The sequence below is a fragment of the Streptomyces pacificus genome, assembly GCF_011766325.1.
GTDB classification, from domain to species: domain Bacteria; phylum Actinomycetota; class Actinomycetes; order Streptomycetales; family Streptomycetaceae; genus Streptomyces; species Streptomyces pacificus.
This window is the reverse complement of sequence record NZ_BLLG01000003.1, coordinates 1-57671: the sequence shown is the minus strand read 5'-3', so window position 1 is coordinate 57671 and position 57671 is coordinate 1. Positions and strand designations below refer to the sequence as shown.

The window sequence follows — 57671 nt, the reverse complement described above, 5'->3', positions numbered from 1 at the left end:
AGGCGAGGGCGGAGACGGAGACGGGGCAGGTGCCCTGGCCGGGAGCCGGGAAGCCTCGGGGCGGGCGGGCGGGCGCACGCACCGGAGGCTGGAAATGGTCCACAGATATCAACGATCTACGCCCGCGCGCTTGCTTTCTCCGGGAGTTGCTGCACCAATGACAACCGTCACTGACGGCCCATCAGTCCCCGCGAGCCGGCAGACGGTTCCGCGCGGTCAGCGGCGGTCGGTGACGCCACCCCGTTGCCCCCACACGAAGGCGGGACCCAGATGAAGCACCGCAGTCTCGGCACAGGCACGGCCCTGCTCACCGCGGCGGCCCTCGGCTCGCTCGCCCTGGCCCCGGCCGCCACTGCCGTCGAACCCACGGCGGCGACCATGTCGTTCGAATGCAGCTCGTTCGGATCCGGTACGGGCTCCCTCACGGCCACCCAGGACGGCACCGCGGCCACGATCAACCTGTCCACCACGGCCATCAAGTCGCCCTTCCCCCTCGCCGCCAACTCCATCGCCTCGACCCTCACCCTGACGAAGAACGGTTCCGACACGACGACGTTCACCGGCAAGGCCAATCCGGCGATCCCGGCCGGCGGCACGGTCTCCACCGGACCGCTGACGGGCACGGTCGCCGCGGGCGACAGCCTTGAGGCCACATCCCTCACGGTCGTGGTGTTCGGCATCAGCGTGACCTGCCACGCCACCTCTCCGCAGGACCCGGGCCCGTTCGTGTTCTGACGCACGGTCCCCCGCCGGCCCGCGGGCCGGACCGCGGCGCGGTGTCACCGTCACTCCACCCACGGTGACACCGTCCGGGCCGCAGACCCGGCGCCGGACCCTCCTCCCCGGCCCGCCCGCGCTCCCCGGCCCCCGGACCCGCCCTGCGCTCCCCAGCGGCCCCGGCGCCCCCAGCACCCCCGGCGCCCCCGGCACTCACTCAGGCATCCCCGCCCTCGACGCCTCACCTCGTGCCCGCCCCCCTCGCGCTCCCCGGCCCCGCCTCCCCAAGCGGCCTACTATGGGAAACGAGGTACGGGCGTATCTGCCGTGGGGCAAGGAGGACGACCCGTGGCTGCTGAGTCGACGGCGTACGAGGCCACCGGTGGAACGGGCGCCCCCGGAGGCGCCGGCACCCCCCGCTACCTGCCGATCTCCGAGCACGGCCTGATCGGAGACCTGCGCAGCGCCGCCCTCGTCGGGACGAACGGCACCATCGACTGGTACTGCTGCGGCCGCTTCGACGCGCCCAGCGTCTTCGCGTCGATCCTCGACGCCGAGAGGGGCGGCCGCTTCGAACTGGCGCCGGACGTCCCGGCCCGGACGAAGCAGTTCTACTTCCCCGACACCAATGTGCTCATCACCCGCTTCTTCGCGGAGGACGGGGTAGGCGAGATCCAGGACTTCATGCCGATCACCGACGACTCGCGCGAGGCCGACCGGCACCGGCTGATCCGCCGGGTGGTCTGCGTCCGCGGCTCGCTGCCCTTCCGGGCCCTGGTCGCGCCGCGCTTCGACTACGGGGCAGCGCCGCACACCGTCCGCAGGGAAGGCGGGTGCCCGGTCTTCGAGTCACCCGGGGCGAGTCTCTCGCTCACCTCCAGCGTGCCGGTGGAGACCGACGGCCGCGACGTGTGGTCGCTGTTCAAGCTGCACGAGGGGGAGACCGCCGTCTTCGCACTCGACCGGCTCGGCGGCGGCGTGGTTCCGCAGGCGTGTCCCACCGCCACGGCCGAGGAGTCGTTCGCGGCGACGGTGGACTACTGGCGGCGCTGGCTGTCCAGGTCGCGCTACCGCGGGCGCTGGCGCGAGATGGTGCACCGCTCGGCACTGACCCTCAAACTGCTCACCTACGCCCCCACCGGCGCGATCGTCGCCGCGCCCACCACCAGCCTGCCCGAGCAGATCGGCGGCGAGCGCAACTGGGACTACCGCTACGTCTGGGTGCGCGACGCGGCCTTCTGCGTCTACGCCCTGCTGCGGCTCGGCTTCACCGGCGAGGCGCAGGCGTTCATGCGGTTCCTCACCGAGTACGTCTGCGTCTCCGACGGCGACGGAGGCCCCCTGCAGATCATGTACGGCATCGACGGCCGGCGGGAGCTGGCGGAGCGCGAACTGCGCCACCTCGAGGGATACCTGGGCTCCAGCCCCGTCCGGGTCGGAAACGACGCGGTGGACCAGCTCCAGCTGGACATCTACGGCGCGCTCATCGACTCGGTCTACCTCTACGACAAGTGGGGCGAACCGATCTCCAGCGATCAGTGGGACCGCGTCTGCGGCATCGTCGAGTGGGTCTGCGCGCACTGGGACCAGCCCGACGAGGGCATCTGGGAGACGCGCGGCGGACGCAAGAACTTCCTGTACTCCCGGCTGATGTGCTGGGTGGCGATCGAACGCGCCATGCGCATCGCCCGGCGCCGCGGACTGCCCGCCGACATGGTGCACTGGGGCGGCGTGCGCGACGGCATCTACCGGCGGATCATGGAGCGCGGCTGGTCGGCCGAGCGCCACGCCTTCGTGCAGCACGAGGACGACAGCGTCCTCGACGCCGCCGTGCTGATGATGCCGCTGGCGAAGTTCATCTCCCCGACCGACCCGAAGTGGCTCGCGACGCTGGACGCCCTCGGCGAGGAACTGGTCTCGGACTCCCTGGTCTACCGCTACGACCCGCAGGCCAGCCCGGACGGCGTGCGCGGCGCCGAGGGCACGTTCTCGATCTGCTCCTTCTGGTACGTCGAGGCCCTGGTCCGCGCCGGACGCCCGGACGAGGCGCGGCTGGCGTTCGAGAAGATGCTCACCTACGCCAACCACCTCGGCCTGTACGCGGAGGAGATCGGCCGCACGGGCGAGCAGAACGGCAACTTCCCGCAGGCGTTCACCCATCTCTCGCTGATCAGCGCGGCGTTCAGCCTGGACCGGGCGCTGGGCTGAGCCCGCACTCCCCCGGGCGGGAACCGTCCGCAGCGGCCGTTCCCGCCCGGGGCGCGAGCGGCAACCGGCCCAGGGCGCGAGCGGCAACCGGGCGCGGCGCTCCGCGATCCGTGCGGCGCGGCGCTCCGTGCGCCGCACGGTCCACCGGGGAAGGCTCCGGCGCACGGTGCGCGACCAGTCCGGTGCCCGACCAGTCCGGTGCGCCCTCCCGTTCGCGCGATCAGCCGTCGTGCTGAAAGCGCACCCGCTCACCGAGCGCCGAGCGGGCGCCGTCGAAGTCGGCCAGGCGGGCCGCCACCGTGGCCACGGCGAGGTGTTCGGGGAGGGCGGCGGAGAACTTCAGGCCGCGTACCGCCCGGCGGTCCACGTCGGGCAGGACGAGGTTGCCGCCGACGTTCCCACGGGCCGCCCGCCATTCGGCCGGGGTGAGGTCCTCGCGCAGGCGCAGCCAGCCGTCGGCGGGCCGCTGCAGGGGGTCGGCGACCGGCCGGAGGGTGGCCGCCAGGGTGGCGTTGGCGCGGTAGCCGGCCCAGGTCCACCAGCGGACATCTGCGCCCACGCGCGTGATCAACGTGCCGTCCGGGTGGACGGTGCCGGGTGCGTCGAGGTCGCGCTGTCCGGCCAGGCAGGCCTGCGCACGCCGGGTGAGGGAGACCGGCGGGTCGGCGCCCAGCAGCACCTCCCGCATGGCGCGCGTCAGGGTGTACGAGAGCCCCACCACGCCGCCGCTCATCCACTTGGCGATGCCGCCGCCGTCGGCCGGTTCGACGAAGACGCGTTTGCGCAGCCAGTCGATGTAGGTGACCTGCCAGCTGCGTCCGCCGAGCAGAAGTCGCCTGGGACCGGGGCGTTCCTCCGTGAGCACGCTCGGGTCGGTGCGGCCGATCTCCGTGCGTCCGGACAGGACGGTGAACTGCGGAGGTGCGGCGAAGGAGGCGGTGAGTTCGATGAAGTGCCGTTTGCCGAAGCGGCGTTCCGCCTCGGGACCGACGAACAGCAGCCCGCCGTCGCTGTCGAGGAAGCCCTCCTCGGCGAGGAAGCGCAGGATGGGGGCGGCCGACTTGTCGAAGGGGGCGAGGCCGTTCCACTGCCGGTCCCACAACCGGTCGCCGAGCTTGTGCTGTTGGAGGGTGACGGCAAGCAGTTGCTGGGCCACCAGGTGGCGCGGTTCCGGCGGGGGGACGACCGGTTCCACCCAGCCCCGCGACCACAGCAGCAGCAGTCCCGCCGCCTGAAGCAGTGTCTCCTTGCGGGTGGCGAGGAGAAGGCAGTTCCGCACAGTGCCGGGCCGCCGTCCGGTGCGGCCGACGCGCTGCAGGAACGAGGCGACGGAGGCCGGTGAGTCGATCTGGATCACGCGGTCCAGGTCACCGACGTCGATGCCGAGCTCAAGGGTTGACGTGGAGACGATGACGCAGTCGCGGGCCTCGGCGAACGCCTGCTCGGAGCGGGTGCGTTCATCGACGGAGAGCGAGGCGTGGGACAGGAAGACGGTCACCTCGCGCGCGCGGAGCGCCGCGCCCAGCTCCTCGACCTGGCGGCGGGAGTCGCAGAAGACGAGCCGCTTCTCTCCTCGGTGCAGCGCCGCGATGAGTCTGGCCGCGTTGTCGAGGGAGCCGACGTAGTCGAGTTCCACTTCGCCCGCGGGCCTTCCGGTCGGCTCGGGACTCGTCTTGTCGCCGCTTCCGCTGCCGCCTGTGGCCGGCAGGTGCACTTCGGGTGCGACCACCTGGCCGGTGCGGCTGCCGGCGCCCGCGCCTTGCAGCCAGTGCAGCAACTGGGCCGGGTTGCCGACGGTCGCCGAGAGCCCGACGCGCTGGATGGGCCGTCCGGTGACCCGCTCCAGCCGTTCGAGCACGGCGAGCAGATGCCATCCCCGGTCGTCCCCCGCGAACGCGTGCACTTCGTCGACGACGACGGCCCGGACGCTTCCGAGCAGGCGGGCATGGTCGGTTTTGACGCCGATCAGCATCGCTTCGAGCGACTCGGGCGTGGTCAGCAGGATGTCCGGCGCCTCGGCCCGGAGGCGCTGCCGGGCCGACTCCTTGGTGTCGCCGTGCCAGAGCACGGCTCGTCGCCCCAGCCACTGGGCGTACGCGTCCACCCGGCCGACCAGATTGTTGAGGAGTGCCTTGAGCGGGCACAGGTACAGCACCGATGCGCCGGTCCACTTCTGCTCGGTCATCGCCGACAGCAGGGGGAAGCAGGCCGCCTCGGTCTTGCCCCCCGCCGTCGGAGCCAGCAGTACGGCGTCCTGGCCCGCCATGAGCGGCGTGATCGCCGCCCGCTGCAGGGGGCGCAGATCGGGCCAGCCGAGGGTGTTGACGATGTGGTGCAGGACGACGGGGTCGAGTCGGTCCAGTACGTTGGCGTCCTCGCCACCCGGACCCTTCCCAACCGGGAGTCCCGCGTCAGCCATCACAGCTCCAGGTCGATGTCATCGGCCGACGCGCAGTCTCCGGAGACCGCGGTGGCCAGGTTCCGCTCGATATCGGTGAGTTCGCTGCCGACGACGGTGAGCCGGTAGTGCTGCCGGGGGTCGAAGTCGCCGAACTGGTCAACGCGGTCCAGCACGTCCCCGACGAGCTTCTTCAGGAACAGCCGGGGGGCCACTCCGACCTTCCCGCCCAGCGACCCGCCGACGGCAACCGCGAGGTCGGCGACATACGCGTCGTCGACGACGTTGCGCACGCGCTCGGGAATCTCCGCGGCCTCGGCGTACAGGTCGCGGATGGTGAGGCCGAGTCCGACCAGGGACTCCTGGTTGAAGCCGGGAAGCCTGATCTGCACGGCGCGAGGGTTGTCGAAGCGCGGGTCCGTGGTGAAGTCGGTGGCCAGCCGCTGGGCGAGCGGCGCCAGACGCTGCGCGCCCTGCTGACCGTCGTAGAAGGCCGGGGTACCCGTGATGACCAGATAGAGGCCGGGGAAGCGACCCGAGTGCACCTCGTCGATGAGCTGCCGCAGCGCGTTGAGTGCCTTGTCGCGGGCGTCCGAGCGGACCCGCTGCAGCGTCTCCACCTCGTCGAGGACGACGAACAGCCCGGTGTGCCCGGAGTCACGCAGCACGGTGAGGAGCCCCTGCAGGAACCCGAGCGCGCCGAAGTGGTCGAGGTCGCCGCGTACCCCGGCGGACCGGCGGGCGGAGGCGGCGACGTGTGGCTGGCCGCCGAGCCACGCCAGGACTGCCGCGGCGGTGGCCTCGTCGTCGGCCGCGAGGGCGGCCCGGTAGCCGCGCAGGGCGGTGGCGAACGACGGGGCGTGCCGGGAGACCTCGGCGAGCCGTGCGACGAGCAGCTTCTCCACCTCGCCGGCAAGCTCCTCCGCGGTCGCACCGGCCGCGAGGGCGTCCTCCTCCAGTGCGTAGAACCAGGCATCGACGACGGGCCGCAGCGCGCTCGGCGGAAAACTGGAGGTGGTGAGCCGTTCGGTGAGCCGCCGGTAGACCGTCTCCAGCTTGTGCAGCGGGGTCTCGTTCTCCGAGATCTGGATCTCGGCCACGGCGAAGTTCCGGCGCTTGGCCCGCTCCCCCAGCCAACGGGTGAAGAACGTCTTGCCGGACCCGTACTCACCCCGCACGGCCTTGAACACGGAGCCGCCGGACGCCACGGCATCCAGTTCGGCGTCCAGGGCTGCTTCGAACCGGTCGAGTCCGGTGGCCAGCAGGTCGAGTCCGCTGTCGGGCACGGCACCGCGCCGCAGCGCGTCGATGACGGTACGGCGGCGGGCGGCGCTCACCTGTGCGGGGCGCTGGGATCCGGTGGTGCTCACGGGCAGCAGTCTTCCATCTGCCCGGGGACGCCCGTCCACGGGCGGGAGGACGGCGGCCGGGCCGGTCGGGCGGCCGGACGGCCGGGCGAAGGAGCGAAGGAGCAGGGCGGCGAAGGAGCGAAGTGGCGGTGCGGCGAGGGGCCCCGCCGCATGGGTCGGACCGAGGCGCGGCGCCGACTCCGCCCCGAACCGGCGAGATCCCCCGGGGACGCCCGCTCGGGGGGCACTGCCGGTGCCGTCCTCCGCCGGCATGGGACGGCGGGAGCGGAGGTGGGGCACCGGCGGCGCCCCGGCTGCCGTCAGCCCGCCCCGAGGGCGAACTGCTCGCGCAGCAGCGCCTCGTGGAGCCGTAGCGTGCGCCCGTCCGGCAGGGTCTCCAGCACCTGAACGCCGTCGTAGTTGAGGAGCTGCCTCAGGACCGCGGCGAAGCCGTCACCCCGGGCGGTGGGCATGCCGGCGCGCTGGGCGAGCGCGGTCACCGGCAGGGTGCCGCCCGCGTCGAGCAGGGCGGCGAGGGCCTTGTGGACCTGCTCCTGCTGCGGCTTGCGCGCCAGACCGTCGAGCTGCACCTGATACGTCTCCGAGTCGAGCAGCGCCTTGACGAGCACCTCGGTCCGGGAGACGACGCTCGGGGTGAGCAAGGCGTCGTCTCCCCCTGCCGTCAGCACCACGTCGAACAGCGCGTCGGGCAGCGATTCGGGGTCGGCCTGCTTCTTGCGGGGTTTTGTCGTCCCCTTCTTCGGATTCTTCGGAACCACGCCGGCCGACTGAGCCGGACGCTCGTCCGACACCGACTTCCCCACCTCCTCCGGAGCCCACCAGGGTGGCCGCTGGTCCCCCAGCTCCCGCCACCCGTTGGGCGGTTCCGCACCGAACGGCAGGAAGGCGAGCACCGGGATGGTGAACTCGGCGAGGGAGGCCCCGCCGTGGTAACCGGCTTTGAGGGCGGTGTAGCGGGAGTCCGCGTCCCAGAGCGCGACGACGGACGCGCCGGGCTCGGGCCAGACGACACGAGGGCCGGTGAGGGCGATCTCCCGTTCGGCGAGCGGGCCGCCGGGCAGGCGGTGCCGCGCGGACGCGGGCTCGGTGGCCGCCTCGGACCTCGCGCCGTGCCGGTCGACGACATGGCCGTGGTCGCTGGTCACGATGACCGCCCTGCCCTGGTCCGCCGCCACCCGGAGCAGGTCGCGCAGGCCGGGCACGTCGTCGACCCGCCAGGTGCCGTCGCCGAGCTTCTGTTCCTTGGCGAGGCGGTCGTCGATGGCGTTGAGAACGACGGCGACATGCGTCCTGCCGTCGTTGAGCGCTTCGGTGAGGGCCGGGCCGAAGGTGTCGCCCGCGGTCTCGGTGCGCAGGTCGTCCTTGTGGAAGACGGCGGCCGGTGCCCCGCCCCACAGCTTCAGCGCGGGGAAGAGCCTCTTCTCGTCGGCCTGGGTGCCCTTCATCAGGGTGCCCGCGAGGAGCGACGTCCGGGACACGGCCGTCACGGTGGGGAGGGCGGCGGCCATCGCCCGCCGACGGGGAGTGCCCTCGGACAGCGGGTCGAACTCCGCCCAGGAATGGCGCAGTTCCTCGCCGAGTTCGTTCGCGATGGCCGCGCTCATGCCGTCGAGCACCAGCAGCAGCACCCGCCGCTCCTCCCCGCGCCGCACCACGGGCCCGACCACCCGGTCGAGGAAGGTCTCGACGGTGAGCATGCCGCCGGGCTGGGTACCGTCCCGTGTCCAGCCGGCCAGCGAGTGCGCGAAGGACGCGTCGATCCGCCGCCGCCGGTCCCTGACGCGCGTGCCCAGGGTGTCGTAGGCGGCCTTGAGCACGGAGTCCGGGTCGCCGCCGGCCTCGATGTGCTCCAGGGCGAGGTCGGCCCAGCCGGTCTCGGCGATGTGCCGCTGTATGCCGTCGCCGACGCTGGGTGCGTCGATGGACGGGTCTGTGGCAAGCCAGCGGGCGAGACGCTGCCCCATGCGAGCGCGTTCGATGCGGGCGGACTCCTCCGGATCGGTGGCGAGCCGGTGGTCCGCGAGACGCCGTACGGCCTCAGCGACCGCGGCCGTGTCGCCCGCCGCGAGGGCGTCTCCGACGGCGGTGAACCGGGCTTCCAGTCCGCCGCGCAGCACGGGACTCGCCGCGACCGCCGCCTCCGCGCCGAACTGGCGGGCCAGCACGGCGGCCCGGTCGAGCACGATGCCCCTGGTGCGGCGCGCCTCCCGGGCCTGGTCGGCATCGACGCCGCCGCCCCGGTGTCCGGCCGCCAGAAGCGTGCTGACGTACTCCTCTGCGGACCGTCCGTAGACGCCCACCAGGGCGTCGAGTTGTTCGCCGACGGCCGGGGGCTGGTCGCCGAGGTAGCGCTCGGCGCGGCCTCGGGCCTGATACGTCTCGGGCGCGGGTTCGGCGTGCTGCCACAGCGCCGCGCACACAAGGCCGTAGGCGGCGGCGTCCACGCCGCGCTCGGCGTCGACGAGAGCGAGCAGAGCACGTCCGGTGAGACCGGCCTGGTCCTGCTCGCCGAGGAAGTTGGTCAGCCCGGCGCGCTCGGGGCCGCGCAGGCCCAGCAGCCCTTCGGGTGCTCCGGGCCGGGTCGACCAGTGCAGCAGGGTCTGGGCGTCGAGCCGGTCCTCACCACCGCGTCGCGGGCCGCTCTCGGTGTCGTGGCGGCCGAGGCGCAGGCGGCGCTGGGCGAGCGCGGTGAGGGCGTGCTGCCGGGACAGCCAGCCGCCGGGCACCGGGGGCCAGCCGCCGGGCGGGGTGGCGTCGAGCAGGGCTTCGGCGGCCCAGTTGACGTCCTTCAGGCGCGGGTCGATCTGCCGGGCGCCGAACGCCTCCCGCACGACGTCCCAGCTGTCGACCGTGTCGATGCGCTGCTTGTGGACGCGGGCGGTGATCGCCGGGTCGAGTTCGTTCTGCTCGCGGTCGGTGAGGACCACGAGGACGGCGGGGCCGGGGCGGCGGCCCGCCAGATGGTCGAGGACGAGTTCGTGGACGGCGAGCGGTGAGGGCGCCGGCGCCACGCCGGCCGTCCGGCCCTCGCCCCAGGCGGGTTCGGCGGGCCCGTCCCACCGGGGCTCGGACCGCAGCAGCACGACCCGGCGCCTGCCCCCGCCGTCAGCGGTCAGGGCGGGGGCGAGGGAGGACTGCGAGGACAGGTACTGGGTGACGGTGGCGGTGTTCAGCCGGACGGCGCCCGAGGCCGCCGCGGCGGTGTCCGGGGCGGCCCCGGCGGCGCCCGTCATTCGACGACCTTCCAGGTGATCTCGATGGTCGCGTCGGGGTGGCGGGCGGCCAGTTCGGACAGTTCCGCCTGGAGGTCGGCCGCGGCGCGTGCAACGGTCGTACGGCGGCCACCGGCCTTCCGCGCGGTGCCGCTGCCCGAGGGTGTCGGTGTGGCGGGCTCCTGCAGGGTGTACGGGATGCGCGGGTCGCTGGTCGGTGTGTTCAGGGACAGGTCGTCGGCCGTGGGCTGCGGCGCGACGGGCGCGGGCGGCGGACTGGGGGCGGCCTGGCTGCGCTTCACCAGGGCGATGACCTCGCGCTGGGCGCGGGCCAGTGCGTCGCGCAGGTTCGCGGTGCGCTGGTCGTCGCGGGCCACGTTGCGCAGCGAGTCGAGCAGCGCCGCGCCCTCGGGGCCGAGTCCGGCGGCGAGTTCGAGGGTGCTCCAGGGCGCGGAGGCTACGGCCTCGGCGACGCCGCGGGCCTGCTTGATGGAGGTGCCGTACCGGTCGGCGCCGGTCTCGCCCAGGTCGAAGGAGGCGAGGGCCTCCACGGTCTTCTTCGCCCCGGCCGCGCCCTTGCCCGCCTCCGCCGTGAGCGCGTCCAGCAGTTGCAGGGAGCGGCGGGCGAGGGCGAGCCGTCCGGTGTCGGCGGTCTGGTCGAGGCCGAGGAAGGAGGCGTGGGCTTCAAGCTGGTGGAGCAGGTCGGCCGCGTGGTCCCGGTGGGCGCGGGCGGCCTCGATGAGCTGCCGTGCGAACTGGTTGACCATCCGGCCGCGCCGGAGGGCGGGGGCCTTCTGCCCGAAGATCGTCTCGAAGCGCTGCCGTGCGGTGTCCCAGTCCGCCTCGGGGGGCAGCGGCTGGCTGCGCAGCGCGTCATGGTCCTTGACCGCGGACAGTTCGGGCGCGGGGTCGAGTACGGTGCCGCCGCGCACCCACACCCGGTCGTCCATCTCGGCGAAGGATGCGACCACGAGCCGGGCGAGGAAGTCGGGCAGGCCGCGCGGGTCGGGCTTGTCCGTCCAGTCGGTCAGGGTGATCAGCGACAGGTCGCCGGTGACGCCCTGGGCGCTGGCGAGCTGCCGGAAGTGGTCGGCCCAGTAGCGGGACAGCTCGAAGTACGCCTCCTTCTGCTGCCCGAGGCGCAGGGGCCCGGCGATCCGCTGCATGAGCTTGCGATCGGCGGCGGGGACCTCCACCCGCCCGTCCCGCGCCTCGGCGGCGGCCCGCACATGGGTGAACACCTTGCGGCTGTCGGCGGATTTGACGGCGATGCCGGTGCCGTCGGGGTCGAGGTCGGGGTGCGCCGGGTACTGGTGGGCGAGCAGCTTGCCCGCGATGTGCCGGATGCCGTCGTGGGGGCTCTGCCCGAAGGAGAGGGTGAGGTCGTCGACGTCGGGCAGCGGGACGAGGTGGTCGTCGAAGTCGGGCACGACGTCGGCGGCCTGCTTCCGGGCGAGCCCGTACGCCTGCTTGAAGGCGCCCTTGACCTGCTTGAGCAGCGCCTCGCGCTGGGTTTCGAGGAGGCCCTTGGCGCGGCTGCGGTTGTCGGCGTTGAGGTGGCCGGCGTACTGGGTGTCGAAGCGGTGCTCGTCGGCGAGGGCCTTGTCGATGACGACGAGGCGCCGGAAGTCGGCGAAGCGCTGCGCGGACAGGTGGGCGGGCAGCCAGGCGACGATACGGGACCGCTCGCCCTGCTGGCGCTCGCGCAGGCGCCGGATGCGGTTGACGTCCTCGACGGGGCCCCATTCGCCCTCGTCGAAGGGGAGGTCGATCGCGATGCGCCAGCGGCCGTCCTCCTGCGGCATCAGGTCGTGGTCGGGCAGCTCGTCCTCGTCGGCGACGTTGCCGAACACGATCTCGGCGGTGCGGGCGGTGCCGCGCCACACGAAGCCGAGCTGGTCGCTCAACTGCCCGTGCTCGACGCCCAGTTCCTGGGACAGCAGGCGCCGGGCGAGGGCGACCCGGTTGCCGGGGTTGTCGTTGACCTGGGCGTTGGCGATGACGGAGTCCACATCGACGCCGGACAGCTCCAGCCGCACACCGGGGTTGGCGTCGGTGCCGGTCTCCTTGATCTCGGGGAACCGGGCCGCCCACTCGGCGATCTTGTTCTTGATGATGCCGACCTCGGCGCCCGGGATGGGTGCGAGGACCGACCCGTGGTTGAGGGCGCCGAGCCGCCGGATGGTCAGCTCGGCCAGTGCGGGCACGCTGGGCGCGAGCGCCGACAGCAGCAGGGTGCACACGAGCCGGTTGTCACCGGCGAACATGCGGCAGCGGTTGGCGCGCTGTGGGTCGGTGACGGCCTCGGGCCGGTTGACGTACTGCTCGACGTCGTCCTCGGTGATGTCGTACGAGGTGAGGAGGTAGGGCCGCAGCTTGGTCTTGTAAAGCTTGTCGGCGGCCTCGAAGACGACCTTCAGGCTGTCGGTGAACGGCTTGTCGCCGCCCTCCGCGATCACCGGGTAGAGATCGCCGACCGGGACGAGCTGCCCGAGCCGGATCTCGTCCCGGTGGTCGGCGAGCAGCTGGCCCATCAGCTTGAGACCGGTGCGGGAGCGCTGCAGCGCGGACGAGATGTGGACGAGGGTGTCCATGAACGCCGGCGAGAACGGGTACGTCAGCCGGAACGAGTCCGCGTCCGCGCCGGTCGTGCCCTTCTCCGAGCCGAGGAGGGTGTCCCAGACCTGGGTGCCGACCCGCTTGGTCTGCTCGAAGGCCGCGTCGACGAGCCGTTCCGCCTCGGCGTCCCTCGGCCTGAGGAGGCGGGCCTGGGCGATCTGCGGGAGGTTGCGGTCCTCCAGGGTGATCTTGTCGAACCGGCCGGAGGCGAGGTTCAGGGTGTCCTGGATGGAGGCTTCGGCCGCGCCGGACACCTCTTCGCCGACGAGTTCCCGCAGGTCGCGCTGGCGGGCGATGAACGACACGACGGGGATGGCGCGGCGGGCGTCACCGCCCTCCACGAAGTTCGTGATCTTGCTGGCCTCGCGGGCGACGAACTTCTGCTCGTGGATGAGGGTGGCGAGCCAGAGGATCAGCTCGTCCAGGAACAGGATCAGGCCGTCGTAGCCGAGCGACTTGGCGTGCTCGGCGATGACGGAGAGACCGGCGTCCAGGGAGACGAAGCCGTGCTCGTCCTCGGCCGCGTTCCTGGCGAAGCCGGGGAAGAGATGGGTGACGGCGTCGCTGACCAGCTTGGCCCGCAGTTCGGCCGGGGTCGAGGGGTTGCGGAGGTTGAGCGGCGTGCCCCCCTCGTGGTCCTCCTCCGCGGCGAGCGCGGTGTCCAGGAGCTGCGGGGTCCAGGCGAAGCCCTCGCCCCACTCGTCCTCCTCGCCGTCGTCGGCCTCACTGCCGCCGCCCAGGCCGCGGATGAGCGCCTCGTCGCCGATGTTCGCGCGCATGGCGAAGATGTCGGCGAAGAGGGAGTCGGTCCGGTACACCTGCGGGGTCGGGGCGTCCGGGTGCAGCTTCCTGACGTGCGTGACGTATCCGCCGAGCACCCGCTGTTCGAGGGCCTTCGCGCCGAGCATGTGATACGGCACGAGCAGGAACCTCTTGCCGTCCGTGGTCAGCCACTCGTGCTTGGTCAGCACCGGGTCGAACTCGGTACGGGCGCGGGCGGCGGGGTCGCCGCTGAGCAGCGCGTACAGCACCGCCATGAAGTGCGACTTGCCGGAACCGAACGAGCCGTGCAGATAGGCCGCCTTGGAGCGGTGCCCGTCGAGTGAGGACTTGATCAGGGCCAGCGCCTCGTCGAAGTTCTCCCGCAGCCGCTCGGTGACGACGTAGTCCTTGAGCGCGTTCCGTGCCCCCTCGGGTGTCGTCGCCTCGGCGAGTGACAGCACGAAGTCCGAAGTGGAGATCTTCTTCTTGATGTCGATGACATCGCGGAGGAGGGGCGGCTGGGCCATTGCGGGTCTCGCTCTCCCTGACGGTGGTCGGTGCTGCTGCTCGTACTCGGACGCGCGGGATCGGCCGCCGGGGCCCGAGGCCGGTCCGACTCGTCCTGAACGTCACCCGTACGGCCTGCGCACAGCACCCTACATCCGTACTCCCCGCGACCACCTGCCGTATACCCTCGCGCACCGTCCGTGCGACCGGCCCCGTCCTGTCGCAAGCACTACGGCCGCGATCGCCCTGCCCGGTAGGCGTCCAGCAGGTGCCGGCTCGCGACCGTGAAGGGGTGCTCGGGACCCAGGCCGCGTTCCCGCCGCTCGACGACATCGGTCATCACGGCGATCCCCTCCTCCAGGTGCCCGAGGGCGGCCCGGGTCCGGGAGAGGAGTTGCCGGGCGGCGAGCACGACGGGGTACTCGGGCCCGAAGCGCCGCACATACGCTTCGGCGACCTGCCGGATCCCACGGTCCGCCTCCTCGAAGCGGCCCAGGAGGTACAGCGCCCACGCGTGGTTGTGCCGGGCGCCCAGGGTCACGGTGTGGTCGGCACCGAGGAACCGCTCGCACTCGGACGGCAGCGCCAGCAGCGCGCCGCCTTCCTCCGTGACCACGTCGGCGGCGGGAAGCATCTCCAGCAGCCCGGCGCGGGCCCGCAGGGTCAGCGGGTGCGCGGGGCCGAGCGCGGAGCGCGGAGCGCCGACGTACGACGGTGTCACGGAGCAGCGCGACGGATTCCTCGCGTCTCCCCAGGTTCGCCAGCACCAGTTGGAGCCCGTAGCCGCTGTCCGCGGTGTCGGGGTCGTCGGCGCCGAACAGACGCTCCTGGATGTCCCGGACCGCGCGGAGTGCCGCTTCGGCCTCGGCGTACCTGCCCAGCCGGAACAGTGCCCGCCCGGCCCTGGAGCGGGCGGCGAGGACCATGCGGTGGTCCGCGCCGAGGAGCCGCTGCCCGAGGTCCGCCGCGATGCGGGCGGTCTCCCAGGCGGAGAGGTAGTCACCGGTCCGGTGCAGGGCGACCGCCAGCCGCGTCGCGACGGCCAGTGCCTCGGCGGCGGACGACCCGCCGATGTGCCGCAGCACGGCGAGCGCGTGAGGGACCAGCAGGCGCAGCCGCGGATCGTGCGGCCCCGCGTCGGGTGCGACGGGCACGGCCGCGTCGAGCAGCCGGACGGCTGTCGTGTCGAGGGCGGGCACCAGATCCGCGGCGGTGGCCGCCGAGACGCTGTCGAGAAGGATGCCGTGGCTCTGCACGCAGCGCGTGCCTGCGGCGTCTACCAGCTCGGACAGCGACTGGTCGAGGAGAGCCCTCAGGGCCGTCTCGGTGCGGGCACGGGGCAGCACGGCCCCGATACCCGCGTGGTTGAGCACGGCCAGCGGCAACGGCTCGGCGGCGAACCGGGCCAGCAGCCGGAGCAGGGCCGCCGCTTCGGGCAGCCCCCGCTCCTCGAACGCGTCGAGGGTGAGCTGCCAGGTCAGGCCGACCAGATGGCGGGGATCGGCTTGGGACAGCGCCTCGGCTCCCCGGTCGATCAGCCGGACCCCTTCGTCTCCGTCGAGCTGGTCCCCGTAGGCGTCCATCGTCCAGGGGTCGATGACCTGGTGGGAGAGGAAACCGCCCGCCAGCGTGAGGGCGAGGGGCAGCCGCCCGAGCCGGTCCGCGACCCGTGCCGCCTGTTCCGGAGTCCCGCTGTGCGGTGCGAGATCGCGCAGGACGAGCGCGGCGTCCTCACGGGGCAGGACGCCGATGTGCTGCAACTCGGCGCCGGGCCACCACCGGGCCGCAGCGCGCCGTGTGGTCACCAGGACGGTGCCGCGCGGGCTGGTGCGCAGCCAGTTGCCGTCCCGCAGGATCTCCGGTTCGTCGGTGTTGTCGAGGACCAGCAGCCATGGTTCGGCGGAACGGTCGAGGTATCTCCAGACGAGATCGGCGGCAGGTCTGAGGCCGTTGCGCGCGGCGAGCAGTTCGCCGTCGGCCGCCCCTCGGTCTGCGGCGACGGCGAGCATGCCGGCGCGCAGGCTCGCGCGGTCGGCTGCGTTGACCCACAGGCCCACCCGGCCCTGGTCCCCGGTGACCTCCTCGAACAGTGCGCAGGCGACCGCCGTCTTGCCCGAGCCGCCCATGCCGTACAGCACATAGACCCGGCCGCCGCGCTCCGCCGCGACGCTCTGCCGCAGGCGTTCCATCACCTCGCCGCGGTCGCGCAGCGCGACGGGGCACCGGCCGACCGCCGGGCGTCGCACCGAGTCCGGTCCGCCGTGCTCCACACCCTCACTGCGGTAGTGGTGGTGCTCGGTGATGTGCTGGTCGCCCCGCGACTGGTAGACGCGCCCGTGGTCCTCGGCGTGGCCGTCCGTGCCACCCGTCATCGCTCGGTGATGTGCTGGTCACGTCCCGCCTGGTAGACCCTGCCCTGGCCGGACGCGGCGGCGTGCTGGGTGATCTGCCGGGCGGCCGAGCCGTCGGGGTCGAGTCGGTCCAGGAGCGCGCGCAGTTCCTCGACGGCGGCGGGCCGGGCGACGAGCAGCCGCCGGACCGAGCCCTGCCATTGGAGGCGCAGCTCGTCCAGGGTTTCCCGGTCGTCCGTCGCGATGGCGGCCAGGACGTCCTCGCGTCCGGCCTCCAACTCGGCGGCGACGGTGTCGGCACGTTCGGGTTGCGTCCGGCGCCAGAGCCGTGTGATCCCGTCACGCATGTGCTGCCAGGCGTCGGTCGCCATCAACGCGACCAGGGTGGTCCCCGCGCTCTGTGCGAGCAAGGCCACTTCCGCGTCCACAGCCGCCCCTCCGTTCACCCGATTCTCCGACAGCGGAACTGAAAGGTGTCACTCGTCAGACGGTGACATGATCGTCATTGCGGTCGATATCATTCCCGCCCTGAGCGCCATGGAACAAGGAGGAATCAGTCCTCGACAACACCCCTGGGGGCAGGTCATGACACCTGGCCAGGTCGTCGCGCTGCAGGCTACAGTGATGCATCCCGACCGATCGAGGGGGCGATGGGGATGTCCAGGCCATGGGAAGCGGATCCGGCCACGCGTTTCAAGCGACGGCTGGGAAAATCACCCCGGGAACTCGGAAACACCACCGGAACTCCCGACTGCCCTGACATCTGGGAACTCGCCAACGGCGACATCGCCGTCATCGGCCGGGACCTCACGCAGTCACTCGGCAAGAACCTGCCCGACGGGGTCTCGATCGGATCGGACGAACGACTGGTGGTCATCCCGAGGAACATGCTCATCGCGGCGAAGCCGGACATCCCCGGTGTTTGACTCCTTCCCCGGCGGCGCCTCCGAACGCCTGGACCGCCCCACGTACCACGCCGACCTCGGCCGGATCTACTCCGGCGCCGGGATCGGCTTCCTCAACAAGCTGGAGCGCGGCCAGCACTTCCAGGAGCGTGGCTTCCCGAGTTGGGAGGCCTTCGCCGCCGGCGACTGGGAGAGAGCGCTGACACTGGCCGACGAGAGGCGTGAGGACTACGCGCAGGAGCTGCACAAGGCGTCGCGATCGGGCGTCGGGCACCGTCGGCTCCGCGTCGTGGAATTCCCGGTCACGCCTTATGTGCAATGGGAATTGCACGTCCTGAGGGTACGTGTGGACGTGGGCGACGACATCAAGGTGCTCGATGCCCGCGATATCGCGGGCATCGAGCGGATTCGGCCCGTTCCGGAGGTCGTCGTTCTCGGTGATGCGGTGATGTACGAGGTCGTGTACGACGATGAGGGAAACGCGGACGGAGCGAATCGCTACACCGATCGGTCACTGATCCGGGAGACGAACGCCGGATTCGACGCGCTGTACGAGCGCGGCGAGGAATTCCACGCATTCTTCGATCGGGAGATCGCCCCTTTGGAACCGCCGCAGGTGACCGGGGTGTCGGGGAGGTCTCGCGGCTCGCGGTGACCAACGGGGCGGGAAGGCGGGCGAGTCCTCCCGCCGGGAGATCACCGCGCCCGGCGATGACGAGACGCCTCGCCGTCTCGGGCCGCCACTTCGGCCCTCAGCCGGCCACGCGGGATGCCTCGGCCGCCGACAGGACGTCTCAGCGCGGCGAGCGCGTGCGGGACCAGCAGGCGCAGCCGCGGATCGTGCGGCCCCGCGTCGGGTGCGACGGGCACGGCCGCGTCGAGCAGCCGGACGGCGGTCGTGTCGACGGCGGGCACCAGATCCGCGGCGGTGGCCGCCGAGACGCTGTCGAGAAGGAAGGCCGAGCGGGTCCGTCACGGAGCGACCGCGCGTACCAGGAGCGTCCCGATGTGCCCAGAGTGAGGCGCGTCGAGGACCCGCGCTTCGGCCGTGGCGAACCCGGCTCGGGTGAGCAGGCGCTCCCAGACGGCCGGGCGGTAGCTGTAGCGGTAGGTGAACATCGCCTTCCCGGCGAAGCCTCCCTTGTACATGCCCTGCGGCCCGTACGCGCCGGGGATGGCCGGAGGCTGCGAGCACGCGAAGACGCCGCCGGGCCCGAGCCGCCGGCGGACAAGGGGGAAGAGACGGCTCGGGTCGGTGAACCAGGCGGCACCGAAGACCGAGTAGACCGCGTCGTACACCTCCTTGTGCTCGCTCAGGTACTCCAGCACCTCGGAGCACACGAACTCCGCGCCGGTGCCACCCCATTTCGCGGTGGTCTTCTTGACCATGACGGGAGACAGGTCGACACCCCGGGCATCGATGCCTCGCCCGGCGAGGTAGGCGAGAGCACGGCCGGTGCCACAGCCGATCTCCAGCACCGAGCGCGGGTCGCCCAGTAGCTCCGGGCCGGGTCCGTGTCCTGCGTACTGGGTCCAGCAGAAGCCCGGCTCCGCGTCGTCCTTGAAGGCGGAAGCGGCGAAGGCGTCCCACAGCTCCGTCTCGGCTGCGATGTCGTGTTGTGCGGGCAAGGCGATTCCTCTTCGCAGGGGCCGGCCCCTGTCCTCCGGGGGCCGAGGAGTTGTGGATCGACGACGCGGCAAGCGTCGACACCTACGCGCGGACCTGGAGAACGCTCCGCGAGTCCGCCGTGTACGGCACGGACGCGCGCAACCTCATCAGCGCGGCACGACGGACGTTGCGCTGACCGCTCGGGCCGGGGAAACACGCTTCGACGGAAGCGTGCGCGGGGATTGCCCTCCGCTTCTCATCCTGGGCGGCCTACGAGGGCTGAGGGCGGTCCGCCGTGGCGGCGGTCCCGTCGGAGGCGGAGCCCTCGGCGGGTTTCGGGACGAAGGTCTCGCGGACCTCCTCGGCCTCCACGACCACGACGCGGTGCGCCGGCTTCGCCAGGACCGACTCGGAGAGGTGCTTCTTCAGCCGCCTGGCCATGGGCCGGTAGGTCGTGTAGGTGAGCGTGCCGGACACAGCGGCCCCAAGGACCGGGATGGCCTTCGAGACGCTCTTGGCGAAGGTCTGCTTCGTCATCTGCACACCGATGTAGGCCGCGACCTTCTTCACCACGGGGTAGACGACACCCTGGGTGAGCGCCCTCTGCGGCAGCTTCTTGGCGACCTGCTCCGCCATCATCCCCGCGACCTTCCCCACGGCGGCGTTCGCCGACTGGGTACCGAACATCACGCCGAAGAACAGCGTGAGCATCCCCATGGTCGCGTCGTCGACGTCATCGCCGTCGTCGGAGAACAGGTCGGGCCAGCTGTAGAGGTAGGCGAGCTTCTGCGAGATGCGCAGCATGTGGCCGAAGTACTGGGCCAGGTCGGCCGGCACGGTGGCGGGGAGGGCGAACAGGCCCGGAAGCCCGGCAGCGGCCGAGAGAGCGCTGACCTTGGCCGTCTCGTAGCGGATGGAATCGTCGGCCGCCCGGTCCAGGACGTCGGCGGCGATACCCGCCGCCGCCGGGCTCTCCTCGACCGCCCTGCGGATCTCCTCCTCGGAGCAGTAGCGCGCCAGCGCCTTGCGGAGGTACGCCTCCCGTTGGATCCGCACGCCCGGAAGCCTGGCCGAACCCACCAGCACCACGGAGAAGCGCGACTCGGGGTTCTCGCTCATCTTGCCCTGATTCATGGCAGGAACCTACAGTAACTCCGCCTTAGAATGGGCCAGTTCGACTCACCTGGTCCGGACCGCCGGGTAGGCGCGGCGGCGGGCCGGTGGGAATGGCCGACGGGGCGGGCCGGTCGCAGCGCGCGGTCAGGCGGTCGGCGTTGCCCTGCCCACCGTGACTGCGGACCGGTCACCGGGCGCACCAGGGGCACCGAAGGTGCGGCGCAAGACAGGAACGCTCACGGGCCTCGGCAGGCGCGTGCCCGCCGAGGCCCCTGCGACGGCCGCCTCTCCCGTCAGACTGCCGCGAAGTGGACGAACGCGGTCCACGCCACGGGTGCCACGGCCAGTGCGGCTCGGGCCGTGTCCTTCGAGTCGCGGACGTGGACGGCGCCTGGTCCTGAGGCGACCTCGACGCACTCCCCGCCTTCCTCGCTGCTGTAGCTGCTCGTGCGCCATACCAACTGGTCTATGTGCGTCTGACTTACGTGCACGCTCATGGCTCTCCCAGCAACTTCTCTACATACGTTGATGATTCCCGGGGTGTCAGGGCCTGCGCCCTGATGATCCCGTACTTGGCCTCCAGCGCACGGACGCGGTCCCGCTCCGTCTGCAGGCGGCTCACGTTCTGTACCTCAACGTACGCGATCCTCCGCCCTTCCCTCGTCTCGATCAAGGTGAAGGGACCAGCCATGCCGGCGTTCTCCTCACGGTCGAGCGGCATCACCTGGACCTCGATGTTCCGCCGCTCCCTCATCAGGAGGATGTGCTCAAGCTGGGCACGCAGGATGCCTCGGCCGCCGACGGGACGTCTCAGCACGGCTTCATCGATGACAAAGCTGGCAAGCGGGGCATCACTGCCGGACAAGATCTCCTGCCGAGCCAGGCGGGCTCCCACGCGTTGCTCGATCAGTTCGTCGTCCATGGGTGGCCGCATCATCATAAAGACGGCTCGCGCGTATTCCTCGGTCTGCAGGAGTCCTGGCACGGCCTGGTTTGCGTAGACGTGCAGCTCGACGGCCTCGTACTCCAGCTTCGCCGCGTCCCGGAAGAACGTCGGGTACTGGGACCGAGCCACCTCCTCCTTGCCTGCGAGCAGCACCCCGCCCGCCCCGAGCAGGTCATCCGCCTGGTCGATGAACCTCGACGGCGGGATGCGTCTCCCCTGCTCGAACGCCGCGATGGTCGAAGCCGAGTACCCGGTCAGCGAACCGAAACCCACCCGATCCAGTTCCGCCCGTTCCCGAAACAGCTTCAACTGCCGCCCGAACACCGACAGGATGCCCGCCCCGACCTCGTTCTCCGGCTGACGAACCTCGTCGTTCACGCCGCAGCTCCTCCCGTACGACCACCACAGCCACCGATCCTGAGACCAACGCGCCGTCACGGACCCCGGTCACGCCACGCCCCGCACACAAGCACACCGCCCACACACACAACCCGTACCCGCCAGCGCGTCAACCCTGGTCAACGCTACGCAGACTCCGCCACCGTCGACCCCATGGAGTCTCGCTGGGACGTGCGCAGGCCCCCGGCAGGCATGTGTCTGCCGGGGGCCCACCTGGATGCCACCCCTGTCAGCGCGCCGCGAAGTGCACGAACGCGGTCCACGCCGCGGGTGCCACGGCCAGTGCGGCTCGGGCCGCGTCCTTCGAGTCGCGGACGTGGACGGCGCCTGGTCCTGAGGCGACCTCGACGCACTCCCCGCCGTCACCAGCGCTGTAGGTGCTCTTGAGCCATACCAGTCCGTCCCAGCCAAGGCCGACCGCTACTCCGCTCATCTCTCTCCCAACAGCTTCTCGATCAACGCGCGGGACTCTGCCGGAGTGTGAGCCTGTGCGCGCAGGGACCCGTACGTACGCTCAAGCTCCCGGACCCTCTGGCGCTCCGTGTGGACACGGCTGTCGCCCTGCACCTCGGCGTAGGCGATCCTGCGCCCATCCTTCATTTCCGTCAAGGTGAACGGGCCGGCCAGTCCCGCATGTTCCTGACGGGAGAGCGGCATCACCTGCATCTCCACGTTCCGCTTCTCCTCGATCAGCAGGAGCTGCTCCAACTGCCCCCGCCATACCGCCTCACCACCGAGTGGCCGAAGCAGGACAGCCTCCTCGATGACAAAACTCAGATGGGCACCGGGCGTCGGGAGAAGACCTCCTGCCGTGCCAGGCGTGCTGCTACTCGCTGTTCCATGAGCGCTTCGTCCAGCAGTGGTTGCCACATGGCGAACACCGCTCGCGAGACCAAGGCGCTGTCACGGACCCCGGTCACGCCACGCCCCGCACACACGCACACCGCCCACACACAGCCCAGATCCGAGAGGGCATCAACCCGGGTCTTCGAACTTGATGGGGGCACCGCCGACCGTCGGCACCCCGGCGTGCGCCCACTGCCCGTCGAACGTCCTGGTCGGGTCGCGCTCCGTGAGGCGGCCGAGGCGCGTCAGCCGACAAGCACCCCCACCAACTTCGAAGACCCATCAACCCTGGCGATCGCTAAACAGAGTTCGCCACCGTCGACCCCATGAAGTCTCGCTGGGACGTGCGCAGGCCCCCGGCAGGCATGTGTCTGCCGGGGGCCTACCTGAATGCCACCCCTGTCAGCGCGCCGCGAAGTGCACGAACGCGGTCCACGCCGCGGGTGCAACAGCCAGTGCGGCTCGGGCCGTGTCCTTCGAGTCGCGGACGTGGACCGTGGCGGGGCGGACGGAGATCTCGACGCATTCGCCGCCCGCGCCACTGCTGTAGGTGCTCTTGAACCAAGCTGACTCGGGTACAGGCTGTTCGACGTTCATCTCTCTCCAAGCAACTTCTCGACGAAGGCCAGCGACTCGCGCGGAGTGAGCGCTTGAGCCCGAAGGAGTCCGTACTGCTCCTCAATCTCCCGAACTGGCTTCCGCGCCGTGTAGAGGCGGCTGTCCTGCTGAGCCTCCACGTACGCGATCCTCCGCCCTTCCTTCGTCTCGATCAAGGTGAACGGACCAGCCAGTCCGGCGTGCTCGTCCCGCTCGGTCGACAGCACCTGGATCTCCACGTTACGCCGGTGGCCGTGGAGCAGAAACTGCTCCAACTGGCCACGCATGATGCCCCACCCGCCCAGTGGCCGACGCAGGACCGACTCCTCGATGACGAAGCTGATGGTGGGCAACTGCGTGCGGCAGAAGATCTCCTGTCGGGCCAGACGTGCCGTCACCCTCTGCTCGACCACGTCCTCGTGCAGGAGAGGCCGCCAGTTGATGAACACCGACCGCGCATACTCTTCGGTCTGCAAGAGGCCAGGCACCGCCTGGTTGGCGTACACATGCAGCTCGACCGCCTCAGCCTCCAGCTTCGCCGCGTCCCGGAAGAACGTCGGGTACTGGGACCGAGCCACCTCCTCCTTGCCTGCGAGCAGCACCCCGCCCGCCCCGAGCAGGTCATCCGCCTGGTCGATGAACCTCGACGGCGGGATGCGTCTCCCCTGCTCGAACGCAGCAATGGTCGAAGCCGAGTACCCGGTCAGCGACCCGAAACCCACCCGATTCAATTCCGCCCGTTCCCGAAACAGCTTCAACTGTCGCCCGAACACCGACAGGATGCCCGCCCCGACCTCGTTCTCCGGCTGACGAACCTCGTCGTTCACGCCGCAGCTCCTCCCGTACGACCACCACAGCCACCGATCCTGAGACCAACGCGCCGTCACGGACCCCGGTCACGCCTCGCGCCGCACACAAGCACACCGCCCACGCACACAGCCCGGATCCGTGAGGGCATCGCTCCTGGTCAACGCTACGCAGAGTTCGTCACCGTTGACCCCATGAAGTCAGCAACTCCCCCGAACGGGCACATGCCGCAGCGCCCCACGCCTGAACGCGAGTTCACCATGCGCTTCACCTCGACGCCTCGCGGCGCCCGCCTCGCCCGCCGGCTCGTCTCGCACCGCCTGAACGACTGGGGCCACCCGTACACGACCACGGTCAACGAGACGCTCACTCTCATCACGGCAGAACTCACCGCCAACGCCGTGCGGCACGGCCACGTCCCCGGGCGGGACTTCCGCGTTCGACTCACCCTGGCTGAGGGCACCTTCCGCATCGAGGTGACCGACACCCGAGCCGAGAAGCAGCCCCCGTCGACTCCCCCGACCCCCGACTCCGCATCCGAGTCCGGCCGCGGCCTCCACCTCGTCGCCGCCCTTTCGGACGACTGGGGGGTCAGCCCGCGCCTGGCGGCCCCGGGCAAGACCGTGTGGGCGGAGCTGCGCGCACGGCAACAGGGCCACCCGCCCACACACCGAGTGGCCCCTGATCCGACGGACGTCGATCTCCTTCTGGCTACTGCTTCACTGCTGCGCGACGACCTCGGGTCGCGGCCAGAGGGCGCCAGGCACGGAGGTCGTCGTCGGTGAGTCCGTGCTCGCCCTGCTTCTGCTGGCGGTAACCGGCGAAGAAGTCCGCCGGGGAGCCGCTGTAGAGCATGTCGAACTCGTTGTGCCACTGGGACAGCCACGGCTGGAGTTCCAGCAGGCCGGCGAGGAACGGCGTGATCTCTTCGGTGGACAGCGCGGTGTTGGTGAAGTACGTGGCGAGGGCCTGCGCCTGCTCCCGATGGTCCCAGCCGGCCCACCCGTACAGCTCAGGGGTGGCGGCGTTGGTCTGCCCGTAGGAGATGAACCGCTCCTTGGGTACGTCGAGCTTGCCGCGCGCCTTCCAGTAAGAGGCGCGAAGGAAGTCGGCCGAGGTGTACTTCGGCGGCACGGGGATGGAGTCCCGGATCTTCCGCTTGGCGAGCTCGTCAGGAGCGGCGTCCTCCTTGCGCTGGAGGTCCCACACCTCTTCCCAGTCGGCGCGCTTCTTCATGCCCGAGGGCTTGTAGCGCAGGGCAGAGAGGAATGGCACGTGCTCGTCGGTGATCAGCTCTGCGACGACCTTCGCGAGTTCTTTGCGGGGCGCGTAGAGCTTGGCGACGGAGGCGAAGTCCTCGTCACGGGAGAGGGCGTCGGTGAGGCGCGCCAGGGTGAGGATGGTGGGCTGACCGTTCTCGTCGAACCAGTGGTCGCGGTTCTCCATACGGTCGAGCAGCCAGGACCGCAGGGCCTTCTCCTGGAGGGCATCCCATCCCTCGGTGGCCCAGCGCCGCTTGTACTCGGGACGCTCGATCATGCCAATGGCACGGTTCGACTCGATGGCGTCGATGCGCTTCTGGACGATCTCCCGGTAGGGGGCGGGCCAATGGGCGGGGATCTCCGTGATGGGGGTGGACCCGTGCCGCTTGAACCACTCATCGCTGGCCTCGCCTGCGGCTACGCGGCGTGCCAGAACGATCTCGAAGGCGCGCTCACCAAGGGCGAGTTCGGGGATGTTGGGATCGTCGGGGTCCTCGGAGACGCGAAGGTCTTCGGGGTGCAGGTTGTAGAGGGAGTAGACCTGCCAGTCCAGTTCCTCTTGGAGGGCAATCATGCGAGCGCGGGCGGAGTGCCAGGCGGCGCGGGCTTCGCGTAGCACGGTGGCGGTAGGGGTGCCCTCAGAGCATAGGGCGGCAGGGCTAGAAGCTGCGAACTCCTGGGCGAGGGCATCGAGGTGAGTGGCGATAGCAGCTGATGACCCGCCAGCGACGGGTAGGCGGGCGAGATTGGCTCCCTTGTACTGGTACCTATTCTCCCAAGCCTCGTCCTGAAACCCTCTCCCCAGACCGCTTCCACCCTTATTGTGGCATGCTGCTTTCATCCAGAAACAAATAGTGGAACTGTTAAGAAACCCTAGAATTCGAAGGTACTCCTCTTCTTCGACCCCCTCACCGAGAGTGATTACTGGCGCAGTATCCTTGAAAACCTTTTCACCGCGATTGAGAATGAAATGATTGTGAGTCGCGATTTCCGGCGTAGCGATCGCCAGTCGGGCCCCATACCGCTGACGGAAGAACATCGAATACTCGAACCAACTCAACCCCCGCTCAAGCTGCGTTTTCCCGAAAGCCACCCGCTTCTGAAGCACGACCCGGTATGGCCAGAGCGCATACTCCACTGACTCTGGCGCGTCTGGCTTCAAGTCCGGACTGAAGTACGGCCAGATAGCGGCTGTTGGATTCCAGATCAAGTAATCGCGGATTTCCATGCCCTCGACGAGGGGACGCCATCGATCACTCGGAATTTCGCTGCGTCGCAGGTGGCCCGAGCCGACCATGTAGGCGTCATCCTCGCGCGTGACGGCCCCTGCACCAATGTCCGCGGCGATACTTCCCAGAGATGCTTGAGATCCACCACTGATCTGCTCGACGAGTTCCAGAGCGTTGGAGGCGAGAATCCATGGATGCTTGCTGAAGTATCGTTCGCGCTCAAGATCGCCTACCGAGAGCCACTTACTGGCAGATCCTAGCTCGTCGATCTGTTCTCGGATCGCTTTCCAGACCAGCCCATCTTCGGGCTTCTTGGGAGCGGTTGGCTCACCTTGAGCGCTTCGAATGGTCCGAATTGTCGGCGATCGCCTGCTTCCGCTGCGCCTCTTACCGACAAGGATAACGGTCGGCGTTCCGTGTCCGGGAATGTATGCGCCGGAGGTATCAATGACTTCGGTCAACTCCACCTCATGCCCGAAGTAGGTCTCGACCAACCGCGCTCCGAACTCCCGCTTCATGAAGGAATTGGCAGTGATCTGACCGACCAGACCATATCCTAGCCCGCTTTCGACTTCCCCAATCTTGGCTAGCTCGAAGAACCGTTGAGCGAATGGCACCGACAGCGCGTAAGCTCCTGTGCAAGCGTTGTAAAGTCCCCGGTACAGCTCGTTGAGCTTCTTATCCTTCACCGTGATGTAAGGAGGATTCCCCACCACGACGTGATACCGACCCGGTCGCAAAATGTTCGGGTGCTCGTGAACGTCCTCGGTCTCGTACTTGAAGTCTGCGAGCTCGTCCGCTCCTTCTTCCTCCAAATCGTCGAATAGGTTGCCCTGCTTGTGGCGATGCTTGATCAGCGAGTCACCCACGGCCAGATTCACCGGCCAGTCGTACTTCGCCGCCTCTGCCAGTGTCCGCACACCACCCGCCGCCATCGCGGCAACCAGCAGCCGGAACCGGGCAATAGCCACAGCGAACGGGTTGACGTCGACCCCGTGCACCGACCTGAGCGCAGCCGCTACCCGCTCGTGCACGTCCTTCCCCGGCTGCCCCTCCCCCCACAGCCGCACCAACCGCCGAAACGCCCCCAGCACGAAGTGCCCCGACCCACACGTAGGGTCGATCATCTTCAGTTCCTCGTACCCGAACTCCCGCACCGCCGGGTTCATCGTCCGGTCGAGGATGAACTCCTCCACGAACTCCGGCGTCTGGAGTAGTGCGTACGTCTTCCGGGCGGCCTCGCTCAGGTCCTGGTACAGGTCCCCCAGGAACCGCGTGTCCCAGCCCTCCGTGCCGTCCTCGTTCAGCGGGTCGGTGAAGTCGTGGACGAGGACGCCCCCCTCGTCCCTCCCCCGCCAGAACTCGACCAGATCCCGGGCACCGTCATGCGACAGCGGCACCTGGTACAGCGGGTTGTGCCGCTTGTCGAAGAGCAGCCGGCCCGCCTGCCCCTGCCCCAGTTCCTCGAACGCCTGCTCCAGCCAGCCCCGGTACGTCGGGTCCTCGTCCGACTCCACATACGCGTCGTAGCGGGACTCCGCCAGCTCCCGCCGGTCACCGTCCGGCCCCGTCAGGTACGGCTCCGGGATCAGCCGGTTGTCCTCGCAGAATCGCACGAAGACGCTTCCCAGCACCCACGCCACCGCGACCTGCGTGACCCGCTCGTCCAGCCACGCGTTCCACGTCGCCGCCGTACGCCCCAGCTTGCGTGCCTGGTCGTACTCGGCGCGCAGCCGCGCGCCGACATCCCCCAGCGCCTTCACCTGGCGCCCAAGATCCGCCTCGACCGCCTTGACCTGCTGCTTCAGGTCGTTCAACAGAGCCTTGCGGTCGATCACTTGACGTCTCCCTCGCCACCACTACCACGGGCACCAGCACTTGCCACACCATCGCCGGACCCGCGGTGGGCGTTGCCCACCCAGGTGTCCGGAAGCTGAATCCACTCCCCCAGGCCGGCCTGGTACGGCACGGCCACCTGCCCGAGCCGGGGCTCGCGCGCGGGGTCGGGCTGGGGGACCAGGAGCCACAGGCCCCGCCCGCCGCGCCGGGCCGCCGACGCCAGGCGGTGCAGGACGCCCATCGCGTCGTAGCGCGCGAACACCCCGGCCTCCGTCAGCAGCACAGGTCCCCCGAGACCGGTCCCGAAACCGGCCCCGCCTCCGCCGCCGTTGCCCAGCAGCTCCGCGATCCGGGGCTCCACCGTGCCCCACGCCGTGCGCGCGTACTCCGCGAACCGCACCGCGCCCTTCGAGCCCGGCTCGGCGGCGTCCGCCTTGAGCAGGGTCTCCCAGGTGGGCTTGGTGCCCGGCGTGATCTGCGCGTGCAGGGCCTGAAGGAACAGTGCGGTGACCGAGACCGCTTCCGCGCCGAGCCGTTCGCCGGCCAGCCCGGCCACCGCCTCCCGCACCGACCGCTGGCCGACCGTCAGCACCCGGTAGCCGTCCCGCCGGGCCGACGCGAGGAGCCGTTCCTCCGCGCGGACCGCGCCCGCGAGTTGCGGGTCGTCGGCGTACCGCGTCACCGCGCCCGTACGGGTCGACTGCCGCCACGCACCCGTCGTGAGGTAGCTCGACGCGTCGTCGACCCGCGTCGGCAGGTAGCGCAGCACGCCCTCGCGTTCGTGCATGCTGAGCGACAGTTCGAAGCCGGCGTCGCGTAACGCCTTGGTGAGCGGGCCGCCCGTCGGCAGTTCGTGGGTCGTGCCGCCGCGCCCGTCCGGGACGACCATCTCCGGGAAACGAGCCCGGACCCGCTCGTGCACGGCCTCGCCGGTCAGCCCCGGCTGCTGGCCCTCGGGCATGCCCGGGATCCAGCGGACGAGCCCGGCCTGGGTGAGGCGCAGCGCCCTCACCAGCGGCAGGTCGCGCGGGTAGATCTCCAGGCGCGGCGTGGCGGCGGCGTTCACGGAGGCCGCGGCCGCCAGCTCCACCATGCGCCGCTCGTCCCAGTCGACCGTGCCCGGCGGCACCGTCAGCGCGCCCAGTTCGGCGAGCACGGTCGCCGCAGTCGGCAGGGTGTCCAGCTTGGCCAGCCGGTCGGCGGTCTTGCCGAGACGGGTCGCGTACTCCAGGAGGCCCGGCGCGGTCGGGGTGTCCGGGCCGTCGTTCTCGCGGACGTCGAGGGCGAGCAGGCCGGCGCCCAGGGACTCGTCGGTCGCCTTGCGGTTGGGCTGGTGCTGGAACTCGGCTTCCTGCGGCAGCAGTTGCTCGACCTCCACCACGGCCCGTACGGCCGCCAGCGCCATCGCCCGCCGCTGCTCGCGCCCCGCGAGGTGCGTCCCTCGCCGGACCGCGAGGGCGTCCGCGATCTCCACCGCCGAGGCGACCCGGCCCATGCTCACGAGCAGGTCGATGATCTCCTCGCGCAGTGCCCGGACGGCGGGCTCGGCCTTCCAGCGCTTGCGCTCGTCCTTGAGCAGCTGCGGGATGCGGCCCTGGCTCAGCCCGAGGCCCTCCGCGACGTCCTTCTGCTTCGGCCAGACACCGATGTCGGGCAGCACGCCGTGCTCGTCGGGCAGGCGCAGCAACAGCCGGACCATCTCGGCCTTGTTGCGGTTGGAGCCGTTGTTGTTGACGGCGGGTACGAAGACGGTGGCGAGGGTGTCGAGGCTGACGGAGCGGAGCATACGGGGCGACAGCGCGCCCGCCGAGGTGCCCTTGGCGAGTCCGCCGACGAGGGCCGACTCTGCCGCGGTGAGCTGCTCCAGCTCCTCCCTGGCCTCCGCCCGGCCCTTCGGTGTCAGCGGTGAGACGGGGATCCCGCGCAGCCGCTCGCCCCACTCGCGCTGCCGCTGCTGGACCTCGTTGCGGGTCTTGGCGCCCAGTCCGGGGGCGTTGACGAGCTTGCGGCGGCTGTAGTCGAGCAGTTCGCCGACCGTGGTGATGCCGAGGCCGTAGAGGAAGGACTGGGCGGCGGGCGTGAGGCCGGAGACGGTCAGCGGGGTGTCGCGGGTGACTTCGGCGGCGAGGCGGTCGCGCTGCTGCTCGGCGGTCTCCGGCTCGGCGTCGGCGATCGCCGCCGCGGCGGCGCCCTCGGCCGGTGTCCCCTCCTCCGTTGTCGTGGCGGCCGGGTGACGGGAACGGTGGCTGGACGGGACGGTCCGCGAGGCGTCGAGGAAGACCTTGCGCCAGGCGTCCCGCATCGGCTTCAGCTCGGGGAACCGCTTGCCGGCGTCGCGGTGCAGGGCCTTCTGGAAGAAGGCGACCAGCCCGTCCCGTACGGCCGGGTCGAAGGCCTCGGCCGCGATGGTCGGGTAGGGCCACTCCTTCGCGTCGGTCATGCGCGGCAGGACACTGCCGTCGCCCCACCTGGGCAGTTCACCGGAGGCCATCTGGTGCAGGGTGACGGCGACGGCGTACCGCTCGGCGTGCGAGTCGTACGAGCCTCGGGTGATGACGTCGACGAAGGGGTCGAGGTAGCCGTCGGTGCCCGCGTTGGTGCTCCTCGCCGGGTAGCCGGCGAGGGAGAAGTCGATGAGGACGAGTTCACGGGTGCGGTTGGGGCGGATGCGGATGGCGATGTTGTCGGGCTTGATGTCGCGGTGCCAGACGCCCTCGCCCTCCAGGAAGTCGACGGCTCCGAAGAGGTAGTCGCCGTACGCCTCCAGCTGGTCCACCTGGAGGCGGCCGTTCTCGCGGAGCTGGCGGGCGACGGTCTCCTCGCGGCGGCGTGGACGTCCGCCGCCCTCGGTGCCCTGTCCGTTGTCGTCGCGCTCGTCGCCGACGTACTCCAGTGCCAGGACGGTACGGCCGCCGATGTGCAGCGGCTCGGGTTCGACGAGGCGGATGATGCCGGAGTGGGGGCGCAGGCGCCCCATGGCCTCGGCCTCGCGGGCGAGGATCTCGCTGCGGCTGTCGGAGAGGGCGACCTTCAGCACGGCCAGCGGGCGGGTCCTGCGGGTCTCGGCCTGGAGGTCGCGGACGAGGAAGGCGCGGCTGGTGGAGCCGGTGCCGAGGCGGCGGCGGATCTCCCACCGGTCAGCGAGCACATCACCGGCGACGGCCTCCAGCGGGTCCTTGTCGGCGGTGGTGTCGTCGTCCTCGCCGCCCGGCCCTTCCGTACCGGTGGCAGCCGCGGCCGGGGCGGTGAGGGAGTCCTCGACGACTTCCAGCAGCTCCAGGAACTCGTCGACACTGGACAGCCGCTGGCCCGGCCGGTAGGCGGTGGCGGCCTGCACCAGGAAGTCGACGTCCTCCGAGAGGCCGTCCACCAGGGAGCTGGGGCGCAGCCCCTCCCCCGCTTCCAGGCGGGCCAGCAGCTCGGCCTGGCCGGCGGCCGGGGCCTTGCCGGTGACCAGCAGATAGGTGAGGACGCCGAGCCCGTACACGTCGAGGTGGACCGGGTCGGGGTTGAGGGCGGTGAGTTCGGGGGCGAGGTAGGCGTCGGCGTCGTCGGCCAGGTGCTGGGCGGACAGCGCGGTCGGCGCGAAGCGGGTCATGCCCTGGCCCTGGGAGGAGTCGCCGCTGCGCTGGGTGGCGATCTGCCAGTCGGAGATCTGGAGCTGCGGGGTGAGCCAGGCGGCCTCCTCCCCCACCGCCCTGCCCTTCCGGCCGCGCGGCCGGGGGACGACGAGCACGGAGCGGGCGGCGAGCGCCCGGTGGTGGATGCGGCTGGAGTGGGCGGAGCGCATGGTCTCGGCGAGCTGGCGGACCAGCGCCATCCGTCCGAGGATGTCCAGCTTCCCGCCGTACTGGACCAGGTACTCGTCCAGCTTCAGGGTGTCCGGGTGGTAGTCGAAGATCAGCGCGGGGCCGGCGGCGTGCCCGGAGGGGAAGTACTGCTTGAGCTCGACCACGCCCGGGTGCCTGAACCGGCCCAGCACCGCGGCTTCGCGCCGGGCGGCGTTCTCGACGGACTGGCGCAGGGAGGCGTCGGAGCCGCGCTCGCTGAGGTAGATGCGGACGCGGGCGGCCTCGGGAAGATCGCTGTGGCGGGCGAGGTAGTCCGCCCAGGTGGGCCCGGAGTCGAAGGACTTCCGCTCCAGCTCGTACGGGCCGACCTTGTACTGCGCGTCGCTCTTGCGGATGCCGATGTTCTTGAGGGCCGCCTCGATCTCGCGCGAGCCGATCGCGGTGATGCGGCGCCGCTCGTCACGCGGAGGCTGCCCCAGCATCTCGACCAGCTGGTGGACGGTGTGGACGCCGTTCCGGTCGTGGGCGGGCAGGCGTACACGGAGGCCGCTGTCCGTGAAGCAGACGGCCTCGGCGACCCAGACCCGCTTGCCGCCGGGCAGCGCGAGCAGGCCGGCCAGTTCCTTGGCCTTGCGGTTGACCAGGTGCAGCGGGTTGCCGTGCGTACGGCGGCGGCCACCGGGAGTCGTCTGCACCCAGGTGCCGTTCTCGGACGTGACCGAGCCGTGCCAGTCCTTCAGTTCGATCATGCAGACGCCGCCGGGAGCGACGACCAGCAGGTCCACTTCACGGACGTGACCGGTGTTGGCGGTGAAGGTGAAGTTCGACCAGGCCCGCCAGGGGTCGGAGTCCGGCAGCCTCTCCCGGATCGCGTCCAGGCCACGGCGTTCGTGATCGAACTCGGACTCGGTGACCGTGACCCACCGGCCTTCCCGCATGCCTGTCCCCGCTCCTCGTGCCCCGCAAGGGCCGCCGTTTCCCATGGCCGGACCCAGAGTTCAGATCCTAGTCCGTGTCCGCGGGCGGAGAAGGGGTTATCAAGGGGGACGGATCGGCTCCGGACGGCGCACGACCGCGTGCATCCGCCCCGTCAGACCGGGACGGCCTCCCGTGCCGGTCCGCCTGCCGGCTCTCGCAGCCTCTCCCGCGTTTCCGGGCCCGTCGGGTAGACCATCGCGCCCACCTTGCCCCGGGTCGCGGCACCTTGGAGGGTGTCGCCCGCAGCGAAGGACGCGTGACCGCCCTGCACCTCGCGGGGGTTGCTGCGGACGGATCCGATCAAGAGATCCTGCGCTACGGCTACCCCGACGGGCACCTCACCGAGGTCGTCAACTCTTCTGGCCGGCCCCTGCGCTTCGGCCGCGACGAGCACGGCCGCATCACCTCGTGGACGGACACCAACGGCAGCCACTGCGAATACGTCCACGACGACCAGGACCGCTGTACCTACCAGTCCGGCACCAACGGCCACATCGAATCCCGCTTCACCTGGGACGACACGGACCCGGGAACCGGCCTGCGCACGACTTCCCCCACCGATGGTCACGGCCACACGAAGCGCTTCATGGTCAACGAGCGCTCCCAAGTCGTTGCCGAGATCGACGCACTGGGGGCGGTCACTCGCTTCGATTACGGCCGCCACAACCGCCTGCTGTCTCGGACGGATCCGCTGGGCCACGTCAGCCGTTCCGCCTATGACGAGCACGGCCGCATGACAGCGCTGGAACGCCCGGACGGACGCCAGGCGCGGGCCGAGTACGACGACAAACAAGGGGATGCCGGTACGCCTCGTCCCCGCGGCCTGAGGTACACGCCGGCCACGCCCTCAGCGCGCCGGTGCCGGTGCAGGTGCAGGTGCAGGTGCAGGTGCCGACAGGGTCAGTTGGCGAATCCGCCCTGGGGTTCGATGATCTCCAGATTGGTGCCGTCGGGGTCGTTGAAGTACGCGACCTTCGTGCCCAGTGCGGCCTCCGGGGTGACCTCGCCAGAGGTGAACGTGTAGTCGTCGCCCAGGAAGTCGTAGCCGGCGTCCTTCATGCGCTGGTACACCGCGTCGAAGTCGTCGGCCTTGAAGCACAGGTGCATGGAGCCGGGCCGGTTCGCCTTGCCGTTGGTGCGCTCACCCACGGGGTCCTGGAACTGGATCAGGTCGATGCCGAGCCCGTCGATGTTGATGGTCGCGTACCGCAGCTTCGCGTTCGGCAGCCCCTGCGTGCGGCCGAACGGCTCGCTGTCCATGGTTCCCCGCGCGACGGGCTCACGGCCGGTCAGGGCCGAGTAGAACGCGATCGAGGCGTCCAGATCGGACACCGAGATCCCTACATGGGCACCCTGCGTGAGGTGCATCGGCGTGTCGGAGACAGTCATGGGGGTCCTCCGCATTCGGGCCTATGGGGGCATCCCCATTAATTCTCCAGACAGGGATGCATTCCGCACCCTGTCGAGCGGGCGGACCGGGTCGATGCGCCGAGCTGCCCTACTCCGGCCCTGGGGTCGCACCGTCCGCAGAACGGTCTGGGCGATGTCGCGCACGAGCTCAGGATGCGCCGACCGCTCGCTGCTCCTGGTCGTTCAGGTGCTGGTGGCGTTACCGCCAAGCCTGTGCGGTCACGTACGGGATCGGGCCCGACACAGCAGGAGGGCGAACTCGTCGCGGCGCGGGAGGTCGGTCCAGAAGGCGGCCGGGACGCTGTGGGGTGCCGTACACGTGGGCCGTCCGCAGGGATGATCAGGATCCGCAGGACATCTGGCGCGGGTGCGCGCGGTGCAGGTGAAGGTGATTCGCGCATGAGCTCGGGGGCCGGGCGGTCCGGCGGCGCGGCGGTCCGGCGGGGGTCCGGCGGCGGTCCGGCGGCGCGGCGGTCCGGCGGGGGTCCGGCGGCGGTCCGGCGGTGCGGCGGTCCGGCGGCGGTCCGGCGGTGCGGGGGTCCGGCGGGGGTCGCTGGCCGTCATGCGTCCGCCGGGGAAACTACCGGACGGGCCCCGGGATCGGCTGCCGGAGTCCGGTCTGCCCGGTGCCGTCAGGCGGGCTCCGCGGGTGCGGGCCCCAGGGCGCGGATCGCCGCGTCGATCGCGGTGGTCAGGCGCTCGATGTCGTGACCGGCGCGTTCTCTGACCCGCAGGCCGAGGACCGTGGTGAACAGCAGCTCCACCGCGGCGTCGATGTCGAGGCCGGCCGGCAGCTCGCCGCGGTCGCGGCCCCCGGCCAGCGCGGAGCGCAGGGCCTGTCGGGTGCCCTCGAAGGCGGCCTCGGTCTGCCGGCGGACCTTCTCGTCGGCGGTGCCGAGTTCGGTGGCGGTGTTGACCACGAAGCACCCGCGGCCGGGCTCGCCGCCGGCCGGGCCGCCGACCAGCCACAGCATCCATTCCCGCAGCGCCTCCCGTACGGGGCGGTCTGCCGCGTTCAGCTGCTGCCGGGCCTCGGCCGACTCGGTGGCCCGGTAGTGGTCGAGGGCGCGCAGGAACAGCGTGTGCTTGTCCGTGAACGTCCGGTAGAGGCTGCTGGGCGTGAGCTTCAGCTCGTCTCCCAGGTCGCGCACCGAGGTGGCGTGGTAACCGCGTCGCCAGAACAGCCCGGTCGCCGATGTGACCGCTTCCGTTTCGTCGAACTGCCGAGGGCGTGCCATGTGTTCATCGTACCCGACTTGCGTAGCGATCGCTCCCATACTAGCGTCGACCGTATGGGAGCGAGCGCTACCAAATTGGGGGAGGGGACTCCGTTGACGACCGCAGAACAGAACCCTGGCCAGGCACTGGACCCAGAGGCCCCGGAGAGAAGCCGCTGGACGGCGGTCTCCGCGGTGGCCCTGGGAACCTTCCTGCTGGTGACCGCCGAGCAGCTGCCGATCGGTCTGCTGACCTCGGTGGGTTCCGCGCTGTCGGTCTCCGAGGGGACGGCGGGGCTGATGGTGACGGTGCCCGGCATTGTCGCCGCGTTCGCGGCACCCCTGGTTCCGATGCTCGTCGGAGCGATGGACCGGCGCATCCTGCTGCTCCTGCTGATGGCGCTGATGACCATCTCCAACCTGGCCACGGCCATGGCACCGGACTTCGCCGTCCTGGTGGGCTCCCGGGTGCTGGTCGGTATCGCGATCGGCGGCTTCTGGGCCGTTGCCAGCGGCCTGGCCGTCCGGCTCGCCGCCCCCGCGGACGTGCCGCGAGCCACCGCCGTCATCTTCGGCGGCGTCGGAGCGGCGAACGTGTTCGGCGTCCCGCTCGGCACCCTGGTCGGCGACCTCACCGGCTGGCGCGTCGCCTTCTCCTCGCTGAGCGCCCTGGCACTGGTCGCGCTCATCGCCCTGCTCGCCGTGCTGCCGGGCCTGGCCGCCTCGCAGGCCATCCGGCCGAAGCTGCTGATGGAGCAGCTCCGCAACCCGGGTGTGCGCATCGGCATCATCGCAACGGTGCTCATCGTGTTCGGCCACTTCGCCGCCTACACGTTCGTGAGCCCGGCACTGCAGAGGCTGTCGGGGATCGACGAGCGCTGCGTCGGTCCGCTGCTGTTCGGTTTCGGTGTGGCCGGCATGATCGGCAACTTCGTCGCCGGCGCCGCGCTCTCCCGCCGGGTCCACCGCAGCGTGCTGGCCATCTCCGTGGCCCTCGCGGTCGCGATGCCGCTGTTCCTGCTGCTGGGCCGGACCGCGGTCGGCGGCGTCGTCCTGCTGATCGTCTGGGGCCTGGCCTACGGCGGTGCCTCCGTAGGCCTCCAGACCTGGATGATCAAGTCCGCCCCGAAGGCGGTGGAAGCGGCCTCCTCGCTGTGGGTGGCGGTGTTCAACCTCTCCATCGGCCTCGGCGCGCTGGTCGGCGGCGTCATCGTCGACACGCTCTCCCTCCAGGGCGTGCTGTGGCTCGGCGGCACCTGCGCCCTGCTCGCCGCCCTGGCGATCTGGACCGCCCGCACCAACGACGCCCTGCGCTGACCGCGCCTCTCGCCGGGCCCCTCACCGGGCACGCGGGTCCGGCCGGGGCCGGGCCGCCGGGGACGAGGGTCCGGTGCGGCGCGGCCCCGGCGGCACACGGTCGGCCGCGCCGCACCGCCCCGGCCGCCCCCGGCGCATGAGTGCGGGTACTCATGCGCCGGGGGCGGCCGGGGTGGCAGCCTTCGGGCGTATGAGCACGAGCAGAAGCCTGTGGGGCTGGACGAGGGAGTACGACGGGTCGGTGGCGTTCCCGGTCGCCGTTGCGGACCTGCTCCTGTCCGGCGTCCTGTTGTGGTCGGTGATCGCGTCCGGGATCACGTTCGGGGGGCCGGACGCCGCGGAGCAGGTGGCCATTCAGCAGGCAAGGAACACCGCGCAGACGATCTGGGGCGTGTGGCTCGCCGCCGGACTCCTGATCGCCGCCGCGCTGCGGATGCCCCGGACGGCGATGGCGCACTCGGCGGCCATGCTCGCGGTCCCCGGTGCGTTCGCGGCCTGTTTCGTGGTGCGCGGCTGAGGGACGCGACGCGGCGGCAGCGCAGCTGCCATTCCGCGGGATCCTCTGCCCCTTGGCTGGGCCTTGCTTCGCCCCGAGACCGCCGAGACCGGCGAGACCGCCGGGACCGGCGAGACCGGCGACAGCGCCCGATGCCGTCCTCTCCACCGGCGGCCTCCGCCCCGGACCTGTCCGCCGAGAGCGTCGCGCTGGGCCGCAACAACCCTCTGGAAGCCGAACGCGTCTTCCGTCAGCGCCCGGGAGTTGCCGGGGCATCGCGATACGTTGGAGGCGTGACCGACATCGAATCGTGTATCGACACGTCCCGGCCCCACACCGCCCGGATATGGAACTACTGGACGGGCGGCAAGGACAACTACCCCGTCGACCGGGAGGCCGGTGACCAGATCCGGCAGCTGCATCCCGGGATCGGGGAGTACGCGAAGGCGGACCGGCTGTTCCTCGGCCGGGCGGTGATGCACCTGGCCGAACAGGAGGGCATCCGGCAGTTTCTGGACATCGGCACCGGCCTGCCGAGCGCCGACAACACCCACGAGGTCGCCCAGCGCGTCGCGCCCGACGCGCGGGTCGTCTACGTCGACAACGACCCGCTGGTCCTCGCGCACGCCCGCGCGCTGCTCGTCGGGACGCCCGAGGGCCGGACTGACTACCTGGACGCGGACCTGCGGGACATCGACACGATCCTCGCCGCCGCCTCGAAGACGCTCGACCTGTCGCAGCCGGTCGCGCTGATGCTGCTCGGAGTCGTCATCTTCATCGAGGACGACGAGGAGTCATACGCCATCGTCCGCCGCCTCATGGACGAGCTCGCACCCGGCAGTCACCTCGTCCTGTCGCACACGGTCACGCACCCCGACATGCCGGACGTCGACGCGGCGGTCGCTTTCTGGAACGAGCACGGCACCCCGAAACTCACCCAGCGCACCCCCGCCGCCGTCGCACGCTACTTCGACGGCCTGGAACTGCTCGAGCCCGGCGTGGTCTCGTGCTCGGCATGGCGGCCGCAGACGCCGGCGGGCGACGTCGCGATGTACGGAGGCGTCGGCCGCAAGTGACGGCGGGCGTGGGCGGTCCGTATGTCCGAAGGTCGGGTAGCCCGGGGCGCCTCAGCCCCGGGCTCACACAGATCCGTACGTGACAGTCGCCCGTCATACGGCTCCTGTCGTCCTGGTCATCTGACGGCCGGTTTCGCCCAGGCCCAGTGCGCGAAGTACCGAGGCTGCCGGGCGACCGCATTGCGCATCGCCCCGTTGGCCTTCTTCCAGGACCGGAGCCTCTTGTACTTGTTCATGATCCACCGCAGCAAGTAGGTGTTGATGCGGTGGAGCAGGGCCGACAGTTCGTGGCGGCAGAAGGCCCCGTAGTAGGCCATCCAGCCTCGCACGATGGGGTTGATCCAGCGCGCGAGGTCCGCCTCGGTACTGTTCACGTGGCGGTGCAGCTCACGCCGCATCGTGGCGCCAACGCAGGTCGAACCCAGGCCAACGGACGGACCCGGTGATGGTCTCGCAGGACAGGAGAGGCTCCCCTGCCGCGGTGTGCGGTGAAGGGGAGCCTCGGCGAGCTGACCGTCTACCGGATCAGACCCCGTTCTCGTCGTCCTCGTTCCATGGGCGGGGTTCGGCGGGCCGGTGCGGGCTGTGCGACGGGTCCCAGAAGTGGGGCGGCGGAGTGTCGTCCTCGCTCGTCTCCCACCGATCCTGGTCCCGGTCACCGGCGTTCGCGCTGCCCTCCGCCGTCCTCGGTGTGAACGTGCTCGCACCGGGGGCCACGTCCGGGTCGGTGAACGGCGGGCCTTCGGGGGCCGGGGAGCGGGGCGGCCAGGGGCCGGTAGTGTTCCCCTCGCTCGAAGGCTCGTCCTCCGGGCCATCGCCGGGAGCCAGGCCAAATGCCCGCCTGATCTCGGCGGCTGCCTCGTCCATCCCCTCCGCTTTCAAGAACCTCATTACGCGGTGCGCGAGCACCGTGTACCCGTCCATGTCCGGCTTCAGGCCCGCCTCCGTCAGCAACAGGCGCAGTCGATCCGAGACCCCTACTTCCTCCTCGCGGTCGAAAACCCCTCCTCCGTGGTCGTCCCCGTCCCACAGCGGGCCCCCGACGGTCGCTTCGCTCCGTGCGCTCATGGGCGGGACGAGCAGGTGGCGGAAGAGCTCGGGCACTTCCTCGTCGTTGGCCGCCGCCGCGACCTGTGCGAGCGGGCCGATCATGTCGACCGCCTTCTCGATTTCGTTCTCGTGGCGGGCGAGCCACCACACCACCGCGCTGCCCGCGCTCTTGAGCACGTCGTCACCGAGGTAGCGCCGCTTGTTGCGCTCGTGCTGACGCTCGTACTCCCAGATCTCCTCGTCCTTGCGAAGGTCGTTCAGCTTCTGCAGGCGTTCGCGGTCGGCGGGGGCGAGGGTCAGCGTCACATCGGCCGCCATGGCCTTCACCCGTCCGCTCAGGTCGGGGAGCAAGATGCCCAGCTGCCCCTCCAAGAGGTACCGTGCGAAGCTTGCCCGGCCGGGTTCCTCGTGACGGACGACCTCCAGGGCCCGGCTGACGACCGAGGACACGGCGAGGGCTGAGGAGGCACTGTCTGCCTGGCCGGCGTGGTCGGGGACCGGCCTCCACCACACGGTGGCGGAGAAGAGGAAGTCGTAGCCGTTCGTCGCGCTCGACAGCGCCGCGTCGACCACCCGTGCCTCCTGGTACGGCTGCTCCGCCGGCACCGCGGGCGGCTCGGGCTCCCCGGGCTCGTACGGGTCGGCGGATGTGTGGCCACCGCTGAGAACCGTCATCACGAGCAGCAGGGAACCGGAGACAGTGACCATGGACATAAAGCCCCACAACCATGCCGACCAGTCCAGAAAGTGTCCGAGCACAGCCGGTGCGAGGCCGCAGAGAGCGACGAACAGCAGGCTGGGAAAACGGTGTTTCATCGTTCCTCTTCCGTGATCCGTGGTTCGGCGCCCGCACGCTCCTTACTCTCCGGCCGGGCGTACTGCGCTTGGTCGATGTGCCGCCAGAAGAGGGCGGCGACGGCCGCCCGGGACGGGTGGCGCGCAGACCGTGCCCAGCCGCAGGCGATGACGTAGAGGCGGTGGAGGGCGGCCGTGCGGCCGTGCGTCGCCCTGACCATCACGTCCAGCGCCATCTCTTGCGTGCGGTCGTCCGCCACGGCGTCCAGCCAGCTGCTCACCAGCGGGTTCCAGAGTTCCGTCGGCGGTTGCGAGAACACCGTCTTCCAGCCCAGGAACAGGTCCGGCCAGCGGGGTGGGTCCGGCGCTCGGTCGCTCCTCAACAGCTCTGCGAGCAGGAGGAGATGGGAATGCGCCCCGGGTTGTTCCTGACGTGCCCGGTCCCGCAGGCGGTCGATCAGCAGTCGGTAGAGCCGACGGTCACGGCCGGCGAGGTGGAGAAGCGCTTCCCGGGCCCCGTGCGCTGCCCCCTCCCTCCGTACGGCGAGGTGGTGGAGGCGCACCACTGCTTGATCTGGGTGCGTCGCGCCGAGGCTCTGGTGACAGGCGGTTGTCAAGACACGGGCCAGGCCGTCAGACAAGGAGCCGGACCTCGTGACGCACTCGTACATCCGCCTGCGGAACCACCCGCCGAACTCCTGGTGGCGGAGACCTAGTTCGAGAGCTGTCGCGGCTCGCGGATCGCTGGACGCCCTGGCCGCGTCGTTCGCCCAGCGCACCACGAGGCCGAAAAGGTCGTCGGGCCGCCGGACGGCCAGAGACCGCTCGCCGAAGCGGACGACGACGTCCACCTGGTCGTCGGTGGTCAGGCCGTCCAGCTCGGCGGCAGAGCCGATCCAGTCCCTGAGGCCGTTGCGTACCCCGGGGAAGTTCGCCCAGAAGTACGTCCGCACCGCGTCGGCGTAGGCCAGCCGCTCGAAGCGGAGCCGTCCGTCCGGGGCCCGTTCGATCCCGAGCGCTTTCAACCGCTCCCCGAAGTCCGTCTGCGCGAACTCGGAGGTCACCTCCTCCTTGTGCCCCACTTCCTTCAATAGGCGTTGCCATGCCTCGTAAACGGTGTCTGCGCGAGATCCTTCGAACACTGCAGCCGCGAGCAGCAAGGCCCGCTCGGGCGCGGTGCGTACCGCGACCATCTGCTGACCCACCTCACCGGCACGGTCGGTCACCGCGTGCATCGCCTGGTCGAGCCATCCCGCGAAGTCGGATCCGAACCGGCCACTGTCGCAAGCGGCCTTCACCAGCCTGGCGAGCCGCGCCAGTTCCCGCATGGGGGAGCGGTCACACAGGTGCTGGAGGCCGGCGCTCGTCAGATCCGCAGGGTGGAAGGCCATCCGGTCCATGCGGAGGTGCCGGGTGACGACAGCGACGCCCCGGGGGCGCTCCAGCTTCACCCTGTGCGGTTCGAAGTCCGGCGCATGGGCGTCCTCCATGACCGACGGCAGGACGACGACCATGTGGGCCCCCGCTTCCTGGACCTTCGACCGGTGCACGGCCAGACGGCGCTGGGCCCTGGTGTACTCCTCTTCGTCGGTGATCCCGGAGAGGTCGAGAAGGAAACGGTCCCCCTCGCCGGGGGTGAGTGGCTTGTCGTTCCTGCTCTCGTCCTTGGCTGTGGCGGGAAGCTCCTCGACCCGAACCCTCTCCTCGTCGGTGTTCCTGTCATCCCCGAGCCCGTGCAGCAGCATGATTGCCGCGGCACGGCGGCCGCTGCCGGGCGGTCCCTCCAGCAGCACCACCGATCCTGGTTTCTCCAAGTGGTAGGCGGCGATGCGGTAACCCCTAGGGGGAACGAACCGGTCGGCCAGGCGCACCCGGTCCTCAAGGGCGATCCGGAGGGACTCGACCCCTTTGCGGGTCATCCAGTCCGTGGCAGCGCCGTAGAAGACGTACTGATGCCCCTCGCCGCTGTTCACCGGGCCGTGCGGATCGCTGACGGTGACGCGGTCCTGCTCGGTCATCGCCCGTCGTCCCAGCATCGGCGCTCGCGCTCGAAGCGCTGGTGGACCGTACCGCTGTTGTCGCCGGCGGTGAACTGGACCCCGGTGTTGTCGCCCTCGAAGTGAGGCGCGTTGTACTGGTGGCCCCGGCCGGTGTTCACGGGCCCCTGCGGCTCGTTGACGAAGGTGCCGGACAGGTCTCCGATGAGGTTTCCGATGCCGCCGCGCACGCGCTGTTCGACGTCACGCGTCCGCATCCTGATGTGCCCGGTATCCCGGGCCGACTCCTCGTGTGACTTCGCCTCCGTCCGCTCCCTTGCCGCACGGCCGTCGCGGTCCACCCTGCTCAGCTCGGGCAGCAGCCGGGCGAGGGTGTCTCCGAGCGTCGTCAGGTCCGATTCGGCGTTGCGGTGGTCGAACCGCCTGTACTGGAAGTCCGCCAGCTCCAGCAGATCGTCCGGAAGGACGGTGCGGTCGATCCGCGTGGCCTTTCCCACGAGCACGGGGATCACCAGGATCCCGCGGTCGAGCGCGGTCTGGATCTCGCGACGGGTCCAGTCCTGTTCGGCTTCGAGCGCGGGGCGGCCGTCGGTCCCCCGTACCTCCGCCCAGCGCGGGCCGATCACGGCGAGGAGCGCCTCGCACTCCTCCACCGCCCTGACCAGTTCCGCCGGGAAACGGCGTCCGGGATCAATCGAGTTGCTGGCGAAGAAGATCCGCTCGTCGCCGAACCTCCGGGTGAGCTCCCGGGCGATCATGGTCGCGGCAGATTCCTCGTCGCCTGTGCGGTAGTTGACGAAGACGTCGGGCATGAAGGTTCCCTTCGTGAGAGAAGACGAGTGAACGGGCACAGGGCTGTGGACCGGGGATTCGGTTCACCCGAGCCATGGGGTCCCGACCGTGTGACGGCATGGCGCGTCCACGGGAGGGCATGCGAATGGCGGGGCACCGCCTGTGCGTCACTGGCTGCGGGCAGCCCGGAGAAGCCGGGGGGCGCGATGCGACGCGTCGGGCGGGAATCAGAGAGGCCCGCGGGGATCATGGGATCCGGAGGGCCGGAGGCGGCGGTAGTGGGGCGAGCCGGGCGGGTCGAGTCCGTGTCGGTCGTGGAGCGGCTGTCAGTCGTGCGCGGGAGCGAGTACGCGCGCCAGCGCGGGTTGTAGATCACGCACGGCGCGGCTGCTCCGAAACCGGGACAGTTCCCGTGAGAGGCGTCGGACGTCGCTGTTCACCGTCGCCGAGGGCACGGCCGGCATCACTCCCAGGAGCTCCCCGGCGATCGCGCACGCGTGCTCGACCTCCCCGGAGGCGGCATGTGCCAGGGACCTGCGGAAGCCGTACCGGGCGCGGGTACGCAGCGCGTGCGGCGGGAGGCGGCGGTACTCTCGGTCGAGTACCTCGGCAGCAGTCTTGGGGCGCCCGAGGTCGTGCAGACACCAGCCGGTCGACATCGCCGCCGGATCGCTCACGTGTGAGGTGCCGATCACGGGCTCGGTGCCGTTGAGGGCGTCATCGTCGGCGAGCAGTTCCCGCGCCCTATCGAGGCTGCGGAGGCAGTCGGCTTCGTTGCCGACGAGCGCGTGCCCTTGGGCCTCTCGTTGGGCCGCGAGTCCCCTGATGCGCGGTGGGAGTTCGCGACTCTGGGCGCGGCGGGCCAGAGCGACGGTGCCAGCGGCGTCCCCGCCGTACATTGTGACCAGGGCGCGCCGCACCAGTGCGTAGGAACCGAGGTACGGGTCACCCCCGGCGCGCGCCAATTCGACGGCCTCGCCCGTCCAGCCGAGTGCCGCGTCGCTGTCCCCGGCCTCCTGGGCCATCCAGCCGGTGAACTCCGCGAACCGTGAGGCGAGCAGGAACGCAGGGGCCCGGGAGGCGGACCGGGCGTCGGAGGCGAGCCCGGCGACCATGTGGGTCTGCGTCTCCAACAGGGGGAGCAAGATCTTGGGAGCGGTGGACTGGCCGAGCTTCCGCAGCTGGTCGAACTGCATGCGGTAGGAGCCCAGGAGGGGGTCGCCGGCGTAGGACAACGCCTGACCGCCGAGTTTCAGGCCGAGGTCGATCAGCACTCCCGTGCCCGCCGAGAGGACTGCCCGACGCCCGACTAGCCAGCGGTGGGGACCGGCGGGGGAGGCGGCGGAGCCCGAGTCCGAGTCCGCTTCGGGGCGGACGACCAAGCGCTGCAGTTCGCCGTCCGCGCCGAGAAAGGCGTCACACCGCCGGGCCAGTTCGGGGGACGCGGAACGCTCTCCGCGCTCGACCTTGCTGAGGTGCCCCTTGTCGTAGTTGAGCGCCACGGAGAACTCGGTGAGAGTTAGCCCCGCTTCCACTCGTAAACGGCGAAGTTCCGGGCCGAAACGTAAAGTCGTGCTCATCATCAACCTCCCCTTGAACAGTGACCGCGAGAGCCGTCCGCCCTCACGGGAGCCGTCATCAGACGACCACCGGTCGACGCGAAACCCGATGGTGAACACTTGCTGTAACGGTGTCACTTCGCTTCGCGTCCGAGACTGAGTCTGGCACGACCCTCGTTTGGAGAATCGGGGTTCGACGGTGTTGCCCGTTGCCTCTTTCGTTCTTCGTGGTTCCCTGCCCGTTCCTCGGGGCGACCGGGATTGACCATGATGAGTAGGGTCGGGGACTGGCGCGGTGGCGTGTGACGCTCCGTTTCCAGTCCCCGACCCTACTCGCGCGAGCCCTTGCGGCCTCTCTCGCCCTCGCAACGCGAGATGTTGGAGGAGGCGGCGAGCGCGTATCAGGCAGCGCTTGCGGAGGACGCCGCTCGGTACCTCCTCGGTCGCGGAATCGGAAAGGCCGAGGTGGCTACGTTCCGGCTTCGCGTCGTCGCTGATCCCTTCCCGGGGCACGAGAAGTACCGGGGCATGCTCGCCATCCCCTACCTCGGCCACGACGGTCAGACGCTGACGATCCGCTTCCGCTGCCTCCAGGAGCACAACCACCGCGAACACGGCCACGGGAAGTACAACACCATCGCCGAGGACCCACCCCGCCTGTACGGGGTCGACTCGATCCACACGGCCGGCGACGAGATCCATCTGACCGAGGGGGAGTTCGACCGCGTGATCCTCCGCAAGATCGGCTGGCATGCGGTCGGGTCGCCGGGGGCGGAGATGTGGTTCGGCCGGCACCGCCGCATGCTCGCGGGCTTCTCGAAGGTCTGGGTGTGGGGCGATCCGGACGACGCCGGGGCCAAGTTCACGGCGAAGGTCTGCCGCTCCCTCCGCAACGCGAAGGGCGTACGGCTGCGGGACGGCGACGTGACCGAGACCTACCTGCGGGGCGGCGCCCAGGCCCTCCACGACCTGATCAACGAGGAGAACACGAAGTGACCGAGACCAAGACGACGAAGAGACCGGCTCGCAGGACCACCGACCCGACGACCGCCGTCCTGTCCGAGGTGAAGGCCGCCCGGAAGCTCGTCGGGGACCGGACGGCCCCGCTGGCAGGTGGACAGCGTCCCGCGAAGGGCCGCGCGTACCACCTGCGCGAGTCGAACCGCTGGCGGTCGGTCAACCACGGCCGCGAACTCGCCGAGACCCCCGGCTGGGACTCGGCCGTCCTGGCAGAGGCATTCGGCACCTTCGCCGAGCCGGAGGCCCAGCACGCACGCGCCGGACTCGTGCGTCTCGCCGCTCTGGCCGTCGCCGCAGTCGAGTCGATCGACCGGGAGGCGGCGTGACCCGGCATCCTCTACCGGGCAGTCCCGGCCCACGCCTGACCGCGATCTGGGAGGCGCTCGACGACCGCGAGCGCGAGGCGTTCGAGCGGCACCTCCTCCAGGACACAGCGGCCGAAGACCTCGTCTGGATTCTCGGCCGCTTCGGACACCGCGTGTCGGCCTCCACCATCCGTACGTACCGGCGCCGACTGCGCCAGGAAGCGAGCGACAGCGCTTGAGTGACTCCCTTCTCGACGAACTCCTCTCCAAGCCCGTGGGCCCGTCCATACCGGCCCGCCAGACCGACCCCGACAAGGACTTCACCCGGCAGATCGAGGTGAACGGCGACGCCGCCGAGGTCACCGTGCGCGGCCCCGCCGAGACGGACCCGAAAGGCACCGCGGCCACCGTCCTACGCGCCCACGGCCTCGACCCGGCCAACTGGGAGGTCAAGGGCTTCCGCAGCTCCGAGTGGACGATGCCGAACGGCGAGCTCGGTGTCTCCACCCGCTTCACCTTCACCCGCGCCATGGTCACCACCGAGCCGGACCGCCCCGACCTCGGCGAGCTCCTGGCGACCCTCGAGGCGTACGAGCCGCGCTGGCCCGCTGCCGGTCTTCCCCAGGGCGACCACACGTACGTCATCGCCCTGGGCGACATGCAGTTCGGGAAGCTCGACGGCGACGGCCCGGCCGGCACGCTGCGACGCACGATCGAATGCCTCAACAAGGCTGCTGACCTACTGGAGGTCTACCGCGAACGCTTCCCCATCGGGCACGTTCACCTGGCCTGGCTCGGCGATCACGTCGAGGGCTTCCAGTCGCAGGGCGGCTCGAACGTCTGGCGTACGTCGCTGACGCTCACCGAGCAGATCCGGCTGACCCGGCGCGCGATGCTGCACGGCGCTCTGGCCTTCGCTCCGCTCGCGCGACGGCTGACGATCGCCGCCGTGCCGGGCAACCACGGCGAGGCCGTACGGATCAATGGCAAGGGCGTGACCCGATACGACGACTCCCACGACACGGAGGCCCTGATCTCCGTACGCGACGCACTGGAGCTCAACCCCGAGCTGTTCGAGCACGTCGAGTGCTTCGTCCCGAACACCGACGAGCTGACCGTCGTCGTGGACTGCTCGGGGACCGTGGTGGCGCACGCGCACGGGCACCAGTGGCGGCCGGGCAAGCACTTCGAGTGGTGGAAGGGCCAGGCGTTCAACAAGGCGAGCGCACTGCACCAGGCGGATGTACTGCTCGCCGGTCACCTGCACCACGAGTTCGTGGACACGGACGGCCCGCGCACGTTCATCCAGCCGCCGGCCATGCAGAGCGAATCGACGTGGTGGCGGCACGCGAAGGGCACGACCGGGGCGCCGGGCCTGGTGGTCGCCGTGACGAAGAACGGCGAAGTGCCGGTGAAGGAGGTGGTCCGATGAGTCTGCGTCTCGCCGACTTCGACGCGTCCGAAGCCGTCGCGGCGGCCGACTGGTCCGTTCTCGCCGAACCGCAGGTCGAAAGCGTCGTACAGGCCGTTGCCCGCGCGTTCGCCCGAGACTACGGGCTGACCCTGGAGTACGAGGACGCCTACCAGGAGGCCGTGATCACCGTGGCCGAGCGGGCTGCCTACGTACGGCAGATCCTCGCCGACGCGGGAGCCGGCCTTCTGCACCGCTGGCTGTCCCAGCGCCTACGGGACCGCTGGCTGACCGAAGCCAAGCACCGCACCGCACACGTCTCCTACGAGGCCGCCCGGCACAAGGCGGAGAGGAGTGGCCTGTGACGGCCTACGACCGGCGACTCGTCGAGCACCTCCTCCCGGCGGTGTGGGACCAGGAAGCGGCGTACGGCATCCGCAACCCGACAGCGCCCGACGCCGACATGCCGAAGGGCACCGTCGACCCGAAGGCCGCGGGCATTCTGTTCGCCCACCTCGCCGACATCCGGCGAGGCTGGGCGACCGCCCCGCTCACCCCCGCCGAACGCCAGGCCCTTGTCCTCCGCTACGGCGCGGACCTGCCAGACGACGAGGCCGCAGCCCTTCAGGGCGTTACCGGCCGAGCTGTTCGCTACCGATGTGAGCGCGGCGTCGGAAAGATCACCTCCCATCTCAACGGGCTGGAGTACATCGACGGGTACGAGGAACTGAACAGCGCTGCGTGAAGCTCAAGCGCCACGGAACGCAGGCGCCCCGCACACACGATCTGGAGCGCCTGCGTTCGAGGACTACGCAGCCGTGGTGAGCTCCCTAACCCGCTCGTTGAAGTCGGCCACCAGCCGATGACTGCCGAAGGGGCGCATGCGCCGCTGAAGGTCGTGTACGGCTTCGACGGCACGCGAGGACTTGACCTGCCCGGCCAGGCTGAGAGTGCGAACGCCAGCCGCGTGGGCCGCCTCCAAGTCCTTCCTCTGCAAATGAGATACGGCGAGGGCGGCCTGAGACATGGCCCCCCGCCGAGCCCGCTTCTGGCTCCTGGCGTGGTCGATGGACCTCCGCGCGTGCTCATCCGCGGAGGTCGCATCGCCGAGGTCCCGGAACGTGTTGGCGTGCTCTCCGTGCAGGTAGGCCGGGTCGATGAACGCGGCCCACTCCGGCTCTTCCGCCGGTCGGGCCTTCCCGTACGCCTTCTCCGACTCGACCACTGCGTGGGCCGCCGCCGTCTTGTCGTCGAGCAAGGCGAGAGCTCGCGCCTCCAAGCACCAGAGGTCCGCCAGACAGGCCGGCGAATTGACGTGGGACAGTCCCAGGCGCCCAGCCTGCGCCAGGCGTCGTCCTTCTGCCGGGTCGCCGAGCAGCGTGGCTTGGTCCGCCATGCCGGCCAACACATGGGCGCCCAAGGCCGGGTTGCCGGATTCCTCGGCGAGACGGAGCGATTGGATCAAGTACCTCTGGGCTAGGCCGTGCTCGCCGTTGTCGTAAGCCATCCACCCCAGCAGATAGGTCTGCTCAGCAGCGGCCTCACAGAGGGCTCGTCGCACGTCATCGCTGTAGGTGCGGCGAAGCAGGGGGTACACGTGCTGGTTCATGTACTCGGCGAGGATCAGGCGACCGGAGCCGCCCCCTTGAAGGACATCCATCTTCTGGAACTCGCCGAACATATTCTTCACCGCCGTCACGTCTTCAAGACGCACGCGGGGGCCGGTCTGCGGCTTCTGGTCCAGTACGTTCATCAGCCAGTCGCGTGATGGGCCTACACCGGCGAGGGCCGCGAACGGTGCACCTGCAAGGAAGTTTCGTCGATCCACGTCAGCTCTCCCGAGGTCTGCGACAACCTCCACGGTAGCCGCGTAGGAAGAGTTGTACACGAGTGCGCCCTCGGTGCTTGCTCCATCGCCGAGTCCGAGATCATACGTTGTGACCCGGTATCCGACGCAGTCGGAGAACACCGCCGCGATGATGTCAGGTAAGGGCGTACGCGGTATCTGACCTTCGAGCCAGAAGCGAACTCGCGCCGTGCTCGTTGCGACGTGAGGCTCGTTCCAATCCACTGCCTTGGCTTTCACCCTTCTCGCCAACTCGCCACGGCTCATGCCGGATCGGGCGAGCCACCTTGCGAGGTTCTCGTTGGCCATGCCCAGCCTCTCTGTGACGTGAGGTAGTGGAAGCGACACCCTTCGACACCCCTGTCGACGGTACCGCGCGGCACGCTCATGAGGTTGTCTGGGACCAAGCTGATCACGGGGAGGGCCAGAGACCATGGCGAGTAGCGCATTACAGGCCGGCACCAACGACCTCCAGCTCGGAAGCTACGGAACGGCCATCGTGAGGCCCAACGCGATCACGCGATGGGCCCTCGACGGGAGTTCGATACTCAAGATTTACCGCAACATCGCCCCGCACGAGAGAAGGCGTCGGGAGCTGGTTGCGCTTCAGATCGCTGTGGAGTGGGGCCTGTCCGTTCCGCCCGTCATGGCGACGGGCGAGCACGACGACCACGCATGGACCGTCTTTGGGACCGTGTCAGGGAGGCCCTGCTCGATCCGCACCGTCCGAGAGGTCCAGGACTTCGTTCGGCACGCCATCGCGGCGACTCGTCAGGTCCACCGCGAGATCGACGGAGCCCACACCGGCCCAGGTTGGCGGTGGCAGGGCGAACCCCCGGGTTCCAACCGCGGTTTCCTTCTCGACCAGTTCTCCAGCCGCTGCCGGAAACTTCCGTGGTGGCATGACCTGGAGGCTGCCCTTGAGCCCTACGACGAACTTCCCACGGTCTACCTGCACGGCGACCTCAAGCCGGAGCACCTGCTGATCGACGGAAGCCGTCTCCACATAGTCGATTGGGAGGCCAGCGGGCGGGGCCCTGCCGTGAGCGATCAGGCCGACGCGACCTTCCACGTCATACGCGACTTAATCTACACGTCCGTCACGCCTCGCCGAGTGCCCATCGGCATCATCAGCCAACTCGGAGCTACGGGCGCGGCATTGGCTTGGCGCCTTGCCCTGTGGCTCGATCGACGGCGCTCCGGAGACATCCACCTCGTTCCGGCGCGTGACCTCCACCAACTTGCTGCGGAAGACGATCCCGTGGCGGCTTATGAGCAACTCGCCCGACTTGTCACGCGCTTGCGGACTGCAGGCGTCCCGCGATGATCTTGGTTCGTCCGGCCGACCGGCCAGACGAGTTCCCCGCACACCCCTTCCAGCTCTGCGAGGAGTACGCCATGCACCGAACCAGCGCGACCGTCGGCAACAGCCGCATAGTGATCGAGGCCGGAGCGCCCCGACCCGACGCGACCACCATCGTCGAGCGGAAGGGCCTCGGCCACCCGGACACCCTCGCCGACCACCTCGCCGAGCGGCTGTCCCGGGCGTACAGCCAGTACACCGTGCAGCACTTCGGCGCCGTGCTCCACCACAACTTCGACAAGCTCGCCCTCCTCGGCGGGGCGAGCGAAGTCCGCTACGGCGGCGCCAAGATGAGCTCTCTGGTGCGCGTTCTCGTCAACGGCCGAGCCGCGCCTCAGTGCGGTGGCGAATCGATCCCCGTTACGGAGATCGTCGAAGCGGAGGTCAGGGCATTCTTCGCCGAACGGCTGCCAGAGGTCTCGGATCACCTCGACATCGCCTTCAACATCACGAGCAACTCAAGTCCCGGCGCTGTCCTCACCGGCGACGACGTTCCGGACCGAACCCGCTGGTTCAACCCCCGCTCCATAGACGACCTCCGTGAGCGTCGGGTGCGCCTCTCGAACGACACTTCTCTCGGGACGGGTTGGGCTCCAGAGAACCCCTTCGAGACCTTCGTTCGCGATCTCGTGGACCACTTCTCCGGACAGAGCGACTTCACGCGGGCCCATGCCTGGTGCGGCTCCGACGTGAAGCTCATGGGCTATTGGGATGGGCAGCACGCGGACATCGTGTTGTGCGTACCTCAGAAGTCGCGCCATGTCGCGAGTCGAGCGGAGTACGTTCGCAACACCGAGGCCGTTCTCGCCGAATGCCACCGCCTCGCCGGCATCCATCTACCCGGTGCGGACGCGGACTTCCGCCTCAACGCTCGCGACGTGCCCGAGAAGGATGAGCTCTACCTGACCTACACCGGCAGCTCGATCGAGTCCGGCGACGAGGGCGTTGTCGGCCGAGGCAACCGCGTCAACGGTCTCATCACGCCCCTCCGCCCGATGAACCTGGAGGGGGCGAGCGGCAAGAACCCGGTCTACCACGTCGGCAAGCTCTACAACATCGCCGCTCTCCGGCTGGCGCGGCGACTCCACGAAGCCACTGGCGAACACGCGGAAGTGCACCTGGTGAGCACCACGGGGCAGAGGCTCGATCAGCCGTGGCGGGTTCTGATTCGTCTCGCCGCACAAGAGGCCGAGATCGACAAGGTGCAAGCGCTCGTCACCGAGGCGCTGGAGGAGTTCCCGGCCCTCACCGACGAGCTCGTTCAAGAGGGGATCGTGCTGAGCTGATGACTACGCGGACGCTCGGCGACGTTCCCGCAGGATGCCGACAGCGATTGATCGCGCACTACGGGCCGAAGGCGGAGGGGTGGCTCGACGCCGTACCCAGCGTTCTGGGGCAGGTGGCGGATCGCTGGAGCCTCTCGCTGGAGGGCTACCACGACGCTGGACACGCCTCCGTGATCGCCACAGCCAGCGATCTCGACGAGCGTCCGCGGCTCCTCAAGGCTTGGGTCGATCCCGCTCGCTATCGCAATGAGATTCAGGCACTCCGACTTTGGGCCGGCGGGATGACCGTCGATGTCATAGAGACTGCCGACGATCAGGCGGTGGCACTTCTCGAAATGATCGGAGGGCGCCCCGGAGGCTCGGACTGGCGGGTGCGGGAGACGCAGATGGTGGCTGGCGCCCTCCACGGCCTGCACCTTCGGGGCCGATCGAGACCGAGCACTGTCAGCCTCCCCCTTCTCAGCGACTACCTTCGCTGTGAGGTGCTACCGCGGATCGAGAAGCGGGCGCTGAATCTCGATCTTGGGCCCTGGCGGTCACTCGTGGACGACGAGGTTCAAGCGCTCGCCGGGCTCCATGAAGACCCGGGGCGATCCACTGTGCTGCACGGGGATCTGTATCGGGAGAACGTGCCGTTCGACATCAAGGGCCATCCGCGTCTGATCGATCCCGTACCCATGGTGGGCGACGCCGCCTTCGACTGGGCCTTCTGGACCGTCTACTACGAGCTCGGCCGAGAAACGAGCCAGCGACTCGCGACAGCGGCCAGGATCTCCCGCATTCCTGTCCCGGTGATCGCTCCGTGGTGCCGGTTGTTGTCCGTAGACGGCCTCCTCTACTACGTGGACACCGGTGATCCGCGCGCACCGCAGATGGCGGAGGTGCTCTCCTTCCTGTCCGCCCGAGAAGCGAGAGGCGACGTATGAAGACGTTCCTCCTCCGTCACGGTCAGACGGAGTACAGCACGAAGTACCTGGTCAATGGGGACCCGACCGTCTCCGTCCAGCTCAGCGAAGAGGGCGTTCGGTCCTGTCAGCGGGCCTGGACCGTCCTACCACTGCACAGCATGCGGACGTGGGTGGCCAGTGGGTTCCCACGGGCTCAGCAGACCGCTCTCCTGCTCACGGGGGTGCCCTCCGCGAAGCTCGTCGTCGAGCCCCGGCTGAATGAACTCGACTACGGCGAATTCGAGGGTGGGCCATTCCTTGACTACGGCGGCTGGCTCGATCACCACGGGGCATGGCAGCGTCCGCCGGGAGCCACGGAGTCACAACGAGAAGGCATTCGCCGGATGCTCCTGGGGGTGGAGGACTGCCTGAACCTCCCCGGCCCACGCCTCCTCATAGGTCACGGCTTGCTCCTCTCTGTCCTCTTTTGGCACCGGGACCGTTCCGAGGGTGAGGCCATGCCCTTGTTCTTCCCGGAAGCCCCCTGCGTCCAGCCGCTCGACGTTCCGGACGGCGTGCTGAGCGGCTGGATCGCAGAGCTCCTGACTGATCTTGAGATGGAACCTCGCCGAGATCCAGAAGAGAGGAGTGACGCAGCGATATAGCGGGGCGACGCCGCGTCGGCAGTTGCTACCGTCGGAGCAGTAGCTCACTTTCCGGAGAAGAAGGACCCCAGCCATGCATGATGCTCGCGCCCTGATCGATATGGGGGCCGAAGCGGTACGACGACTCGCTCGCCGCGGTTACTCCCTGGAGCTGTCCGTCCTGGAGGACCTTCAGGCCCGGCGGAACCAGAGCATCCGCGTGGCTGACGAGCTGCGGGCGGAGTCCAAGCGCGTGGCCAAGGAGGTCCAGGAGACCGCGAAGCAGGGCGGGGACATCTCCAAGCTGAAGGAGCGGGCCCGCGAGATCAAGGACGAGATCCGCGACATCGAAGCCGATCAGGAGAAGGTCCAGGACGAGCTTCGGAACCTCCTGCTCACCATCCCGAACCTCCCCGATGACAGGGCTCCGGATGGCGACTCCGAGGAGTTCGCGGTCGAGGTCCGTCGAGTGGGGACTCCGCCCACCTTCTCCTTCGAACCGAAGGACCACGTCGATCTTGGCGAGGCCACCGGCGTCCTCGACTTCGCTCGGGCGACGAAGCTCTCGGGCCCGCGTTTCGCCGTCTCTCGCGGGGCGGGGGCGGCCCTTGAGCGGGCGCTCGCCACGCTCTTCCTCAACCTTCACACGCGCCGACACGGCTACGTCGAGCACTCAGTCCCGTTCCTGGTCACCCGCAAGACGATGACCGGCACGGGCCAGCTGCCGAAGTTCGAGGAGGACCTGTTCAAGACCGGCGTCGCGGATCGCGAACTGTTCCTGATCCCAACCGCCGAGGTCCCGCTCACCAACCTCTACGCCGACGAGATCATCCCGCCCTCTGAGCTGCCCCTCGCCCTCACCGCCCAGACGCCGTGCTTCCGCTCGGAGGCCGGCTCGTACGGCCGTGACACCCGGGGGCTCATCCGCCAGCACCAGTTCACCAAGGTGGAGATGGTGCGGATCTGCGACCCCGAGGATGCCGATGCCGAGCTGGAGGCGATGATCAGCCACGCCGAGGCGTGCCTGAAGGAGCTGGGCCTCGCCTACCGCGTGATCAAGCTGGCCGCCGGCGACACGGGCTTCTCCGCCCAGCTCACCTACGACCTGGAGGTGTGGCTGCCCAGCCAGAACACCTACCGCGAGATCTCGTCGGTCTCCAACTTCGGCACCTTCCAAGCGCGCCGCGCGAACATCCGCACCCGCGGCGCGGACGGAAAGCCAAGGCTGGTCGCCACACTCAACGGCTCGGGCCTTCCGATCGGCCGCACCCTGGCCGCGCTGCTCGAACAGTGCCAGCAACAGGACGGCTCGATCGTCCTGCCTGAATCACTCGTCCCGTACCTCGGCTTCCGCCGTATCTCGGCGGACGGAACACCGGAGGCATAGTGCTCGTCGGCGTCTGCGACTTTCCTGGTAGCTACGCTTTTCCCCCTGCCGGATACGGCGGGATCGAACGATGGCTTTGGGCGGTCGCAGTAGGCGCCCGAGCCGCAGGCGCCGACGTACACCTCCTGGGCCCGGGATGGCTCCCGGAGCTGGAAGCCGAATGGGTCCGCAAGCCGATTCGCCTCGAAGATGTCACCGCGGGCTCGCTGGCCGAGCGCGACCTCGAAGCCGCTGGCTATGACCTCCTGATCGTCGGCCACGAGTATCCGTCGCTGCCTGCCTGGGTGCGGACCTGGAGCCAACTGGACTGCGACGTAGCCACGTTCCAGCACTCCCCGGTGTTCCAGCACACCGAATCCGCATTCGACGGCAAGCTGTCGCGGCTCTACTGCTACTCGCCCGAAATGATCGAGCGCTACGCGGCCCACCAGCCCATTCCGGAACTGGCTGTCCACCTCGGGCTCAACGAGGAGGAGCCGCCGGCCGCCAAGGGGCGAGACCTGGTGTGGCTCGGCCGCGTACACGAGGAGAAGGCTCCCCACCTCGCGGTGAGGGCAGCTCAGATACTCGGTCGCCGTATCCGCATCGTCGGCCCCGTCTTCAATGAGGACTACGTACGCAGCCACGAAAAGATCTTCTCCGCAGACAACGTGGAGTGGGTCGGCGAGCTCGGCGGCCCCGCCAAGACGGCCGCCATCCGTGACGCGTCCGTGTTCGTCTACACGTACGAGCGCACGTACGTGGAGGCGGGGGCTGCCGTCTTCGGCGAGTCCCTGCGGGCGGGAACGCCCATGGCCGCCCTGACCTGGCGGGAGGGAACCTGCGCCCACGCCGCACTCTGCGAACGCACGGGCGTGACGACAGTCGTCCCACCCGACGCGGACGACGAGACAGCGTCCCAGGCTCTCGCTGAGGCCATCGAGCGCGCTACCGTACTGGATCACTCCGAGGTCCAAGCCGTAGGCCAACACCGCTTTGCTCCAACGCGACACTTCGAGGCCATGGCGGCACGCTGATGCTGACCGGTCCACCCGCGCATCAGATAGCGACTGCACTCCGCCAAGTGCTCGGGTCAGGCTGGGAGTTCGCGATCGACGGCACAGACCTTGAGGTCCTTCATCGCCATCGAGGCTCACCATATGCGCCGCCTCGCCGATCACCATCGTGGGCCGGGCTCCTAACGACCTTGGAGGACGCCTTCGCTGCCCGGGGCGTTCCTCGCGACGCATGCATCCCGCTCCGCTGGGGACGCGAAACCGAACTGGCCATCTCGGCGGTACAGGCGCTCGATCCCCTTCTCAAAGACGGCCGCCCTATGACCTACCGCAGTGGATTCCTACCGCAGCCGGTAGTCCGATTCACTGGCGAGCGAGACCACCAAGGGGATCTCCTCGACGGCTACCTGACCTCCTTCGTCAACGTGTCGCGCGTGCAACCGATCCAGGGCATCGACGAGTACGCCGCCGTCCTGGACGACTGGCTCTACGTCCTCTCACGACTCGGCTTCCACGCCCGACACATAAGCCTCTACGGTCGGATCAAGGTCTGGCACCGCCGGCAGGTGGCCGGGGTAACACTCAGGTTCCGCCACCTGGACCTCACACTCGGCGACATCGTGCTCCTCTGGAACATCGAGAACCCTCAGTGCATGGCCGTTGATCTCGGCACGGGCCTTGAGCGGTTAGCTTGGGCCCGAACGCTCCAGAGCTGGGATGAACTGATCTTCGGCTCTCTCGCCGGAGCCGCGCCGGCTTCCACCTTGGACGCACTCCGCACGGCAACGCTGCTGATCGGCAACGGCATCATGCCCGCTGCTCGGGGCGCGGGTGGGGTGACCCGTCGGGTCCTTGGCACCCTAGCCCCCGAGTCTGTCCGCCTTGGGGTAAACGCCGCGGTTCGGGCATCACATCGGTATTGGACAACGATCACGGCGCTTCCCGTACCGTGGCCCGCCGTCGCCACCGCCATCGAGCAGGAGACCACCCGCCGATAGCCGTTTCAGTGCCCCCGGACTTAGAGCGCGTCTCACGTGGCGTGAGTTGGATGCGGCATGATGCCTGGCCATGGGTGTCGGTCTGTCACAGCGGTTGGTTCCTGACGAACTCTGGACACTGGTTGCTCCGTTGCTTCCGCCTTTCGCGTCACGTCCGCAGGGCGGTGGGACCGCCCCGTGCGACGAGCGGGCCGTGTTCACCGCTGTGGTGTACGTGCTGACCAGCGGGTGCGCATGGCGGCATCTTCCCGAGACATTCGAGGTGTCTCCCGCTACGGCGCACCGCCGGTTCTCCGCCTGGACCGAGGCTGGGCTCTGGAGACGGTTGCATGGGGCGGTCCTGGACGAACTCGGTGCCCGCGGTGAAGTGGACTGGACCTCGGCGATCGTGGATGCGGCCTCGGTGCGCGCGAAAAGGGGGGATCGCTGACCGGGCGCAATCCGGTCGACCGGGGCAAGAAGGGCAGCAAGCTGCACGTCCTGTCCGACGCCCAGGGATTACCTCTAGCGCTGGGTGTGTCCGGGGCGAACGTCCATGACAGCCAGGCTCTGCTGCCGCTGGTCCTGGGCATACCCGCGATCCGGTCGCGGCGTGGGCCGCGCCGACGCCGACCCAGCAAGCTCCGCGCGGACAAGGCCTACCACTCCACCGAGCACCTGAGGTGGCTGCGCAGCCGCGGCATCGTCCCGCGCATCGCCCGCCCGGGCATCGAGTCCAGCGAGCGACTTGGCCGGCACCGCTGGAAGATCGAACGGTCGATCTCCTGGCTCTTCGGCTACCGCCGCCTCACCGTCCGGTACGAGCGGAAGGGCTCGCACTTTCTCGGCTTCCTCGGACTCGCAGCCGCACTGACCTGCTACAAGAAGCTGACCCAACCCGCCACGTAAGACGCGCTCTTAGGTGACTTCGCTGGCCGCGGCAAGCGCGGAGGTGCGGCGCACTCGGTGCCGTTCCGCCCTGAACACCGATCTTGCCGAGCCCTCACCTCTCAATGCGCACCCATGTATCACGGTCCGTCCATGCCCCGACCGAGCGGCTACTGGCTCCCAGCCTTCACCGTCCAGCGTGACGCTCGGAAGAACCTCGAACTTCTCCTTGCGATGCCCCGTAGGCGTGACTGTTTAGGGATTTCAGCTGGTTGCGGGCAGCATCCATGGCCGTCCGGCGAAGAGGTCGCGTAGGGCGGTGAGGGGATTGATGCCGTGCTTGCGGACGGTGGAGATGTAGGGCCTGTTCCAGGTTCGGATCATGTCGGTCGGAGGCTGCGGATCCAGATCATGGCACCGCGTAGGTGGAGTCCGGCAAGGTAGCTGGTGGCGGTCTTGTCGTAGCGGGTTGCCAGGCCCCGCCA

At 69.8% G+C, this 57671-nt stretch carries 46 protein-coding genes and 3 pseudogenes; 23 read left to right on the top strand and 26 right to left on the bottom strand.

What is annotated here, in order from left to right; all coding sequences use genetic code 11:
• Nucleotides 1–270 precede the first annotated feature (270 nt).
• Together SCWH03_RS05440 and SCWH03_RS05435 are read left to right on the top strand one after the other, a co-directional pair.
• Nucleotides 271–735 (top strand): hypothetical protein, encoded by a 465-nt coding sequence (locus SCWH03_RS05440; protein WP_173262711.1) that lies wholly within the window; start codon nt 271–273, stop codon nt 733–735.
• A gap of 330 nt (nt 736–1065) precedes the next feature.
• Nucleotides 1066–2925: a glycoside hydrolase family 15 protein gene (locus SCWH03_RS05435; RefSeq protein WP_173262708.1), complete on the top strand. Its 1860-nt coding sequence runs from the start codon at nt 1066–1068 to the stop codon at nt 2923–2925.
• Between the two features lie 220 nt (nt 2926–3145).
• On the opposite strand, the gene SCWH03_RS05430 is transcribed toward SCWH03_RS05435, so the two are convergent.
• The 6 genes and pseudogenes from SCWH03_RS05430 to SCWH03_RS05405 form a co-directional block, all read right to left on the bottom strand.
• Complete coding sequence (locus SCWH03_RS05430) at nt 3146–5344, bottom strand: DEAD/DEAH box helicase (RefSeq protein WP_173262705.1); 2199 nt, start codon at nt 5342–5344, stop codon at nt 3146–3148.
• The gene (brxD, locus tag SCWH03_RS05425) at nt 5344–6693 is read right to left on the bottom strand and encodes a BREX system ATP-binding protein BrxD (protein ID WP_173262702.1); all 1350 of its coding nucleotides are present in this window, start codon (nt 6691–6693) and stop codon (nt 5344–5346) included. Before brxD ends, SCWH03_RS05430 begins: the two co-directional genes overlap by 1 nt.
• 299 nt (nt 6694–6992) lie before the next feature.
• Entirely contained in the window at nt 6993–9926 is a 2934-nt protein-coding gene (pglZ, locus tag SCWH03_RS05420) for a BREX-2 system phosphatase PglZ (protein ID WP_173262699.1), read from the bottom strand.
• Nucleotides 9923–13813, bottom strand: coding sequence for a BREX-2 system ATPase PglY (gene pglY / locus SCWH03_RS05415; protein ID WP_173262696.1), 3891 nt, complete (start codon nt 13811–13813; stop codon nt 9923–9925). The genes pglZ and pglY overlap by 4 nt, the downstream gene beginning before the upstream one ends.
• 209 nt (nt 13814–14022) lie before the next feature.
• Nucleotides 14023–16165 (bottom strand): annotated as a pseudogene (locus tag SCWH03_RS05410) (tetratricopeptide repeat protein).
• Complete coding sequence (locus SCWH03_RS05405) at nt 16162–16572, bottom strand: hypothetical protein (protein WP_173262693.1); 411 nt, start codon at nt 16570–16572, stop codon at nt 16162–16164. The pseudogene SCWH03_RS05410 and the gene SCWH03_RS05405 overlap by 4 nt, the downstream one beginning before the upstream one ends.
• A gap of 228 nt (nt 16573–16800) precedes the next feature.
• On the opposite strand from SCWH03_RS05405, the gene SCWH03_RS05400 reads away from it, so the two are divergent.
• Entirely contained in the window at nt 16801–17070 is a 270-nt protein-coding gene (locus tag SCWH03_RS05400; RefSeq protein WP_123190496.1) for a hypothetical protein, read from the top strand.
• Entirely contained in the window at nt 17063–17704 is a 642-nt protein-coding gene (locus SCWH03_RS05395; RefSeq protein WP_123187561.1) for a DUF6879 family protein, read from the top strand. The genes SCWH03_RS05400 and SCWH03_RS05395 overlap by 8 nt, the downstream gene beginning before the upstream one ends.
• 41 nt (nt 17705–17745) lie before the next feature.
• On the opposite strand, the gene SCWH03_RS05390 is transcribed toward SCWH03_RS05395, so the two are convergent.
• Both SCWH03_RS05390 and SCWH03_RS05385 read right to left on the bottom strand, forming a co-directional pair.
• Nucleotides 17746–17964, bottom strand: coding sequence for a hypothetical protein (locus tag SCWH03_RS05390; protein ID WP_173262691.1), 219 nt, complete (start codon nt 17962–17964; stop codon nt 17746–17748).
• A gap of 57 nt (nt 17965–18021) precedes the next feature.
• On the bottom strand, nt 18022–18678 hold the full coding sequence (locus SCWH03_RS05385; RefSeq protein ID WP_173262688.1) for a class I SAM-dependent methyltransferase: 657 nt from the start codon (nt 18676–18678) through the stop codon (nt 18022–18024).
• Nucleotides 18679–18725: 47 nt separating this feature from the next.
• Between SCWH03_RS05385 and SCWH03_RS05380 the strand changes: the two are divergent.
• Nucleotides 18726–18854: pseudogene (locus tag SCWH03_RS05380) on the top strand (transcriptional regulator); the annotation flags it as partial.
• A 74-nt stretch (nt 18855–18928) separates the two neighbouring features.
• On the opposite strand, the gene SCWH03_RS05375 reads toward SCWH03_RS05380, so the two are convergent.
• The 7 genes and pseudogenes from SCWH03_RS05375 to SCWH03_RS05345 form a co-directional block, all read right to left on the bottom strand.
• Nucleotides 18929–19792 carry a hypothetical protein gene (locus tag SCWH03_RS05375; protein ID WP_173262686.1) on the bottom strand — a complete coding sequence of 288 codons (864 nt, stop codon included), beginning with the start codon at nt 19790–19792 and terminating at the stop codon, nt 18929–18931.
• Nucleotides 19793–20067: 275 nt separating this feature from the next.
• Nucleotides 20068–20271: a DUF397 domain-containing protein gene (locus SCWH03_RS05370; protein WP_173262683.1), complete on the bottom strand. Its 204-nt coding sequence runs from the start codon at nt 20269–20271 to the stop codon at nt 20068–20070.
• Nucleotides 20268–21098: a helix-turn-helix domain-containing protein gene (locus SCWH03_RS05365; protein WP_173262680.1), complete on the bottom strand. Its 831-nt coding sequence runs from the start codon at nt 21096–21098 to the stop codon at nt 20268–20270. Before SCWH03_RS05365 ends, SCWH03_RS05370 begins: the two co-directional genes overlap by 4 nt.
• A gap of 250 nt (nt 21099–21348) precedes the next feature.
• Nucleotides 21349–21552: a DUF397 domain-containing protein gene (locus tag SCWH03_RS05360; RefSeq protein WP_173262677.1), complete on the bottom strand. Its 204-nt coding sequence runs from the start codon at nt 21550–21552 to the stop codon at nt 21349–21351.
• A pseudogene (locus SCWH03_RS05355) lies at nt 21549–22009 on the bottom strand (DUF5753 domain-containing protein); the annotation flags it as partial. The gene SCWH03_RS05360 and the pseudogene SCWH03_RS05355, both read right to left, overlap by 4 nt.
• 358 nt (nt 22010–22367) lie before the next feature.
• The gene (locus SCWH03_RS05350) at nt 22368–22562 is read right to left on the bottom strand and encodes a DUF397 domain-containing protein (RefSeq protein ID WP_173262674.1); all 195 of its coding nucleotides are present in this window, start codon (nt 22560–22562) and stop codon (nt 22368–22370) included.
• On the bottom strand, nt 22559–23389 hold the full coding sequence (locus SCWH03_RS05345) for a helix-turn-helix domain-containing protein (protein WP_173262671.1): 831 nt from the start codon (nt 23387–23389) through the stop codon (nt 22559–22561). Before SCWH03_RS05345 ends, SCWH03_RS05350 begins: the two co-directional genes overlap by 4 nt.
• Nucleotides 23390–23593: 204 nt before the next feature.
• On the opposite strand from SCWH03_RS05345, the gene SCWH03_RS05340 reads away from it, so the two are divergent.
• Nucleotides 23594–24154 (top strand): ATP-binding protein, encoded by a 561-nt coding sequence (locus tag SCWH03_RS05340; RefSeq protein ID WP_173263346.1) that lies wholly within the window; start codon nt 23594–23596, stop codon nt 24152–24154.
• Here SCWH03_RS05340 and pglX read toward each other — a convergent pair.
• The 5 genes from pglX to SCWH03_RS05315 all read right to left on the bottom strand — a co-directional run bounded on the left by pglX (nt 24081) and on the right by SCWH03_RS05315 (nt 35116).
• A complete protein-coding gene (pglX, locus tag SCWH03_RS05335) occupies nt 24081–27698 on the bottom strand; it encodes a BREX-2 system adenine-specific DNA-methyltransferase PglX (protein WP_173262668.1) in 3618 nt (1205 codons plus the stop codon). The genes SCWH03_RS05340 and pglX overlap by 74 nt on opposite strands.
• Nucleotides 27695–32428, bottom strand: a complete 4734-nt coding sequence (gene pglW / locus SCWH03_RS05330) for a BREX system serine/threonine kinase PglW (RefSeq protein ID WP_173262665.1) — start codon at nt 32426–32428, stop codon at nt 27695–27697. The genes pglX and pglW overlap by 4 nt, the downstream gene beginning before the upstream one ends.
• Before the next feature lie 152 nt (nt 32429–32580).
• A complete protein-coding gene (locus SCWH03_RS30060; protein WP_443098655.1) occupies nt 32581–33261 on the bottom strand; it encodes a hypothetical protein in 681 nt (226 codons plus the stop codon).
• 107 nt (nt 33262–33368) lie between these two features.
• Complete coding sequence (locus tag SCWH03_RS05320; protein ID WP_173262663.1) at nt 33369–33857, bottom strand: VOC family protein; 489 nt, start codon at nt 33855–33857, stop codon at nt 33369–33371.
• Between the two features lie 653 nt (nt 33858–34510).
• Entirely contained in the window at nt 34511–35116 is a 606-nt protein-coding gene (locus tag SCWH03_RS05315) for a TetR/AcrR family transcriptional regulator (protein ID WP_173262660.1), read from the bottom strand.
• A 93-nt stretch (nt 35117–35209) separates the two neighbouring features.
• Between SCWH03_RS05315 and SCWH03_RS05310 the strand changes: the two genes are divergently transcribed.
• From SCWH03_RS05310 to SCWH03_RS05300, 3 genes are all read left to right on the top strand, one after another.
• On the top strand, nt 35210–36412 hold the full coding sequence (locus tag SCWH03_RS05310) for an MFS transporter (protein WP_254076581.1): 1203 nt from the start codon (nt 35210–35212) through the stop codon (nt 36410–36412).
• Nucleotides 36413–36602: 190 nt separating this feature from the next.
• Nucleotides 36603–36929, top strand: a complete 327-nt coding sequence (locus SCWH03_RS05305; protein WP_173262654.1) for a hypothetical protein — start codon at nt 36603–36605, stop codon at nt 36927–36929.
• 272 nt (nt 36930–37201) lie between these two features.
• Nucleotides 37202–37984 (top strand): SAM-dependent methyltransferase, encoded by a 783-nt coding sequence (locus tag SCWH03_RS05300; protein ID WP_173262651.1) that lies wholly within the window; start codon nt 37202–37204, stop codon nt 37982–37984.
• Between the two features lie 116 nt (nt 37985–38100).
• Here the strand turns inward: SCWH03_RS05300 and SCWH03_RS05295 are convergent, their stop codons facing one another.
• The 5 genes from SCWH03_RS05295 to SCWH03_RS05275 all read right to left on the bottom strand — a co-directional run bounded on the left by SCWH03_RS05295 (nt 38101) and on the right by SCWH03_RS05275 (nt 44198).
• A complete protein-coding gene (locus SCWH03_RS05295) occupies nt 38101–38382 on the bottom strand; it encodes a group II intron maturase-specific domain-containing protein (RefSeq protein WP_173262648.1) in 282 nt (93 codons plus the stop codon).
• A gap of 127 nt (nt 38383–38509) precedes the next feature.
• Entirely contained in the window at nt 38510–39850 is a 1341-nt protein-coding gene (locus SCWH03_RS05290) for a hypothetical protein (RefSeq protein WP_173262645.1), read from the bottom strand.
• Complete coding sequence (locus tag SCWH03_RS05285) at nt 39847–41847, bottom strand: hypothetical protein (protein WP_173262642.1); 2001 nt, start codon at nt 41845–41847, stop codon at nt 39847–39849. Before SCWH03_RS05285 ends, SCWH03_RS05290 begins: the two co-directional genes overlap by 4 nt.
• Nucleotides 41844–42638, bottom strand: coding sequence for a toll/interleukin-1 receptor domain-containing protein (locus SCWH03_RS05280; RefSeq protein WP_173262639.1), 795 nt, complete (start codon nt 42636–42638; stop codon nt 41844–41846). Before SCWH03_RS05280 ends, SCWH03_RS05285 begins: the two co-directional genes overlap by 4 nt.
• 306 nt (nt 42639–42944) lie before the next feature.
• Nucleotides 42945–44198 (bottom strand): helix-turn-helix domain-containing protein, encoded by a 1254-nt coding sequence (locus SCWH03_RS05275; protein WP_173262636.1) that lies wholly within the window; start codon nt 44196–44198, stop codon nt 42945–42947.
• 444 nt (nt 44199–44642) lie between these two features.
• Here SCWH03_RS05275 and SCWH03_RS05270 point away from each other — a divergent pair, with 444 nt between their 5' ends.
• Genes SCWH03_RS05270 through SCWH03_RS05245 form a run of 6 tightly spaced genes read left to right on the top strand, consistent with a single transcriptional unit; the run spans nt 44643 to nt 47658 of the window.
• Complete coding sequence (locus tag SCWH03_RS05270) at nt 44643–45173, top strand: toprim domain-containing protein (protein ID WP_254076579.1); 531 nt, start codon at nt 44643–44645, stop codon at nt 45171–45173.
• Nucleotides 45170–45523 carry a hypothetical protein gene (locus SCWH03_RS05265; RefSeq protein ID WP_173262630.1) on the top strand — a complete coding sequence of 118 codons (354 nt, stop codon included), beginning with the start codon at nt 45170–45172 and terminating at the stop codon, nt 45521–45523. The genes SCWH03_RS05270 and SCWH03_RS05265 overlap by 4 nt, the downstream gene beginning before the upstream one ends.
• Nucleotides 45520–45741 carry a hypothetical protein gene (locus tag SCWH03_RS05260; RefSeq protein ID WP_173262627.1) on the top strand — a complete coding sequence of 74 codons (222 nt, stop codon included), beginning with the start codon at nt 45520–45522 and terminating at the stop codon, nt 45739–45741. Before SCWH03_RS05265 ends, SCWH03_RS05260 begins: the two co-directional genes overlap by 4 nt.
• Nucleotides 45738–46934 (top strand): hypothetical protein, encoded by a 1197-nt coding sequence (locus SCWH03_RS05255; protein ID WP_173262624.1) that lies wholly within the window; start codon nt 45738–45740, stop codon nt 46932–46934. The genes SCWH03_RS05260 and SCWH03_RS05255 overlap by 4 nt, the downstream gene beginning before the upstream one ends.
• Nucleotides 46931–47278, top strand: a complete 348-nt coding sequence (locus SCWH03_RS05250; protein WP_173262621.1) for a hypothetical protein — start codon at nt 46931–46933, stop codon at nt 47276–47278. The genes SCWH03_RS05255 and SCWH03_RS05250 overlap by 4 nt, the downstream gene beginning before the upstream one ends.
• Nucleotides 47275–47658, top strand: a complete 384-nt coding sequence (locus tag SCWH03_RS05245; protein ID WP_173262618.1) for an RNA polymerase sigma factor — start codon at nt 47275–47277, stop codon at nt 47656–47658. Before SCWH03_RS05250 ends, SCWH03_RS05245 begins: the two co-directional genes overlap by 4 nt.
• A gap of 63 nt (nt 47659–47721) precedes the next feature.
• Here SCWH03_RS05245 and SCWH03_RS05240 read toward each other — a convergent pair whose 3' ends face one another.
• Nucleotides 47722–49068 (bottom strand): NsdA family TPR-like regulatory protein, encoded by a 1347-nt coding sequence (locus tag SCWH03_RS05240; RefSeq protein ID WP_371872613.1) that lies wholly within the window; start codon nt 49066–49068, stop codon nt 47722–47724.
• Between the two features lie 124 nt (nt 49069–49192).
• Here SCWH03_RS05240 and SCWH03_RS05235 point away from each other — a divergent pair, with 124 nt between their 5' ends.
• The 8 genes from SCWH03_RS05235 (at nt 49193) to SCWH03_RS05200 (ending at nt 57207) form a co-directional block, all read left to right on the top strand.
• On the top strand, nt 49193–50086 hold the full coding sequence (locus tag SCWH03_RS05235; protein ID WP_173262615.1) for a phosphotransferase: 894 nt from the start codon (nt 49193–49195) through the stop codon (nt 50084–50086).
• On the top strand, nt 50083–51408 hold the full coding sequence (locus SCWH03_RS05230; protein WP_254076578.1) for a methionine adenosyltransferase: 1326 nt from the start codon (nt 50083–50085) through the stop codon (nt 51406–51408). The genes SCWH03_RS05235 and SCWH03_RS05230 overlap by 4 nt, the downstream gene beginning before the upstream one ends.
• A gap of 47 nt (nt 51409–51455) precedes the next feature.
• Complete coding sequence (locus SCWH03_RS05225) at nt 51456–52334, top strand: aminoglycoside phosphotransferase family protein (RefSeq protein WP_254076577.1); 879 nt, start codon at nt 51456–51458, stop codon at nt 52332–52334.
• Nucleotides 52331–52960: a histidine phosphatase family protein gene (locus SCWH03_RS05220; protein WP_173262609.1), complete on the top strand. Its 630-nt coding sequence runs from the start codon at nt 52331–52333 to the stop codon at nt 52958–52960. Before SCWH03_RS05225 ends, SCWH03_RS05220 begins: the two co-directional genes overlap by 4 nt.
• A 73-nt stretch (nt 52961–53033) precedes the next feature.
• Nucleotides 53034–54326, top strand: a complete 1293-nt coding sequence (gene serS / locus SCWH03_RS05215) for a serine--tRNA ligase (protein WP_173262606.1) — start codon at nt 53034–53036, stop codon at nt 54324–54326.
• Nucleotides 54326–55342 (top strand): glycosyltransferase, encoded by a 1017-nt coding sequence (locus SCWH03_RS05210; RefSeq protein WP_173262603.1) that lies wholly within the window; start codon nt 54326–54328, stop codon nt 55340–55342. Before serS ends, SCWH03_RS05210 begins: the two co-directional genes overlap by 1 nt.
• A gap of 170 nt (nt 55343–55512) precedes the next feature.
• The gene (locus SCWH03_RS05205; protein WP_254076576.1) at nt 55513–56319 is read left to right on the top strand and encodes a hypothetical protein; all 807 of its coding nucleotides are present in this window, start codon (nt 55513–55515) and stop codon (nt 56317–56319) included.
• A gap of 82 nt (nt 56320–56401) precedes the next feature.
• A protein-coding gene (locus SCWH03_RS05200; RefSeq protein ID WP_216854722.1) for an IS5 family transposase occupies nt 56402–57207 on the top strand; the annotation gives its coding sequence in 2 pieces (ribosomal slippage) (nt 56402–56732 and nt 56732–57207; 807 coding nt in all).
• Nucleotides 57208–57671 lie beyond the last annotated feature (464 nt).

Excerpts from the sequence above, each read along its gene's own strand:
- SCWH03_RS05440 (WP_173262711.1), top strand. The coding sequence starts at position 271 with ATGAAGCACCGCAGTCTCGGCACAGGCACGGCCCTGCTCACCGCGGCG.
- SCWH03_RS05430 (WP_173262705.1), bottom strand. The coding sequence starts at position 5,344 with ATGGCTGACGCGGGACTCCCGGTTGGGAAGGGTCCGGGTGGCGAGGAC.
- pglZ (WP_173262699.1), bottom strand. The coding sequence starts at position 9,926 with ATGACGGGCGCCGCCGGGGCCGCCCCGGACACCGCCGCGGCGGCCTCG.
- pglY (WP_173262696.1), bottom strand. The coding sequence starts at position 13,813 with ATGGCCCAGCCGCCCCTCCTCCGCGATGTCATCGACATCAAGAAGAAG.
- SCWH03_RS05400 (WP_123190496.1), top strand. The coding sequence starts at position 16,801 with ATGTCCAGGCCATGGGAAGCGGATCCGGCCACGCGTTTCAAGCGACGG.
- SCWH03_RS05375 (WP_173262686.1), bottom strand. The coding sequence starts at position 19,792 with ATGAATCAGGGCAAGATGAGCGAGAACCCCGAGTCGCGCTTCTCCGTG.
- SCWH03_RS05370 (WP_173262683.1), bottom strand. The coding sequence starts at position 20,271 with ATGAGCGTGCACGTAAGTCAGACGCACATAGACCAGTTGGTATGGCGC.
- SCWH03_RS05360 (WP_173262677.1), bottom strand. The coding sequence starts at position 21,552 with ATGAGCGGAGTAGCGGTCGGCCTTGGCTGGGACGGACTGGTATGGCTC.
- SCWH03_RS05350 (WP_173262674.1), bottom strand. The coding sequence starts at position 22,562 with ATGAACGTCGAACAGCCTGTACCCGAGTCAGCTTGGTTCAAGAGCACC.
- SCWH03_RS05340 (WP_173263346.1), top strand. The coding sequence starts at position 23,594 with ATGCCGCAGCGCCCCACGCCTGAACGCGAGTTCACCATGCGCTTCACC.
- pglW (WP_173262665.1), bottom strand. The coding sequence starts at position 32,428 with ATGCGGGAAGGCCGGTGGGTCACGGTCACCGAGTCCGAGTTCGATCAC.
- SCWH03_RS05320 (WP_173262663.1), bottom strand. The coding sequence starts at position 33,857 with ATGACTGTCTCCGACACGCCGATGCACCTCACGCAGGGTGCCCATGTA.
- SCWH03_RS05315 (WP_173262660.1), bottom strand. The coding sequence starts at position 35,116 with ATGGCACGCCCTCGGCAGTTCGACGAAACGGAAGCGGTCACATCGGCG.
- SCWH03_RS05305 (WP_173262654.1), top strand. The coding sequence starts at position 36,603 with ATGAGCACGAGCAGAAGCCTGTGGGGCTGGACGAGGGAGTACGACGGG.
- SCWH03_RS05295 (WP_173262648.1), bottom strand. The coding sequence starts at position 38,382 with ATGCGGCGTGAGCTGCACCGCCACGTGAACAGTACCGAGGCGGACCTC.
- SCWH03_RS05290 (WP_173262645.1), bottom strand. The coding sequence starts at position 39,850 with ATGAAACACCGTTTTCCCAGCCTGCTGTTCGTCGCTCTCTGCGGCCTC.
- SCWH03_RS05285 (WP_173262642.1), bottom strand. The coding sequence starts at position 41,847 with ATGACCGAGCAGGACCGCGTCACCGTCAGCGATCCGCACGGCCCGGTG.
- SCWH03_RS05280 (WP_173262639.1), bottom strand. The coding sequence starts at position 42,638 with ATGCCCGACGTCTTCGTCAACTACCGCACAGGCGACGAGGAATCTGCC.
- SCWH03_RS05275 (WP_173262636.1), bottom strand. The coding sequence starts at position 44,198 with ATGAGCACGACTTTACGTTTCGGCCCGGAACTTCGCCGTTTACGAGTG.
- SCWH03_RS05250 (WP_173262621.1), top strand. The coding sequence starts at position 46,931 with ATGAGTCTGCGTCTCGCCGACTTCGACGCGTCCGAAGCCGTCGCGGCG.
- SCWH03_RS05240 (WP_371872613.1), bottom strand. The coding sequence starts at position 49,068 with ATGGCCAACGAGAACCTCGCAAGGTGGCTCGCCCGATCCGGCATGAGC.
- SCWH03_RS05235 (WP_173262615.1), top strand. The coding sequence starts at position 49,193 with ATGGCGAGTAGCGCATTACAGGCCGGCACCAACGACCTCCAGCTCGGA.
- SCWH03_RS05230 (WP_254076578.1), top strand. The coding sequence starts at position 50,083 with ATGATCTTGGTTCGTCCGGCCGACCGGCCAGACGAGTTCCCCGCACAC.
- SCWH03_RS05220 (WP_173262609.1), top strand. The coding sequence starts at position 52,331 with ATGAAGACGTTCCTCCTCCGTCACGGTCAGACGGAGTACAGCACGAAG.
- serS (WP_173262606.1), top strand. The coding sequence starts at position 53,034 with ATGCATGATGCTCGCGCCCTGATCGATATGGGGGCCGAAGCGGTACGA.